The organism is Nocardia sp. NBC_00565, assembly GCF_036345915.1.
Lineage (GTDB): Bacteria > Actinomycetota > Actinomycetes > Mycobacteriales > Mycobacteriaceae > Nocardia.
Genome location: NZ_CP107785.1, coordinates 3203276 through 3260617 on the forward strand (window position 1 = coordinate 3203276; position 57342 = coordinate 3260617).

A 57342-nucleotide genomic window follows, 5' to 3' on the forward strand; every position below is an offset into this window, starting at 1 on the left:
GCGCAACAGGCCGATTTTGCCCATCCGGAAACCGAGCGCGGACAGTTTGAGGTAGCGCTCGTAGCGGGCGACCACCTCATTGCCGACGATCTCGGCGGCCTCGGTCCGGTGGGCACGGAGCCTGCGTGCCCACTCGGCGCAGGTCCACGCGTAGTCGAGGCGGCCGTTGGTGATCGAGCGGACCTCGAAGATGCCCTCGGCCGCGGCCGTGATCTCCGCGAGCGTAGGTAGGTCCGCATCGGGGAAGATCTCCTGCTGCATGAAGGCGCTCGCCTGCTCGCGCGCCATATTCGCGTAGGCGATCGTCTGCAGCGACAGCACGCCGTCCGCGTGCAGCCAGTCAAGGCAGCGGGTGAAGAACTCCCGGTACACGCGGATCTTCTCGGCCGCCGAATCATCCGGCCTGGCAAAGTGTTCGAAGGCACCGATGGAGATGATGCCGTCGAAACGGGTGTCCGGCTCGTAGTGCAGCCAGTTCTCGGTCCGCACCTCGACGCCGGGATGGGCGCGGGCCCGCACGAACTCGGCCTGCTCGGGGCTGAGGGTCAGCCCGACGGATCTGGCAACGCCCTGCTGCGCCAGGCGCTGCAGGATCGCACCCCATCCGCAGCCGATATCCAGCACGGCGCGGGCCTTGTCCGCGCCGATGGCATTCAGATGGAACCGGAGCTTGCGGTCCTGGGCGATTTCCAGTGTGTCGTCGGCGTTTTCGCGCAACGCGCAGGAGTAGGTCAGGGACGGGTCCAGCCAGAGCCGATAGAAGTCGTTACCCGCGTCGTAGTGATGCCGGATCGCGGCGGCCGCGGCGGCGGCCCGATCGGCCTCGATCGATGCGGACACGGCTAGGCCACGCTTCGCGGGCTCTGCTCATGCAGATAGGCGGCGATGGCATTGAGGTTAGGGTTCTCGAACAGGTCCTCCGGCGCCAGATCGACGCCGTATCGGTCCTCGACCTCGATCAGCAGCGCGACGGCGAGGGCGGAGTCGATGCCGAGCCGGTCGAAATCCGCGGCCGGATCCACCGACTGTGGTGCGATCTCGAGCAGGTTTCCGAGGTACTCCTGGCACCAGATAACGATCGCTTCTTTACTCGTATCCACGATGAGAATTCCTTAGGCTGCGTGACTGGCCTGGTCGGTATGTGCGGAAATACGCTTGGCCGCGATTCGGTCCGCGGAGGGAACCTTGAGGTCCCGTGCGAGACCGCATACGGCGAGCAGCTCGATAAGCCAGAACCCGGGGTCGAGGCGATACCAATTCAAGCCGAAGGACGGCGATTCCGGGAAGGCGTGATGATTGTTGTGCCACGACTCCCCCAGTGTCGCGAGCGCGAATATGCCGCCGTTGTGGCTGTTCTCGCGGGATTCATAGGGGCGGGTGCCGAACATATGCAGGAATGAATTGATGGCCCAGACGATGTGCTCGAGTACGAAGATCCGCACCAGACCGCCCCACAGCAGCCCGCTCACCGCCCCGGTCCAGCTCAGCGAAACCAGCCCGCCGATCACCGTGGGAATCAGCAGACCGAGCGCGACCCAGTAGTAGTACAGCCGGGCGATCCGGACCAGGTCGCGGTCCTTGATCAGATCCGGCGCATAGTGCACGACGTTCGGATACTCGTGGCGGCGCATCCACAGAAAGTGCGAATGCGCGAGCCCGCGCACCGCGCCGAGGAAGCCGCCGCCCGCGAGATTCGGCGAATGCGGATCGCCCTCGCGATCGCTGTACTCGTGATGGCGGCGGTGCAGCGCGACCCAGGAGACCACGCCGCCCTGGCCCGCCATGGAACCGAGGATCGCGAGCAACCCGGCGACCCACGGCACCGCCTTGAACGTGCGATGGGTGAACAGCCGGTGATAGCCGACGGTCACGCCGAGCCCGGTGACCAGCCACATCGAGAACAGCAGCACGAATTCGGTGATACCGAACGGATGTACTGCGAGAAACGCAAATGCGCCAACCGTGCCGAGAATCGGCAGAACATCGAACAGAAGGAAATGCCGACGCTGCAGCCGATGAATGTAAGGACTACTGATCGTCTTCCTACGCGGCTCTGGCAAGTCGCCATTCGGATCACTAATCATTCGACTACACCTCATCGGTCCGAGACCCGATTCGCCAGCGGGACCTCTCGACCGTAACCTCGGCGTCAGAACCGCCATCGCAGGACCGAGACCTGCCGATCGCAAGATCGAAATCGCTGATCGCGACGCCGATGCCGCGACTGCGCCACAATATCCGCGCAACTGTCGCGGGCTTCAGCAAACGGATTCGCGGCGTTCGCCGTCCCGGTCGACCTCGCCGAACCCTTAACGATTGCCAAGTGCGCACCGGCGTGACCGGCCATGTCGCGGCCGCCACCGCATGATCGTCGCGAGACACATTGCGGTCAGGGCGATTCCGCGGGGCGCAGCTGTCACGCTGGACAGCCAAATGTGCAGCGCGGCAACGGGAGTGCATCGAGTGGGGTGCGGCCCGAGCACCCCACTCGATACCTGAGGGGTTATCCCCGGGTGCGGTTTTCACTGCTGAGCATCCACGCCTGCTTTTCGAGCTGGTTGATGATGGCGTGCAATAGGTCGGCCGTGGATGGATCTTCGGCGTCGGTGTCGTCGTGCACCGCGCGCACGGTCGCCACCGCGGTGCGGATCTGGGTGGTGACCAGGTCCACGATGACGGAGGTGTCTTGTTCACCGGCCGGAAGAACCGGCAGGGCGGTGGTCGAGGCGACTGTCTGTGGCCGACCATCGGGAACGGCTTCCAGTGCACGCATCCGTTCGGCGATGGTGTCGCTCGATTCCCTTGCGGAGTCGACGATTTCGTCGAGTTGCAGATGCAGATCACGGAAGTTGTGACCGACGACGTTCCAATGCGCCTGCTTGCCGTTCAAGTGCAGCGCGATGAGGTCGACGAGGACCTGCTGCAGGTTACTCGCCAGTCGTGACGAGGCACGCAAACCGGTATTCGATTCCATGTGAGTGGTCATGATGCTTTCTCCTGATTCTGTCGGGGTGGTGGACTATTCGGGCCAAGAGTTGGATTCGATGACCTCGACGAAATCCGTCCGGGTGAAGCCGGGCAGGAAGTGTTCGAGGACGTCGGCGTTGACGGTCCCGAAGGTAGTGTCCGGGCGATCGGCAAAGCCGTTGGTGAAGGCGGCGAGGATCTGCCGTTTGAAGTCCGGCCGCGGATGGGCCGCAGTGACGGCCGCGATATCGGCGGGATCGAGATCGTCGTATCCCATGCCGAGCACGTCGGTCTCGACACCCGCGGTCACGCAGGCGATCTCGGGGCCCATATGTTCCGGGATCCCCGGGGTCGTATGCAACGCGATGGCCGTCCATACCCGTTGCGCTGCTTCGTCATCGATGCCGTGGATGGTGAGGAAGCGGCGGGCTTCCTCGGCGCCGTCGACCTCGAACCGCTGCGTGGTGGTGCGGTAGATATCGGTGAGTCCGAGATCGTGGAACATCGCACCGACATACAGCAATTCGGGGTCGGGCTTCAGGCCGCGCACCTGCGCTTGCAACATCCCGAACAAATAGACGCGGCGCGAATGATGGAACAGCAGCGGTGGCGCCGCGCCACGCACCAGCTCGGTAGCCTCGGCGACCATGCGACTGTCGGGGATTGCGATGCCTGCGATCTGGTCGTTCATGACGATCTCCTAAGCGAAATAGGTTGATGGGTAAGTGGAGTCACGCATGGGCCGGGACCGGCAGGCCCGCTACGCGCGCGCACCGTTTGTCAGGGTCATTTGTCGTCGGGATCGAGTGCGAGGAAACGGCCCCCGCGGACAGGAGCCCAGCGACGAGCTGGGCGATCCAATAACCGACCGCCCTGCGCAGCCCGATCCGGTATCGCACCAGCACCGCCAGGGGCACGGCGGGGTTGTCGCGACCGCCAGAGATGTGGCCCCCGGCCTAGATCGTCACCATCAGTGCCGCGCCGATGGCCAGCGGGGGCGAACAGGCTGCCACTAGCGGCGGCGGTGCGGACAGTGAAACCCAGGAAAAACGTCCCGATCAGCGCTACGGCATAGGCCGGGTCGAACCGGTGCGCGGCGGTCGTCACCGCACCGGTGTCGGCGCGGGTTGGTTCTCCAGTGATTTCCTGCGATGTGACCATGTCGCGACTCCTCGAATTACGCTGTGGGACTTTCAGAATCGCCCCATGCGGCCTAGATGTCGGCAGTGCTGGCGGCCGTTGCCCATGCCCGCCAGCCACACACCGCCGATACCTGCTAGCTGCAAACCGCCCCCGGCGGCGCGCATGGAAGCGCCGCTCGGACCAGCTCGAACGCGTTGCGGATATGCTCGAACCGGACCAGCCAGGAGGTGACCGAATGGAGCCGACCACGGCCGGATCGGACGGCGCCCGCGCAGCCGAACCCGACCACGCCACGACCGGATTGCGGGTGATTCTGGTCGAGGACGATGTCCTGCTGCGCGAGGGATTGGCGAGCCTGCTCGAGCGCTCGGGATTCGATGTCGTCGCGCAGGCAGGTGACGCCGTGCAACTACTGAAACTGGTCCGGGACCAAGCTCCCGAGCTCGTGGTGGTCGATATTCGGATGCCCCCGACCCACACCACCGAGGGCCTCGACGCCGCCCGCGCGATCCGCGCGGAATTCCCCGAGACCGGCATCCTCGTCCTGTCCGCCCATGCCGATGTCGAACATGCGATGGAGCTGCTGGCCAGTGGCCGCGGGATCGGCTACCTGCTCAAGAGCCGGGTCACCGACGTGGAGGATTTCGTCGACACCCTGCATCGCATCGCCAAAGGTGCGTCGGTCGTCGACCCGGCACTGGTCACCGAGCTGGTCTCCGCGCGGCGGCGCGACGATCCACTCGCCGCACTGAGCGCACGGGAGCGAGAGGTCTTGGCGTTGATGGCGGAAGGCCGTTCGAACGCCGGGATCGGCCGTCGATTGTGGGTCACCGAGGGCACGGTCGAAAAGCACGTCCGCAGCATTCTGACGAAGCTGAACCTGCCTGAGACCGGTGACGATCACCGCCGGGTCCTCGCGGTGGTCAGGTTCCTCGAGGCGCGCTGAGCGGACCGGCGCCGCGGAGTAGATCGCGGATGGCGGCGGACGACAGCGCGGACTTGGAAAGGAAGCCCACCGCCCGGCTTGCCGCGATCAGATCGGCGAAGTCCTGCTCGGAGTGGGTGGAGATCAATATGACCGGCACGGCGAGGCGCTCGGCGAGTTCGAAACCGCTCTCGGCACCGAGATCGACGTCGACCAGAGTGACATCGGGTCGCAGCTGCGTGACCCGCCGCAGCGCTTCGACACCGGAGGAGGCCACGCCGACGACAATGACTCCCTGCTGCTCGAGCAGACCACGAGCGGCAGCGAGGAAATTCGGGCTGTCATCGACGATGAGGCAGCGTAACGGCATAACCCGCGTCATCACGCCAGCTTGCCCGTCAGCGCCGCCGGTCCGCATTGCTGCTAACCGGAATCGCTGTTTTTACCGCTGGCGCGGATCTCGGAAGTACCGCTGTCCGGTAGTGACGATGGCCGCCAGCAGTGGCGACATGGACGCCACGGCGCGCGACAGTGGTCTCCATGAAGACAACAACATTGGGAACCAGCGGCCTGCTCGTCTCCCGAATCGCCTTCGGCACATGGCAACTCGGCGGCGAGTGGGGCTATTTCGACGAAACGGCGGCGATCACCGCGATCCGCCGCGCCCGCGAGCTCGGTGTCAATTTCTTCGACACCGCGCAGGCATACGGCTTCGGCGCGTCCGAACAGCTGCTGGGCAAGGCCCTGCGGCACGAACTGACCACCGCCCGAGACGAACTCGTGATCGCCACCAAGGGCGGCCTACGCCGTACCGAGACCGGGATGGTCCGCGACGCGAGTCCCGACTGGCTGCGCCGCGGCGTGGATGCCAGCCTGACCGCACTCGGCCTCGACCACATCGACCTCTACCAGGTGCACTGGCCCGACCCCGCCGTACCCGCCGCCGAGACCGCGGGCGCGTTGGCCGAACTCATCGCCGCGGGCAAGATCCGCCACGTCGGCGTCTCCAATTACGACGCGGGGCAGGTTGCGGAATTCTCCGCGACCCTGCCGGTCGAGTCCGTGCAGCCGCCGTACCACCTGTTCCGGCGCGAGGCCGAGGACGAACTGCTGCCCTATTGCCGCGCGCACCACCTCGGTGTGCTGGTATACGGCCCGTTGGCGCATGGCCTGCTCACCGGAACACTCAGTACATACTCCATTTTCGCCGACGATGACTGGCGCAGCAGCAGTTCGGTCTTCACCGGCGACACCTACGAACGCAATCTGGCGACGGTACAGGCGCTGCAGACCTTCGCGGGCGAACGCGGAATCACGGTGAGCCAGTTGGCGATTGCGTGGACGCTGGCCAATCCGGCCGTGCATGTCGCCATTGTCGGCGCCCGCAGGGCCGATCACGTGCAGGACAGCCTCGGCGCCGCGGACGTCGCATTGAGCGCGGACGATCTCGACGAGATCGACAAGATCATGGCCTGGGCCACCCCGGTCGCCGGACCATCACCGGAGAGTGTCCGGTGATGGCGTCGCTCACCGACGGACCGGCCGTCGAAGTCGTCATGGCCGGCGCAATGCTGCTGCGCTGGTACGAGGCCATCGCCGGCGGGCACGGCGGCGATGATGTCGCCTCGGTGGTCACCACACCCACTGCGGACCTGGGACTCGTGCGCGGGTAGCCGCGTCCGCAGGCCGACTACGATCAACATCGATGTGTCGTGGACACCCGTCGACAGTCGATCCGAGTTCTGCATCATGAGGCGGAAGCAGTCCCGAGTACGCGGCTGGCCGGCATCCACGCCAGGCGCGGTCACCGCACGCCACCGCACCGATATCGCGCCGACCTCGCTGCGCGCGCGATTGGTGTCGTTGTCCTTGCGCCCGACGACGCCGCCCTGCTGGCTCGGGGTCGCGGTTGCCGCGGCGTTCATCGCGGCGGAATCGGTGCTGGTCTACTGGCTCAAACAACTCTCCCCCGGGGACGCGTTCGGTGTGGTCTACCTGCTCGGCGTCTTGGTGGTGTCCACCATCTGGGGACTCGGAGTAGCGGTGGCGACCTCACTGGCCAGCGCCATCGCCTTCGATTACTTCCGCAACTGGCCGAACGCCTTCGTCCCGGATGCCGATGATCTGGCGGCCGTCGCCGTATTCCTGGTCGTCGCGTTGCTGGCCAATACGCTCGCGGGCCTGGCCCGATCCCATGCCGCCGAGGCGGACAGACGACGAGCCGAGGCCGATCTCGTCGCTGAGCAGCAGGCCGCGCTGCGCCGGGTCGCCACGCTCGTCGCGCGCGGGGCGACCTCATCGGAGGTGTTCTCGGCGGTCGCCGAGGAATCGGCCCGCTGCCTCGGCGTATTGAATGCGACGCTGCTGCGCTACCAGCCCGATGGCTCGGGCATGATCGTCGCCGCCCGCGATGAACCCGGACTGCCGAAAATGCCGGTCGGCGAACGCCTCACGCTGGAGGGCGAAAATATCGCGGCGATGGTGCTGCAAACCGGCACGCCCGCCCGCATGGACAGCCACGACCATGCCTCCGGCTCCGCCGCCGCGCGCATCCGGGAGCTGGGGCTGCGCGCGGGGGTCGGCGCGCCGATCGTCGTCGACGGCCGACTGTGGGGAGTGATCATCGCAGGCACATCGCGCCGCGAGCCGCTGCCATCCGATACCGAACCGCGCTTGGCCGAGTTCGCGGACCTGGTCGCGACGGCCATCGCGAACGCCGAAGCGCACGCACAACTCACCGCCTCGCGCGCGAGGATCGTCGCCGCCGCGGACGAGGCCCGGCGACGTCTCGAACGCGACCTCCACGACGGGGCACAGCAGCGCCTCGTATCGCTGGGGCTCACGCTGCGCACCGCCGAATCCGCCGTCCCACCCGAGTTGAGCGCCCTGCAAACCCAGCTGTCGGAGGTGGTGGCGGGACTGGTCGACGTCTCGGCGGATCTGCGCGAGATCTCGCGCGGAATTCACCCGGCGATCCTGTCCAAAGGTGGACTCGGCCCCGCACTCAAAGCACTGGCGCGCCGCTCATCCGTCCCCGTCGAACTGGATCTGGACCTAACCGACCGGGTACCGGAGTCTGCCGAAGTAGCCGCGTATTACGTTGCGGCAGAAGCACTCACGAACGCGGCCAAATATGCGCAGGCATCCGGTATCCACATCCACGCCCGAACCGAAGGCCCGCACCTGCACCTCGCTGTCCGCGACGACGGCGTCGGCGGCGCCGAACCCACCGAAGGGTCGGGCCTCATCGGCCTGACCGACCGCGTAGAAGCCCTCGGCGGCCAGCTGCAGATCACGAGCCATCCAGGATGCGGGACAACCCTCATCGTGCGAATCCCGATCGTCACCGAGTCGCCGACGACCTCCTGACACCATCTATGCGGTAGCGCTACGGCGTCGTCCGGCCGTACAGGTCGGTGACGAACGCGATGTCGGCATCCGCGTGACCGGTCGCCACTGCCTCATAAAGCTGCCGCACCACCTCGGCCGACGGCAACTCGACACCAGCGGCACGTGCTGTTTCGATCGCCAATCCAGCATCCTTCGCTCCGAGGACCACGGTCCACCACCCCTCGGGAGAGCCGGCCAGCACGCTGTCGAACCGGTTCCGTAATCCGGGCGCCACGCTCGTGGCGAGCAGATCTCGCAATTGATCGTCCCGCAGTCCTCCCGACCGGCCGACGGCGAACGCCTCAGCCAGCGCGACAACTCCGGAAAGCAACAACATGTTGTTCGTCAGCTTTGCGGTGAGGGCCAGCGGCGCCGTGTCGTAGCGCCGGACCGTCTCCGACAGCGAATCGATCATCGGACCGAGCCGGTCGATCCGGTCGGCTGCACCGCCGACGAGCAAGACCGCTTGCCCCGCACTAACCGCAGCGGGACTACCGAGGACCGGCATAGCGACGAACCGATCCGCAAACCCCTCGCTCAGCGCACCACTGAGGGCAGGCGACACCGTCGAGCAATCGACATAGACGGTCGCCGAGCCCATCAGCGGACGCAACTCCCCCAACGCCACCGCCCTGACCGCGGCGTCGTCGGCCAACATAGTGACAACGACATCCACACCATCCACAGCCGCGGCGATACTTTGCGCCTCCTCAGCGCCCGCGGACACGAGTTGCCCAGCCCTACCCTTCGTTCGGTTCCACACCCGCACCCGGTGCCCACCGTCTATCAGCCGCCCGGCCAGCGCCCGCCCCATCTTTCCCATGCCCAACACCGCGATATCCATACCGGCCTCCTCGGCTCTCGAATTCGTTGTGACAAGACATCTCCGTCAACAGATTGTTCGCACCACAACCCTCTCGCACACCAGACGGATACGTCATGGCCGCTAGCCAGACAGTGCCGACTCCCGCTAGCAGCATCCCTGGAGCCATGCTGGATGCTCGCATCAGCCTTGCCGGGCTCGGTCCTCCAGTGCCTGATAGCCGGCGTTATAGCCGGGAATGAAGCTGATGGCGGGGCCGCCGTGGCAACCGGCGCCGCCCAGATATAGGCCCTCGATCGGGATGGGGAGGTCGAGGTAGCCGCGTGGTCCAGGACGGTTCATTCCGATCTGATCGGGGTGCAGCAGCCCGTGACAGAAATCGCCGCCGGGCACTCCGAACATTCGCTCCATGTTGTGCGGAGCGAAGATGGTCTTCCGAATAATCAGCTCCTCGAAGTTGGGCGCGTATCGAGTGATCTTCTCGATCACCCGGTCCGCCATCGCGGCCCGTAGACGTGCGTAATCACTTCGGTCGGCCTCCACCGGGAACCACAGGGCGAAGGCGCTCGCCGCGTGTTTTCCGGGCGGGGCCAGATCGGCGTCGAGCCCACTGGGAATCTGCAGCGCGATGGACGGGTCCTGCGGAACAAGCCCGCGACGACAATCCTCCCATTGTTGTTGCAGCTCTTCGAGCGTGCCGAACAGTCCGATGGACTCCTGCATCCCGGGTTCGTTCAGTAACTCATACGGCGCGGCGAACTCAGGCCGGCCGGCCAGGGCGAAATGCATCTGCAGATATGAACCGCGGTGGTCGATCCGGGATACCCGCGCCGCGAGATCGGTGGGCAGCCTGCTCGAATCCAGCAGGCCGGTCAAAGTGACGTCCGGCGACAGGTTGGAGACGACGATCGGCGCGGTGATCACCGATCCGTCCTCCAATCGAACCCCGCAGACCTGGTCATTGTCGGCGAGAATGTTGCTGACCTTCGCCCGCAACCGCAGCTCGCCGCCGTGCTCGGTGAACATCAGGCGAAGGTGGTCGGTGAGCGCGCCGACACCACCGACGAATTTCGTCATCATCGGCATCGAGTCGGGTGGCGAGGCCAGGCCGTACGCGAGACCGGCGGCGCTGCCCGGGGTGGCCGGACCGCGATAGGTGGTGTTCACCGCGAGGAATGACAGCATGGCACGCAGGGCGGCATGCTTTTCTTTATCGGGCAGGAACCGGTCGACCACGTCGGCCACGGAGCCGAAGAGCATATCGGTAATCGCCTGCCGCTCTTCTTCATTGGTGGCGCAGGCATACATTTCGTCATAGGTCTTGGGGGGCTTTCGAACATCGAAGCGGCCCAACGCCCGAGCCGGAGCCTGTGCCCAAGCGAATATCGCGGCCATTCCGGCGACCGCCTCGCCGCCGTGCACCTCGTTGAGGTGGGCCATGAGCCGCATGGGATCTCGATAGAAGATCAACGGCTGCCCGCGGCCGTCCGCGATGTTGGTCGACATCACCTCGGGCTCAACCGTCGGCAGCGTGTCGAGGCCCAGGTCTTCGCGAATGGCGCTGGGCGTCGGGAACTGCACCGAACCGGCGATCTCGAAGCGGAATCCGTCGATGAGCTCGACCGACGACGCCATTCCCCCGGAATAGTGATTCGCTTCCAGACATATCGTCCGCGCTCCGCCACGCTGCAGGATTGCCGCCGCGGTCAGCCCGTTGTGCCCGGCTCCGATAACGATCGCGTCGTAGTCGCTCATGGCATCTGACCTCGGAGACGTTCTGGCATGCAGTCCGATCGGGTTGCACGCAAGAGCGACAGTGACAGCATCCCGACTGAATGTCAATATTGACGAAACATGACCCTGAAGCTTGTCGCCTCACGATTCGAGACGAAGAATCAGCCCGCTTTCGAGCGCGGCCAAGGCGCGGGCACACAGGCGGGCCAGTTCGTCCAGGCTCTCGTGTCGACCACGCATCCACACCCCCATCGCGGCGAACACCGCTGCCGCCACGCAGTGCGCGGTGACCGACGTCAGCAACAGATCGTCGGCGCTCTGTTCGATCCGGTTCGTCGCCGACCGCAGCAGATAGTGCTCGATCTCGGCCGCGAAATCGGCCTCCACCTGGCGGATGTGGCGCTCGATGCGTTCTCGGTCGAGCTCGACTTCACGCAACGCGGCCACATCAGCGACCATCGAGTGGTCAAAGGGAAATTTCTGCACGGCCCGCTGCACCGATCGCGTGATCGGCTCGTCCGGACCACTCTCCGCGAGTGCCTCCCGAAACCAGCTCAGATGGGCGTCGTAGTCGGGAAACAACAGGTCGTGCTTCGAGGAGAAGTGGCGGTAGAAGGTCCGCAAGGTGACGCCCGCGTCACCGGCGATCTGCTCTGCCGTCGTCGCGTCGAAGCCCTGCGCGATGAAACGCACAAGGGCAGCCCGCCGCAGCGCATCACGAGTTCGCTCACTGCGAGCTGTCTGCGGGCGTCGGGCCATGCGCCCAGGTTAACCACGCTTCCCAGATGTCAAAATTGACAAACCAACCAAGAGGTCATAATGTGACCCGAGTCACAATGCGGTCTAGGAGTTTCGGTGATTGCACTACTCGTCCACGCGATCCTCGGACTCGTCGCGATCGGCACACTGATCAGGCTCAACCGATCCACCTTCCGCCGGCCGACCGACGGTCCGCGAGTAAGCGTGATGGAAGCGTTGTACGGAGCGATCGGTGTCGTTTCGGTCGTCCTCGGCTGGTATTTCAATGTGCGGTTTGTTCAGCACTATGGCGGCCGCAATCCTATTTGGGGTGACGGCGCGAGCTGGACTCACTACGTATCGCTCATGTTCACCAACGATGCCGCTCGCTCCGCGTCGCAGGACTACACCATCGCCAACGTGGTCATTTTGCCCCTGTGGACGATCATCGACGGGCGTCGGCGCGGCATCTCGTCGCCGTGGCTCTACTTTGTGATCAGTCTGTTCACCAGCTTCGCCTTCGCCGTCTGCGCCTACCTGTTCACCCTCGAGCGGCTCGATCGCCACCACAAGGCAAGCAGCACAAGCGAACCGGCCGCCGCTGCCGGTTGATGGCCCTTATCTGACAGCGATGGTTATAGCCGCCGCATCGGCCGAGCCCGGCATCACGGCGCCCGGTAGGCTCATTATCGATGGCAAATCTGCGCGCATCGAGCGGGATCGTGTCCGCCGGGGCGGCCCTCGGTGTAGCCGAGCTGATATCGGTCCCGATCGGACCGAATAGCGCGCCGTTCAACGCTTTCGGCTCCGTTGTCATCGATTCCACACCGCAGCATCTTCGTGAATGGGTCATCGGCACCTTCGGCACCAACGACAAGGTCTTGCTGTACGCGGCGATGTTCCTGGTGGCGATCGGCGTCGCCGCGTTCGCCGGATTGCTCGAGCGGACCACTCGGCCACTCGGGTCGGCGCTGTTCGTCGCCTTCGGCATCGCAGGAGTGATCGCCGCATGCACCAGGGCGAACGCGTCGTGGACCTACGCCCTGCCGACGCTACTCGGCAGCGTTGTCGGATTGTTCGCGCTGCGGATGCTGATCCGACGCGTCGACGCGGCCCCGCCCGCGAAACCCCGGCGGGCATCGCGCGAAAAGAGCGCTGCCGCTACCGAATCGGCCAACGCTGCGCCCCCATCGGAGCAGCCGGCACGGCGCCGGCTCCTCGGCGGAGTGGTCGGTGTCGGAGTGCTCGCGCTGGTGACCGGATTGACCGGACGACAACTCGCCGCGCGCGCCAACGACGTGTCCGCAAATCGGGCGGCGGTCCGCCTGCCCGCCCCGGCCGACCCGGCGGCGCCCGTTCCGGCCGCCGCCGAACTGCGGGTTGCCGGGCTGACACCATTCATCACTTCGAATTCCAGCTTCTACCGGATCGATACCGCGTTGACCGTGCCGCAACTCTCGACCGATGACTGGAACTTGCGCATCCACGGCATGGTCGACCGCGAAGTCACCCTCTCCTACGCCGATCTGGCCGAACGCACGCCGATCGAGCGGATATTCACCTTGACCTGCGTGTCGAATCCCGTCGGCGGCGACCTGACCGGCAACGCGCGGTGGCTCGGCTATCGGGTCGCCGATCTGCTGGCGGAGGCAGGCGTGCGCTCGGGCGCCGATATGGTCCTGTCCACCAGCATCGACGACTTCACCGCCGGAACCCCGCTGACGGCACTGACCGACGGCCGTGATGCGCTGCTGGCGATCGGGATGAACGGGGAACCGTTGCCTGTACCCCACGGCTATCCGGTCCGCCTCGTCGTACCCGGGCTCTACGGATACCTCTCGGCAACCAAATGGGTGATCGATCTCGAGGTGACCAGATTCGATCGGGCGCGCGGTTATTGGGCTCGGCGCGGCTGGTCGACCCAAGGGCCGATCAAGACCGAAGCCAGAATCGATACGCCGAAATCATCGACGAAACTATCGACCGGCCCGGTCGCGATCGCCGGCATTGCCTGGGCTCAGCGTCGAGGTGTGACAGCGGTCGAGGTCCAGGTGGACAACGAGGATTGGCAGCCCGCGCAACTGTCCGAGGAGTACTCGATCGACACGTGGCGGCAATGGGTCTATCAGTGGGACGCGACGCCCGGGCCACACACTGTGCGCGCCCGCGCGACCGACGGTACCGGTGCCGTGCAGACCGCTGAGAGAAAGGACGTGGTCCCCGACGGTGCGTCCGGCTATCCATCGGTGTCCGTGCAGGTCGGGTAGCCGGACGAGGCCGGCCCGCCGACTACCGCCTCCGCAGACCGACACCCGCCAGGAAAAGACCTACGACGACCACGATCAGGCCGATGACGACCCACATCGCCTGCCCGTTCATACCACCGGTCTGCCCAAGCAGGTTCAGCCCCTGCAGCGTCCACAGACCACCCATCAACACGAGCAGTACCCCGATGATCAACCACACCCAGCGCATCGCCGCTCCTCAGCTTCGGTCGCAAGCAACCTGGAGCACCCATCGTGCCACGGAAGCAGCTGCCGCCGTAGAGCCGATCACCGGTGGGACGCAGCCGCGACAGGACAACCGCCCGGTCCGGCCGCAGCACCCGCCGAAGTTCACCCGCCCGCTGTACCGCCGGTTCGAAATCCGGTCGACGCGTCCGGAGCCGTCCCCGCACGCGCATCCGGAGTTGGATTTCGAGAGCCAGTCGAGCTGCTGCTGACCACCGAATGGTTGGCGAGTCCGGCAGCGTAGTGCGCCAGTCCGCCCCGTGTATCGTCCGGATTCATGGGTGACCGGGGAGGGCGCTGGCGGGAGTTGAACAAGGCGTACTGGGACGAGCGAGTGCCCATTCATCTGGGCGCGGCCCTCTACGACGTGGCGGGGTTCCATCCCTTCAGCTTCGTCCTCGACGACGAGACCGGAAGCACGGTCACGCACGACTACTTCGATGAAGGTCCGGAAGCCTCGGGAGGCTCCGGCACCTACGCCGACGAGGCAGCGATGACCGAGCACAACGAGACCGTCGAGTGGCGGCACAGTCTGTCGACCGTTGTCTCGGCGATCGCTGGAGCTGGGCTACGGATCCAGTTCCTGCACGAGCACGACCACACCTTCTACCTCCAACGCCAGTCGCTCGAGCGCCACGACGGCGACATCTACCGGCATCCTGAGGGCACTCCGCGCATCCCTCTCACCTATTCGATCCGCGCCGAGAAGGCTTGAGCCAGCGCGGATCGAGTATGCGGGCCCCGTGCTCGGACGACGTCGAGGGACCCGGGGACGGTAGCCCGGCGCAGGGGGTTCCGGCATGGGTGCTGTCCCGTTTGGTCCGGCGGATGCGGTGGGCGAGCACGCGGCGGGTGAACCACAACGGGTGCCGGCGGCCGCGGGGTGCGTCCTTGCGCCAACTCTCCTCCTGGTAGAGCCGCAGCCAGACGAACACATCCGGGGAGGCCGGCAGCTGCTGAACCTCACGAGATCCCTTGCGGGGCACCGCGATCAGCTGCGGGCCAGGGCCTCGTCGCCCGGGCGCGCGGACAACAGTTCCTCGGTGCGGGCGCCGGTGGGCACCCAGAATGGCAGCAGCGCGTGGTCCCGGTTCGATTTCAGCGCGGCGAACCGCGTTGAACTGCCAGTCGTCGCATCCTATTTCGACCACCGTGTGGCCGAGTGTTGGGATGGTCTGGGTCCGAAACACACCGAGCCGCGAATTGACCGTCCCGGCACGGGTTTTCGTCGTTTGTTGGTAGCATTCGGGCGGCAGCCGGTCACTACGTCGGCGGCAGGAAAGGGGCGTCGATGGAAGTGGAGGACGTCCACCATTCATATGGCAGGCGGTCGGTGCTGCGTGGCATCGACATCGTGCTGCCTGCGGGGGCGCTGGTGGGAATCGTCGGTGAGAACGGGGTGGGCAAGTCGACGTTGTTGAAGGTCCTCTCCGGAGGGCTGCGTCCGGACCGGGGGGTGGTCCGACACAGTGGGCGGTTCGGTTACTGCCCGCAGCAGGTGGTGTTGAACGACGCGTTCACGGTTCGTCAGCACCTGGACTTCTTCGCCGCGGCCTATGCGATCCCGGACCTGCGGCGGGCCGAGGAGACCATGGAGATCTTGCGTTTCGCCGACTATGCCGATGAGCGGGTGGCGACGCTGAGCGGCGGTACGCGGCAGAAGCTCAACCTGACGCTGGCGGTGATGCACGATCCGCAGGTTCTGCTGCTCGACGAGCCGTACCAGGGTTTCGACTGGGAGACGTACCTACGTTTCTGGGATCTGGTCGCAGAGTTCCGTGACACCGGACGGTCGGTTCTGGTTGTCTCGCATCTGGCCCACGACACCGACAAGCTGGATCAGGTGTGGCGGTTACACGACGGTGTCCTACACAGCAGACAGGAGAAGGCCGGATGAGCGAGGGTGTACGACTGTTCCTGATCGCCACGCGCTACGGCCTCATCGAGCATGCCCGTAACCGATTCGCCATGCTGTTGGTGGCTGTCTTCCTCCCCATATTGATCACTCTGGTGCGCGTGGCCGTCACCGACATTCAGGTGCCGTTCCGGCTTCGAGACACCGGTCTGGTGTTGCGCGCCAACGGCAATGAACTCGCTCAGATCAGCGGCGCCCTGATGGCGGTCTGCCTGATCATCGGGTTCATGATGTTCGCGGCGACTTTCAGCAGCGGAGCATTCGACCGGCGACTGTCGATGGCCGGATATCCCCGGGTTGCGCTGGGTCTGGCGAAGATCGCCTGCCTGGTGGTGGCCTCGGTGATGGTCAGCGCATACGCCACCGCTGTCATCTGCTGCTACTGGTCGCCTCGGCAGCCTGTCCTGCTCGCTGCGGCGCTTTTCGGAGCGGCAATGACCTACGGGGCGCTGGGTGTCGCCCTCGGTGCGCTACTGCGCCGCGATGTGGAGGGCATGTTCGCCATCGCGATGATCAGCTGCTTCGACATGGCCGTGCAGAACCCCATCGCCAGCGCTGGAGCGGACAGCGAATTCGTGCGCTGGCTGCCCTCCTACGGGGCCATGCAAGCTTCGACCGCGGCCAGTTTCTCCGACACCACTCCATTCGCGGGTTTCGCTATGCAACTGGCCTGGTTCACCGCGAGCACCCTGCTCGGGCTGGTCGCTTTCCATCTGCACACCCGCTCGTCCCTTCGACCCACGATGTGGATCCGCCTCCCCGGACCTCGTATCCCAGGATTGACGAGGTCCGGACAGCCGGCGAAGCACTGAGAGGGTGTCCCGCGCGACCACCACGGTGGATCGCGCGGGACACACCCTGCTTTGCCGACTGCGGCGGCTTACGACGCGGTAGGAGCCGGTTCGGCGGCCGGGTAGTAATAGATCTCACGGCGCAAGCGTTCCAAGTCCGGCGCTGCCGAAGCGGAGGTTTGCTCGTACCGATCGCTCTCACGCCCCCAGAGCCCCACGCTCGCTATGTTCACGTACATCTCCGCGTAGTCCTTCCCCCGGCCCGACAGGCCGGGAAGCACGCGCAGGAGCGCGGGGACATAGTGGATCACCGCCTCGAGCTGGGCGCGCTGATCCGCCACTTGGCGCTGCACCTGCTCGACGGCTTCGCGGCGGGTGCAGCCGGTCTCGTGACGGACCGCCCGCACCAGGTTGTAGGGGACGTGGTCTGCCTCGTCCTGATCCAACCCCACCAGGTCGTTCTCCACGAAGGTCACCCAGAAGGCCAGTTCCTCGAGACGGCGGATCACAGGGTGGTTGCGCACCTTCGACGGCAGTTCCCGGTCCTGGTACACCTCCATGCAGGCGATGGCGGTTTCGATCCCACTGGTCGACATCCGCAGCGGCAGATAGTCGGCCGTGGCGGGGATGTAGCCGTTGATACGATGGTGCGCTTCGCGTTCGGCGGCTTCGAACCACTCCTCGATGCCGTCGAGGAATCGCTCCTGCCAGCGGGTGGTTCGGCCCTCGCGCAGGCGCGGCCACAAACTCGCCCAGGCCGTCGGGATCGCCCCTGACCTCCACGGTCTCTCCGGGTCCTGGCGCAGCATTGCCACCATGCCACGCCTCAGCGCGGTCACGGCTTCCGGATCCCTCAGCTGCGGATCCTCGAAGAGGTCGTCCCACGCAAGGACCAGCACGGCCATGCCGTAGGCGGTCTGTTCACGGGCCGCGTCCGCTGCTGGGGCCAAAGTTTGTGCCGGGATCCGGATCGCTCCTGTCCACCGGTGGTAGTCGGCCTCGGCAGGAGTGCGGGCAAGGCCGGTGTCCACCAGCCAGCTCCGCAACCATTGCGCGAGCTGCGGCGGGAGCCCACCACCGTGGGCTCCGGATGGCCGTACCGGCTGCCGGAGGACCGCGGGACCAGGAGTTCGCCGATCGAGTATGGACCGGACGTAGGCGGTCATCGCGTGGCGGACGCTCGGGTCAACGGGCACAGCGGCGAGCTGACCGTCAGCCTGGTCCAGGAATTCATCGGCTCTCGCCCGTGCTTCGTCCACGGCGCCGGAGGCGATGACGAGTTCGCGGGCACGGGCGGCTTGCTCACTCGTCATCGCTCTGCGCAGCAGGTTGGCAAGGTCCCGGTCGCGAGCAGCCGCACGGATCACGGGAAGTGTGTAGATGCCCTCGGGCAGATCCGCATTGATGGGCTTGCCCATTTCTTCGGCGGTCGAGGTCAGATCGAGGATATCGTCATACAGCTGGTAGGCCAGCCCGAACTGTCGACCGAACTGGGCCAACGCCTCTTCTTCGTCCTCGGGCCGGTCGGCCTGCATCGCGCCCACCCGGCATGCCAGCGAGAGCACCGCCGCTGTCTTGCCGTCGATCGAGTCCAGATAGGACTGCTCGCTGCGCGAGGCCACGTAGAGGTCGGCGGCCTCGATCACCATGCCCGCACACATCTGCTCACCCGCGATCGCCCCCGCGAGAACTTCACGCCGGCCGAGTTCGGCCAGCATCCGCACGCTCGTGAGCATCACGGAGTCCCCACCCAATACGGCCATATGCGAGCCCCACACCACGTTCGCACTGGGGCGGCCTCGACGCTCATACGCATGATCGACGACGTCGTCGTGGTAGAGCGAGCCCAGATGCAGCAACTCGACGGCGGCAGCGGCGCGCACCACCCGGTCCTCGGCCGGGACGGCGGGATCGGTGAGTAGGTAGTACGACAATAGGGTCAAAGTGGGACGCACCAGGCGGCGAGAGGTGTCGGGCCCTTCGTCTGTGAGTGCGGTCAGTTCGGGCCTGCCTTCTAGTCGAACGGGTCCGAGAACGTCACGGACGCGGTCCAAGTCCGCATCCAGATGCGGGAAGACAGCCGAATCGATTTCACGTGGCACGCGTGCACTCCTGACTGGTTACATCGGTCATCTACAACACCGCCGATCCATGGCAATTTGACACCATCACCACGCGGAAGATGTTGGTATCGGCCAATTTTGACGTCACCACAGCCTCAGCCGGGTAGCTTCGATGGTATCGAATCATGCAGATCATGGCGTGTCCATGCCACTCTAACCAGCCCAAAGACGTTGTGGCACATGCACCTCCGATAGATCCCTGCGGCTGGCCCCGTGCATTACGCGACATCTCCGAACCGGCCGCGCCGACCACGCACATCATCCACCGGCACCAGACAGATGCACGATAACCGGACTCCGCGATCGAACACATACACAGTTCGTGCGGATGATCGACGCGGTAGATCCGTTGCACATCACCACCATTCGCGTGTTCACGCTCATCTCCAGCGACTCCGACTTCACCGGTCTGGACATACGCCTACGCGAATCCGGCTGTTATATCTACGGTTTTCGCACGTCGTATCGGGCAGCGCGGCGTCGATCGCTGCATTGATCTCGGCGCCTCGGGTTCGGATCAGTCGGCGCTGGTCGTGGGCCGATTCGCTGTTCTGGATCACCGATGGCGGTCTGGAATCACGTCGTCAACCGGCCAGGTACTCGATCATCGCTGCACAAGTCGACTCATCATCGAGTACTTCTTGGAAGTACGCACCAGCCCGCCGTGGGTGCGCCGATTCACCGACATCTGGCTGCTCGCCCGCTGCGCCGCGGCACTGGCCATATGCCTGCGCTGAACACCTACTGCAAGGGACACTAGCCGCGAGCGCGGCGGCGCCCGCCATTCGGTTACGCGGCAGCAACAACGTATCCGCCTGTCGGCACGACCGAGAAAACAGATCTGCGAACGACAGCCGGGGCGTACGTGACATACCGGATTGCCGATCACCTCGGTGAACGCCCGGGTTCAACGCGAAGCCTCGGCGGCACGAAGGAAAACCCATCATGCCGAGCACCCAGTCTTGCTACCATCTAGCAATCATCGCGTAGCGGGCGCCCTGCGAGCTGGAGAGGCGTATTGCAATGATTCCCACATGGTGTCGATGGGCCGGGGCGGTAGCCATATTGGCTGCGGCGACCACAGCATGTTCATCGGATAAAGACGGAAAGCCGGCGTCGCAGGGGACGACAAGCGCCGCAACTTCGAGCAAGGTGGCGGACACCGGAAAGTTCGTGCCCAAGTACGAGCGTGCGATGGCTTCGGACCTTGCCAAAGAAGGCAAGCAGGCCATTCAAGACAACAAGATCCTCGAAGAGCTTACTGATGCCCTCGAGACGATGTACAAGCTACCCAAGGACATTCCCGTCATCGCCAAGGAATGTGGCGAGTTCAACGCGTACTGGGACCCGAAGAACCAGTCGCTGATCCTCTGTTACGAGATGTTCGCGGTCGCCGAGAGATACGCGAAGATGCAGGCTGCGGATCCTGCGAATGCGAATTACATGGGAACTACTGACATTTTCAACCTTTACTTCGACGGCGTAACTCGCATGATCACCTTCCACGAGTCCGCACACATGGCGATCAACCTGTATTCGCTCCCCGCGACAGGACGTGAAGAGGACTCCGCGGACCAGCTCGGCGCCCTGGTCCTATTGACCATCCCCGGTCCCCTCGGTGCCGGTAGCGTGGCCGCGGCGGCCGACTTCTGGTTCGACGTCTCCGATGATCCGGCAAGTCTCGATGCGCGCACCTTCGCCGACGAACACTCGTTGAGTCAGGTACGCGCCTACAACCTGGAGTGCTGGGCCTACGGCTCCCAACCCAACGTGCTGGACGCGCTGGTGAACAAACCGGGTGAGCCAGAGAAGAAGGGGTTCCTGCCATATCAGCGTGCTGCCGGGTGTCCCGATGAGTACAACCGAATGAAGGCCGCGTGGGAGACCCTTTTGAAGCCCTATATCGAGACCGGCCTCGGCGTCCCCGCCACCGCTGGCAATACCCCGAGTGCGACACCTTCTTCGACTACCCAAACGCATTCCACCACCCCTACGCGCTAGGCGAGTCGTCTTCCCGCTGTCTCTACGACAATGGACGCGGTTGACGTCGCAGGCGGCCACAGCGCTCACCTTCGGGGGCGAATGCCCGCCTCCAAGGGTGTGGGTTTGCTCCACCTCAGGTGTCTATTTCCTGCCGTCGTATGCCCGGACCATAGATCACGAGCCATTGGTACCGGGAAGTCCAGACGTGGATTGGCCCATCCACAATTCGACGACAGAGACCCATGGAGGGCGAAAATTGTCACAGGAAAACCCATTCGAAGACATCATGAACCAGCTTGGCGGAGCCGCGGGTTGCGGTGGCGCCACGACGGATCCGCAGGATACGACGGCACAGCTGAGCCAGGGATTCGACGACATCATGAATCAGCTGGGCGGGATTCCCGGTCTCGAACAGCCGCAGGGGCCGATCGAAATTCCCGGCCTCGAGCTGCCGGTTGACCAGCAACCGGTGGATCAGCAGCAACCACCTGTGGATCAGCAACAGCCTGTCGATCAGCAGGCACCCGTCGACCAGCAACCGATCGACCTGCAGTTCCCCATGGACCAACAGCCGCCCATCGATCAGCAGACACCTGCCGATCAGCAAGCACCCGTCGACCAGCAACCGATCGACCCGCAGTTCCCCATGGACCAACAGCCGCCCATGGACCAGCAGGCACCTGCCGATCAGCAACAGCCCATCGACCAGCAACCGATCGACCTACAGTTCCCCATGGACCAGCAGCCGCCCATGGACCAGCAGGCACCTGCCGATCAGCAACAGCCCATCGACCAGCAACCGATCGACGAGATGTCCATGGACGACGGCCTGCCGCCCGATGACCTCTACAACACGGGTTCCGACGGCCTCGGCATGGGCGCTGGGACGGAAGACATGTTTTCCGAGGGACCCTTGGCCGATATCGGTGACACCATCGCCGACGCCATGGACATGTTCTGAGCATGCGAGCCGATCAACTACCGACGGGCGAATCGGCCGCTGCCGTCCCGCCCCTGTTCGATTGGTTGATCCGACTCGCACAGTCGGCGCACCGGGAAGACCTGCTCGGTACCCTCCAATCCGTGCGACGCCGATCCGCCGACGCTGCCCTGCGGGTCGCTGTTGTCGGATTGCGCCAGAAGGGCAAGAGCCAGCTGATCAACGCCCTGCTGAACGAGCAGGTCTGCGTAGTCGGTGACCGTCGAGCCACCTCGGTGGTCACCGTCGTCCGGCACGCGGACGAACCGGTCGCGAAGCTGGTCGTCGAGATGCCGCACGCCGAAACTCCCGTCGCAGCTCTACTACCATTCGGTGAACTGCAGTCCGATCTGGCGAAGTCCCCGCGCGCGCGAGGCGGCCAGGTGGTGTGCGCGGAGGTCGGCGTCGATACCGCGACGCTGCCGAAGGGTCTGGCCCTCATCGACACCCCCGGTGTCGGCGGCGTCGGCCAGCAGCATGCCCCGCGAGTATTGAACGAGGTGGCGCTGGCCGATGCCGTCGTCATCGTCACCGATGCCGGCCAGGAGTTCACCGAACCCGAATTTCGGTTCGTGCGGCAGGTGATCGGGCTGTGCCCGACGGCCGTCGTTGCGTTGACCAAGGTCGATATCTACCCCGAATGGCGCCGAATCGCGGACGCCGACCGGCGCCACCTCGCCGATGCCGGGGTGGGATGCCGAATCATTCCGGTTTCGTCGACGCTGCGCAGCCACGCGGTGCGCCTGCGCGACAAGGAACTCAATGCCGAATCCGGCTATCCCGACCTACTTGCGTTCCTGCGCACCGAGGGACTCGCCGACGTCGCAACCAAGCGGCGCGTCCGCATAGCGCGGGATCTCGAGTCTGTCGCGCACCATCTGACCGTGCCGTTCGAGGCGGAATTCAATGCCTTGCGCGACCCTGAGTTCCGCCAACGAATGGCCGACGAGGTGAAGGCTCGCAAAGAGATGTCGGACGCGCAGGTCAAGTCGGCGCGATCGTGGCAACAAGTATTGAACGACGGTGTCGCGGACCTCAATTCGGAGATCGACCATGACCTTCGGGAACGGCTGCGGAGCATCAACAAGCACATCGAGTCCGAGCTCGCGGACGGCGATCCGGACAAGAAATGGCCGCTACTGACCGAGTGGGTGCAGGAACAGGTGAGCGCAGCGGTCGGCGACAATTTCGTCTGGGCGTATCAGTCGGCTCAGGCACTGGCCGAGCGGGTGGCGGCATCGTTCGCCGTGGACGGCATCGGTATCGATCTTCCCGCGCTCGAGGCCATCTGCGCGGGCGACCTCATCGACCCTCGGCTGCAGATCGGCGAACTGCGCGATATGAAGGTTTCGCTGGCGGACCGGGGCCTGACCGCGCTTCGCAGTGGCTACAGCGGCGCGATGATGCTCGGCATGGGCGCCACCATGATCGGCGCGGCGATGATGAACCCGATCACGATCGGCGCCGGAGTCGTCATCGGCGTGAAGGCCTACCAGCAGGACCGCGCCGGACGACTGGCGCGCCGCCGCAACGTAGCTCAGCTCACGCTCCGAAAGTACGTCGACGACGTGTCCTTCCAGGTGCACAAGCTCTCCCGTGACCGCCTCCGGAACATGCAGCGGGAGCTGCGCGATCACTTCAAGGAATCTGCTGATCAGGCGTTGGCGTCGCTACAGAGTTCGATGAAGGCAGCACAGGACGCAGCCGGCATGGAGTTCGCCGAGCGGGAAAAGCGTGCCGCCGAGGTCGAGCAGAATTTGGCCGCGCTGGCCAAGATTCGGGAGGGTGCCACCCGCCTGCGGGCTGTGCATTCGCAGGGAATGTAGTCGTCGCTGCCACCGCTGCAGCGATGTCCCTGGTTCCACCTTGGGTGAACGAACCTCACCCCGTCAGGTGGTCTGGTTCAGCACTTGGGGAGCTGGCCGACAATCCGAATGTGAACGAGATTTATATGCGCGAGTAAGAACGAGTTCAACCGAGAGGTGTGTATGTCCGGAAGTCTTGGCATCAAGATCGGCACGGCCGGTTTCGTCACTGCAGCTGATGCGGCGTCCGCGACGACCGCAGGTTCCGGGCGATACGCCCGACGTCTCCGGACGACCCAGCACCAAGCGACGTTGATCATGACCCGAGGCATGGCGCCGACACTGTCTCCGCTCGGCAGCGGCGCCGGTCCGGTGCACCCGGGACTGGTGGTCACCGGGTTCGTGGACCGCGTCGGTGACCCGATCGATCTCATCGCCGCGGACGGTTCCGCCCATCGACCGGCGGATCTCGTCGCCCGCGCCGTCCAGTACCTGACCCGGTATTCGGCCGGTGCGTTCGCCGGACCTCCCACAATCGCGGCGACCTATCCCAGCTACTGGAAACCACAGGGCGTGCGGGCGCTTCGCGAGGCGCTCGACCAGATGGACATGACCGGTGTGGCACTCGTGGACGAGGTTGGATCGATCCTCGCTCAAGTCGAGTCCACACGTGGGCTGCCATCGGACGGCGCCGTCGTGGTGTACGACCTCGGCGGCAACGGCCTCAGCGTTTCGGTGGCCCGCGGTACCGAACAGATCGGCAGGACCGTCCGGAACTCGGAATTCGGTGGTAAGCACATCGATGACGCCATTTTGCGGCAAGTTCTCCGAGGTCTGGATGGGGAACTCGGAGACGTCGATCTCGCGGCCCCTGCTCTGCTTGCGCCGCTCAACGAATTGCGACGGCGCTGCCAGCAGGCCAAGGAGACACTCTCCACCGAAACGGCCGCGGTGGTCGAGGTGGAGCTGGGACGCGTGCGTCACGATGTGCGACTTGTCCGCTCCGAACTCGAGGACCTGATCAGAGAGCAGGTTGTCGGGTCAGCCGGACTTGTCCGAGAAGCCTTGCACACCAACGAAATCGATGCTCGTGATGTGCGAGCGGTGGTGTTGGCCGGTGGTGCGGCGGCAACCCCGCTCGTCGCCGAGGTGTTGTCCGCGGAGTTCCACGTACCGGTGATAGCGGAACCCGATCCTGGCCTCACATCGGCGAATGGCGCCGCTCTGCTCGCACGTTCTTCGGTGCGTGCCACCACATCGGTGCCGGTGCCGCCGCCATCGATGTCGGCACCGACATCCGCTACCGCACCGCAAGCTCCCGAACCGCCTCCCTCCACCGACCCGGTCGCGAGCAAGCCGCCGGTGGTCGTCGCACCCGCGAATACGGTGGCGCCGGGATCAACCGGAGGTGGCGAAAAGGTCGGCAGTCGGCGTCGTAAACGAGCATTTCTTGCCGCGGCGGCGATTGCTACGCTCGCAGCGGCAATTGTTGGCATTGCCGCGCACAGCGTGCCGAAGACCGAGCCGCAGCCCGCGGTAAACGAGCAGGTGCACGATCCGGCTCCACCAGCCGTGACCACCCCCACCCCACTCCCATACCCCACCAGGCATGTTTCATGAGTTGGTTCTATCGAACACCCCGCCGCAACTCGCTCAGGATGCCTTCGGCGCTGCGTGCCGCCACAATGCAGGCGTTGGCTGTGAACTGATCCGCGAGTGGGTGCTCGGCACGGAATCGCCATCGTCTGATTTCCGCCAATGCGACGTCCTGGCCCACACCGGCGACCGCGAACGGTTCGATTCCCAAGCGTTCGGCCGGTCCGGTTCCGCGACCGCCGATCACCCGTTGTAAGTCGGTGAGTTCGTGTTCGGACAACACCGTCTCGGTCGAGCGGAGCCGACTGAGAAGACGGAGTTCTTCGAAGCCGTGCACATTCGCGAGCAGTGTCGCGACTTCCCGGTCGAGCGGCGCGGCCTGCGCGGCCGGGTTGGCGGCGAATATCTGCCGCAGCATCAGCAGAGCGGTATGTGCCTTCAGTTCGTCCGCACGCTGGCCGAACTGAATGTCGATTACGCGCTCGAGTTCGCCGATACCACTGCGTGCGATCAGTTCGTCGACCAGCGCCGCCGAATTGGCGGTACCGGCCCGTAATCGAGTCAGTGTCAGGCGAATTCCGAATAGCCCCAGACGTCTGACGAGATGCTGTCGGGCCGAGGAATCAATCGGCAGATGGTCGGCTCGCTGGAATCGATCGGCCGAGAGCATGGCCGATTCCAGGTCGGCCGGTGCAACCGTGGCAAGCAGGCGAAGGACTACGAACTCGCTCTGTCGAAGAGTTTTCGCGGTAAAGGCGAGCAAACCCGCAACCGGTACGGCTGCCTGACAGAGGCCCGTCATTTCCAACTCGCGAGTGAAGTCTTCGGCCGCCGCGCGGGCAGACTGCATTGCGTCCGGATGGCCCGCACCGAGTTCGTCTGCCCGCGAGAGGACGCCGACGATTCCGAGCGGACCAGCGCTGCCGCCGACGTGGTCCCCGATATGACGAATCAGTGCGAGGTCGGAATCGTCGAGCGAACGAAACAGATAGACCACCGCATCGGCTCCGGCGGAGCCGGTGTCCGGAGTCAGCAGGCGCAGCGTGCGCGCGGACACGTCCCTCGACAGTGACGTGGTTCCGGGTGTGTCGATGAGCGTTGTGCGCGCGAGGCGGGGCACTGGCCAGTGGACGTCGATTCGATCGACCTGCGCTGCCGTATGTCTGCCGAGGTCGAACGTCAGACCACCCTCGGCTCGCTGTATCGGCACATACTCCGACTGGCCGCTCGCGAGCCGGGCGATAACCGTCGGCGTGGCACCGTGCCGGTACCAGGTCACGACGCGGGTGCACTCGGTGGCGTCGGTAGGGGCGATGTCTTGCCCGACCATTGCGTTGAGCAGCGTCGACTTTCCGGCCTTGACGGCACCGGCCAATGCGATTCGCAGCGGTTCGTGCAGTCGTCGCGCACCTACCTCGAGGCAATCGGTAGCGGCACGATTACCGAAGTAAACGCGATGGGCTCCCTCGATGATTCTGTCGACCCTGGCGATCGGCGCCGCGGTGTTCATATCGGCACCCGGGTAATCCGCTCCGGCTGCGTCGAAACGTCGCCCAGCATGGTTTTGCCCATACCGAACATCATTGCGCCACCGAATCCGCAGCGCGGGCCAACACTTCTTTCTCTCCGATAAATAGCATGCTGATCGCGAGGTCGAATGCGGATCAGCACCATCGAGCCCGATCAGTGCAAGCGGACCACGATCATCGGGACCTCCACCGAATGCAGGAGGGAGTTGCTGGTCGATCCGAGCAGCATGCTCGAGAATCCGCCGCGGCCGTGGCTGCCGACGACAACCAGCTGGGCGGTCCCGGATTGGTCGAGCAGTGCGCGAACGGGCCTGTCCGCCACGGTGATCCGGTGCACTGCTACGTCGGGATAGCGTTCGCCGAAGCCTGCGAGGCTCTCCGAGAGCAGGGCCTCGGCGATGTCGTGCGCGGCATCCCGGCCCGCGACGGGCAGGTCGATTCCGCTGGTGTCGCTCCAGGCGTGCAGGGCGATCAAATCGACCTTGCGGCGGGAGGCCTCCTCGAAGGCGATTTCGACAGCGGGCACACTGTTGGCGCTGCCTTCGACGCCGACCAGCACCGGCCGCATCGCCGACACCGCGTCGATCGCCGACATCCCATGGATCACCGCGACCGGGCAGTGCGCGTGATGGGTCACGGCAGTACTGACCGAGCCGAGCAGCCCACGCTGGAACGCGCCGACGCCTCGGCTGCCGACCACCAGCATCCTGGCATGCGCGGAGCGCTCGATCAGCGTTGCCGGAATCAGCTCGAACGTCACCTCGGTGGTGATGGCGAGGTCCGCGCCCGGCGCGGCGGTGCGCGCCACGCTGGTCGCCTCGGTAACTATGCGCTCGCCGCTTCGACGCAGCGACTCCGTATCGTCCTCGGTCAGCAACGCACCCGGCCCGAAGCCGGTGGGAATCGCTACCGAGGTGAGGATATGTAGCGGCCTGCGGTGCAGCGCGGCTTCGACGGCCGCCCAGGCCGCGGCCTGGTATGAGCTCGCCGACCCGTCGACTGCCGCGAGGATCGGCTGGTCGAGTTCTGTTCTATGCACAGCGGATTCGCCTGTCATGTGCATTCCTCTCCGACCGGGCTACCGAGGTGCCGCCACTGCCGGTCCCGTCCGGTGTTCCGATCTCGATGCAGCAGCCGGCCCCCGCCGAGCAGCAGCAGCCATGCGCTCGACCAGACACCGGCCAGCACCGTCACGCTCGCACCGAGACCGGCCAGTACAGCCGTACCGGGGCGTGGTGGCGCGGATGTGGGAGCGCCGTCGGGTGCGAGCCACACCGGCACATGCTTGCCGAGGGCCGCGGTACGGGCCACCGGGACGATCGCGGTGCCCGCTCGGCCTTTCTCGCTCCATTGCACCGTCGCCTCGAAACGGCGGGCCGGAGTCCATTGCGGCGGGGTCGTGATCGTTGCGCTGACCACGGATTTCGTCGTCTGCTCGGTCCGGATGCGGGCGGCCGCTGAAGTGTAGGCGGCGGCGCTGATCGCTCCCGCCACCGGCACGGCGGCGACCACAGCGAGCGCCACGACGATCCGCAGCAGCGCTCCGAATCGATCCGATCGACGCATCAGCGCATTCGAACTCCACGGCTGTGGCAGCCACAGCCGGACCAGGCGTATCCACAAGTCGCGGATCGGGACGGCGGCGCTCTCGGACATCTGGGAATCACCTCTTTCGACGGCGTTACCACCGACTTCGAGCATCTCGCACGGTCCGGTCCGCGGGCAGAGAAGAAAGTCATACACCGTGGGGGTCATCCGACCCTGTATCAAGGTCCGCCCGGAAGGCCTCGATCGCGGTTGGCAGGGTCGGGTAGAGGTGCTGGTCGCCGATTTTGTCGGTCAGTCCGGCGGCGTCCAGATCGTCGCGCAGATCTTGTTCGATGCGCGCCATCGCGAAGACGATGCCGTGCGCCGCCAGCTCAGATCGGAGTTGTTCGACCGCGTCGAGCGCTGTGAGGTCCACCTGCACAGCACCGTTCCAGCATTGTGCGCCGCGGACCCCGATGCGACGCCCGAAACTCACCGGGGCTCCCCCGACGTCCGAAGGTCCTCCGGCAAGCGTCGGTTCGGCCCTGGTCGACGGCACCGTCCGCCCGTTGGCGGTATTCACCTCCACCCAGTTTCCGCGGCACGAGGAGACCGACATGCTGGCGCGGGTCATCTACGAAACGATGTTCGGCAAGCTCGCCCGTTCAGCAGGCGGTGACCTCGGTGGTGTCGAAGGGATCCAATACGTCCTCGACCGCCCGGCGCGGTGTGACGGGCAACTGTTCGGCGCTCGTCGGTGCCCAACCGATTCTGATCACGGCCTGGGGATAGCCGTAGTCGTCGAGGACACCGACGCGAACCCGGTGCCGCAACGTCGGGATTTCGAGCGGTTCGGTCATCAGACAGGTGGCCAACCCGACATTCGTCGCGGTCAATAGCACCGCGCTCAACGCCTCGCCTGCACACAGTCGCGAGAGCCGATCGTCGGCCGAGGTGCCGAGCACGAGCAGCTCGGCGTAGTCGGGTTCGTGCGACTCGTCGACCCACTGTGGGCCGGCGAACGCCCGTGCCAGAAGCTCGTCTTCGGACCGGGATCGCGCAGTGTTCCTGGCGGGCACACCATCCGGCGTCCCGTGCCTGCCACTCCACTCGGCCAGCTCGGGTCGATATCCCGGGTCCCCCGCGTGCCGTTCCGCCGCCGCTCGCATCGTCTCGACCAGGCGGTCCCGCGACAGGTCGGTCGCCTGCCGCACGATCGCCCCCAGTATCGCTGCGCGCTCGGTGACCAGCCCGAGGTATCCCGGCGGCACCGGCCACGAGGTGAAATGCCGGCGATCGGTCCGTCTACGGGTGATCGCGGCGCTCAGCTCGATATCGTAGGGAGTCGGCCGATGCCGCACTAGTTCGATCGATGCCAGGTGATTCGGTTCCGCCGGATTCGGCAGCCGGTGCACCACAGCCGACCAGCCGAGTGCCGCGAACGCGACCCGCAGATGATGCAGCGCCGCACCACAGCTCAAGACGAGATCGCGTTGATCGGAGTCGGTCGAGGGCAGCGCCCGGGTCGGATCCATATACAGGTGCACGCTGCGGTCGCCGATCCGCCACCGCCACGGCTGGGTGTTGTGAACCGAAGGCGCCCGCACCGCGAGCGCTAGCGCCGCCTTCACGGTGTGATCATCGAGCAGTCCGCGGTCCATTGTCATCGTCCTTCCCCTTACGTCTCGACTCACGTTCCCACCGCCACGGTTACCTCGGTAAGAGCAGGACGACCCCTCCTTGCGGGACTTCGGACGCCGCTTTTACCCCGATCCGCCGGACGGTCCGGAAGTCCCGCCACATCAATGACCTTTGGCCATCACGCCGCGGCGCTCGGTACGAAATCCTGAGTGCATCGCGTGAACCCCTGCGTGCGTCACCAATAACGGAGGTTGGCACCATGCCCGAATTCCATGACCGAAGCGCCGTCGTCACCAGCGGCGCTCCCGGCATCGGCGCGGCCATCGCGCATACCCTTGGCAAGCGTTTCGGTGAGCCGGAAGAGGTCGCGGCGATGGTCGGTTTCATCGTCACCGAGGCCACCTTCTCGACCGGATCGGAATTCGTCATCGACGGCGGCGCCACCGCGGCCATGACACTCGTCGGACCTGCCCGAGCGCAGGGAACACGGCTATGAGCGCGGCGGCTCCCGCGCAGCTGCGGGAAACCCACACCGGCGTCGACCGGCGACTGTCCAACATCCTGGCCGACCCGACCGTGCGCGGATCGGAGCTGTCCGCGCTGGTCCAGGTGCTGACCCTGTTCCACCACACGGCACGGCGCGGCCCGGAGATCGATCGTGCCGGAACGCCGGAGGAACTGCGGCGCCGCTGGCGCCGGCTGCTGCACAGTCTCGCCGGACAATCCGCCGATATCATCGAACCAGCACAACTCGCGCGGATCGATGAACTCGCGATGCGCTACATCGACGGCCGAAATCCGTTGCTGGCGAACAGGATCGCGGTGCGCCACCTCGAACAGGCGGCGGTACGGCTGGTACTCGTCGGTGGTCTGCCGGGCACCGGAAAATCGACCGTGGCCACCAACCTCGCGATAGCCACCGGCGCGGTCGTCATCGCCAGCGACCATGTGCGCAAGCAGCTGCTGGCCGGGCACGAGCTGACGGGCTCGATCGGCACCTACGGCGCCGGCGCCTACGCACCGGCGGGCAAGGCACGCGTCTACGCCGAGATGCTGAGCAAGGCCCGTGCACTGCTGGGATCCGGTGTGTCGGTGATCCTCGACGCGAGCTGGATCGATGCGACCGAACGACAGCGCGCGGCCGCACTCGCCGAAGAGGCACACGCCGACCTGGTCGAGCTGCGATGCGTCTGCCCGCGCGCGGTGGCCAGTGGTCGGATCCGCCAACGTGCGGTCTGCGAATCCGATGCGACACCGGACATCGCCGTGGCCATCGCGGACGCGACCGTCGCATGGCCGGACGCGATCACTCTCGACACGACCTGGCCGCCGGACCACACCGCCGCCGCCGTGCGCGCATGGCTGCGGACCGAGCCGCAAGATCAAGGGACTTACGTCACCGATCCCGCCTATCTCCGACATGCCGAGCCTGATCGCTCAGTAGGCTGAAATAATCGTAGAGCGAGGTGACCTGATGACACGTGTCTTCTTGGTCGATGACCATCAGATCGTGCGCCGTGGTGTGAAGGATTTGATCGACTCCGAGCCCGATCTCGATGTGGTCGGTGAGGCGGGCAGCGTATCTCAGGCGTTGGCGCGCATCCCCGCATTGCGGCCGGAGGTCGTGGTATTGGATGTGCGACTCCCGGATGGCAACGGCATCGAGCTCTGCCGCGAACTGCTCAACCAGCACCCCGAGCTGCACTGCCTGATTCTCACCTCGTTCACCGACGAGCAGGCCATGCTCGACGCCATTCTCGCCGGGGCCAGCGGATACGTGGTCAAAGACATCGGCACTCTGGAACTGGTCGAGGCCATTCGCGAAGTCGGCGCGGGCAAGTCACTGCTCGACAACCGTGCGGCCGCCGCCCTCATGGCGAAGCTGCGCGAGGAAACCGAGGCCAAGACCGGGCCGTTGGCGACCCTCACCGAACAGGAACGGACGCTACTCGATCTGCTGGGCGAGGGACTGACGAATCGGCAGATCGCGAGCCGGATGTTCCTGGCGGAGAAGACTGTCAAGAACTATGTCTCCCGACTGTTGACCAAACTGGGCGTCGAGCGACGGACCCAAGCCGCAGTGCTCGCCTCGAAACTCAACGCGCCCACGAAGCAGGAATGAGCATCACCAGCGGTTTCGCTATCCGACGCTGCGTTGAGGCATACTCTCGCGTGCAAAGATGGCTTGTATGGAAGGCGAGTCGGCCCTGTCCGGCCGGATCCCGGTGACGGAAACTCTGTCGCAGCTGCGTTTGCGTGAGTTGCTCGGTGAGGTCCAGGACCGCATCGCGCAGATCCGGGGCGTGCGCGATCAGATGGACCGTTTGATCGAGGCGATGCTGGTGGTGACCGCCGGACTCGACCTCGACAACACCCTGCGCTCGATCGTGCACACCGCCATCGAACTCGTCGACGCCGAATACGGGGCACTCGGCGTGCGCGAAACCGATAAGACCAGCGACCTGCTCGCCGAATTCGTCTACGAGGGCATCGACGACCGGACCCGGGTCATGATCGGCGATCTGCCGCGCGGTCACGGTGTGCTCGGCCTGCTCATCGAACAGCCGAAACCCATTCGGCTGACCAACCTTTCGAACCATCCGTCCTCGGTCGGCTTCCCCGCCCACCATCCGCCGATGCACACCTTCCTCGGCGTTCCGGTCAAGGTCCGCGACGAAGTGTTCGGCAACCTCTACCTCACCGAGAAATCCGGCGGCCAGGAATTCACCGAGGACGACGAGGTCGTGGTCCAAGCCCTGGCCGCCGCCGCGGGCATCGCCATCGCCAACGCCCGCCTCTACGAACAATCCCGGATCCGCCAGCAATGGCTCGAGGCCAACCGTGATGTGGCTACCGAACTGCTCGCGGGCGGCGAACCGGGCGCCGCACTCGATTTGGTCGCCGATCGGGCCCTGACTCTCACCCAGTCGGCTTGCACGTTCCTCGCCCTGCCCGAAGACCCCGAGACCCCCTTTGAGGACGTCACCGAACTGGTGGTCGCCGCCGCCGCGGGTGTCGGCGCCGAGGAACTGCTCGGACAGCGCATCCCGATGAGCGAATCGCATTCCGGCGAAACATTCCAATACGGCCAGGTCGTCGCGGTCGACGAACTGAACTTCAGCCCGATCTTCGACGAGCCGGCCAAATACGGACCGGCGCTGATCCTGCCGCTGCGGGCCGCGGACGCCGTCATCGGTGTGCTCGCGACCGTGCGGCCCACCGGCACCCAGCCGCTGGACGCGGCCGGGCAATCGATGATGGTCGCCTTCTCCGACCAGGCCGCGCTGGCGTTGCGGCAGGCGACCACGCAGCGGCGGATGCGTGAACTCGACGTACTCTCCGACCGCGACCGGATCGCGCGCGATCTGCACGACCACGTCATCCAGCGACTGTTCGCGGTCGGGCTCTCGCTGCAGGGCACCGCCCAGCGTGCCCGCGTCCCCGAGATCAAATCCAGGCTCACCGACACCATTCAGGACATCCAGTCGATCGTGCAGGACATCCGGCACTCGATCTTCGACCTGCACAGCAGCAGCACCACCGCGGACGCACCGACACTGCGCAAGCGCCTGCACGGCGTCATCGCCGACATGATCGGAGAAAGCGGGCTGCGCACCACGATTCGGCTCGCGGGCCCGGTATCGGTACTGGCACCCCCACTGTCCGAGGACGTCGAAGCGGTACTGCGCGAGGCGGTGAGCAACGCAGTGCGGCACGCGCATGCGACAACCATCTCGGTCCAGCTCCGCGTCCGCGACGACGTCACCATCGAGGTAACCGACGACGGCATCGGCGTGCCCGACGACATCACACGCATGAGCGGATTGGCGAACCTCGCGGCACGCGCCGAACAATCGGGCGGTAGCTTCAGTGTCACGAAAGGCGAGGACAGCGGCACGGTACTGCGCTGGTCGGCACCGTTGCCCTGAGCTGCCTTTACGGCATGCGCGGTCACGCCAGGAGGCGGCACGCAAGTGTGACAACGCAGCGCCGCGCGCATACCGAATCAGACACAACAGGAGCGGCCTTTGTGCCTCGCGGTTCGGGACCAACGCCAGGCGTGCCGAACCGCCCCGGATTCCTAGTCTTCAGGTAGCTGATCTGTCGGACCTGAAGGGACACCGCCCATGACCACCCAGCACCACGATGATCCACACCGGCTGGCTTCGGCCGAAATAGTGGTCGGTATCGACGGATCGGAAGCCGCCGACCTCGCTGTCCGATGGGCCGCGGAGACCGCGTCACAGCGCGGCCGCAGCCTGCGGATCGTGCACGGCCTCGACCTCGCCGCCGCCGAGGCCGTCTACGGGATCTACGACGTGATCACGCCACCGGTAATCGACGCGATCCGCTGCGCAGGCGTGGACATGGTGCGCACGGCACGCCGCCTAGCTCATCAGGTAGATCCCACACTGATCGTGGAAACCGAAGTCTCCGAAGCCAATCCGGCACGCCTGTTGATCGAGCTGTCCGAAACCGCGCATCTGGTCGCGATCGGCGCGACGGGTGCGGGCGGCACCCTCAGCCATCTCGGGTCGACACTGCTCGCGGTCACCAGCCACGGTCGCGGCCCGATCGTGGTGGTGCGCGACACCGGCACCGAACAGCAGACCCGGCGCGTCGGCCCGGTCGTGGTCGGCGCCGACGGCGGACCGGTCAGCGAAACCGCCGTGGCGGCCGCGTTCGCCGAAGCCAGCGAACGCAACACCCAACTCGTCGCCGTGCACGCCTGGAGCGATCTGTACCACGACCGCTTCGCCGGACTCCCCTACACCATCCCCGACCCCCACGCCGAGACCGCCGGACAGGCGATCCTCGCCGAACAGCTCGCGGGCTGGCAGGAGAAGTACCCGGGCGTGCAGGTCATCCGCAAGGTGTACCTGTCGGGGCCGCGTCGGGGGCTGCTCGAGTGGTCGAGGTCCGCGCAGCTGCTCGTGCTCGGCAGCCGGGGTCGCGGCGGATTCCGCGGACTACTGCTCGGCTCCACCAGCAATACGCTCATGCAGACCGCGCATTGCCCGGCCATGGTCGTCCACCCGCAGTAAGCACCACTGCAGTCACGCAGAAGGACAACGAATTCAACTGTCCGCCAACGCCATCAATCCCCCGTGCTCGTCGGTATCGACGGCTCCGAGGCTGCCGCCGAGGCCGTGTGCTGGGCCGCCGTCGACGCCGTCCGCCACCGCGCGCCCTGTTTTCCGCCGATCACGATCACTCCGCGGAATGCGGGCCCGCTCAAACAGTTCCACGATTCCGTGCTCGATGCCCTCGGCGATGATGGCAATCCGACTAGAGTCCACCGCGACCACACTCGGTCCTCGAGGTAATACGTGGTCGATCACCCGTCCCTCACAGGTTCTACAGGAGGCGTCCGGCCGCCGACCTGACTCGGCGTTCACAAGGCCAGCGCAACCACCGGCGCCTGCCCAACATTGCGTTGAGCGCGCTCGATGTTCCCCTGGACCAGCAGCGTGGCCGACGAGCTGCTCGCCGGTCCGCGACTACTCGCCTCCCGGCAATCTCAGATACAGAAACTGATACCGAACCACCCCAGCGGGACGGTAAGGCACACAGTCGCCGAACCAAATGTTTCGGTGGTCGGCACGGGTGCTACTGGAGCGGCCGACGCTGAAGGAGCGCCGATGGCGCCCAGGGACAGAGTGATGGCGATCGCGGCGATCGCCGCGGCAATCCTAGTGGTCATTTCAACGTTCCTTGGCTAAGCGAAGATGATGAGACCCCGACCCGGTAATAGCTACATCTACGATCGTCCGCTCATGCCATCCCGGCTACAAGACCCTGACGAGCCGGCGTTGACGACATTCAGCGGAACGCGGAGCTGAACACATCGACATGACGCCGCGTGGCGCAAGGGCACCCGGTGACCAGGTGCCCTTGTGCGAAGGTCATTCCTCCTCGGGTAGCGGCCGGTTTGCGACGACGGGGAATTCACCGGTGTAGCCGATGCGTTCGCGCGCAATGGCCATAACCCGGTTGCGAACCAAGAACCAGCCGATGATCAGCGCGGGCACGATCACGACAAGGGTGGCGACCGTCCAGCTGCCGATGGGGTGGTCGAATGCCATCAGGACCACGACGCCGAACAGGAACGCGAGCGTCGCGTAGCCGGTGTACGGGGTGCCCGGCAGTCGGAAGGCGGGCCGGTTCACGATCCCTCGGCGCGACCACCGGTACAACTGGATCTGGCAGATGACGATGGCACCCCAGGAGGCGATAATGCCGAGGGCCGACATGTTCAGCACGATCTCGAACGCCTCCCCCGGCGCGATCGCATTGAGTGCGACACCGAAGAGGGTGATCGCGCCGGTGAGCAGAATGCCGCCGTAGGGAACGCCGTTGCGTGACATGCGCGCGGTAAACGTGGGCGCGCTGCCGTTCATCGCCATCGACCGCAGGATCCGCCCGGTCGAGTAGAGCCCGGCATTCAGGCTCGACAATGCGGCGGTGAGCACCACGATGTTCATGATCGTGCCCGCGCCGCCGAACCCGATCTTGGAGAAGAAGGTGACAAAGGGGCTCTCGCCCGCTTTGTAAGCGGTGTATGGCAGCAGAAGAGCAAGCAGCACAAGGGATCCGACGTAGAATACGGCAATGCGGGCGATTACCGAGTTTATCGCGCGCGGCATGATCTTCGCGGGATTCTCCGTTTCGCCCGCCGCAGTGCCGACGAGTTCAACTGCGGCATAGGCGAACACCACACCGGAGGTGACGATCACCAACGGGAAAACTCCGGTCGGGAAGAGCCCGCCGGATCCGGAGATGACGCCGAAACCGGTGCTCTGCCCCTCGATATCGAACCGGCCCGCCAGGAACACCGTGCCCACGATCAGAAAGGTCACCAGCGCGGCGACTTTCACCAGCGCTGCCCAGAACTCCAACTCGCCGAACAGTTTTACCGATATGAGGTTCGTACCGAGCACGATCGCCAGCGCGATCAGCGCGATGGTCCACTGCGGGATGGCGCGGAAGGCACCCCAGTAGTGCATATAGGTGGCGATCGCGGTGACGTCGACGATCGCGGTCATCGCCCAGTTCAGGAAGTACATCCAGCCCGCGACGAATGCGGCCTTCTCCCCGAGGAATTCGCGCGCATAGGAGACGAAGGATCCCGACGACGGCCGGTGCAGCACCAGCTCGCCCAACGCACGCAGGATCAGGAAGACGAAGAAGCCGCACACGGCGTAGATCAGGAACAGGCCGGGTCCGGCACTGGCCAGCCGCCCGCCCGCGCCGAGGAACAGGCCGGTACCGATCGCGCCGCCGATGGCAATCATCTGCAGCTGCCGAGGCTGCAGCCCCTTGTGGTATCCCTCGTCCTCATGAGCGAGAGCTGAGTTGTCATATGTCTGCGCGGGTGTTGCAGTCATGGTGCCAAGTCCTTGCGTCGGGTCATCAAAGCGTTGACGTGGGCAGGATTGCGCCGAGGTTATCGACCGTTTTCCCTGCGAGAGTTAGCTCGGTGTAACAAGTGGATGACACGGCAACCGGAATGCGGCCGGATTGCTTCAGATCCGCGGCACCCGATCGCGCTGGCGTCGCAGGCACTCACGGTCCCCGCAGTGGGTGCGAACCGATTCACCCTGGGCCTGGGACCGAGCCACCCGCCGGAATCGAAGGAAACGGCTCCCTTCCGCGCCGAATGGCAGACGGCTGAGGAGCCGGTATCGTCGCGGCGGATCCTCCCGGTGGTAGTCGCCGTCGAGCCCAGCACTATCGCAGTGTCTGCAAACGCGCGGTCCAAGCCGCTATCTGCGCCCGCGACGAGTAGCCGAGTTTGCAGAGGATGTTTTCCAGGTGACGGTCGACGGTGCGCGGCGACACCACGAGCCGTTGGGCAATCTGCCGATTGCTGAGACCTTGTGCGACGAGCTCGGCTACCTGCCGCTCGCGGGCCGTGAGCATAATGTCCCCTTGCTCGTCCGGCTCCTGGGCGGTCTGGCTGGGGTCGAGTGCGTACATGATTGCCTGGGTGTGGTCCAGCGCCGCGCCGCGCGTTCTTTCCGCGCGCTGCACTGCCTGTGGCAGCGACCGAGTCAGGGTGTGCTCGCAGGCCGAGTGCTGTGCTCCCAGATGCGGTCCGAACGCCGCGATCGAGGTGCCGATTCGCCGCCACACCGATCCGACCGCTCCCAGCAGCCGCGCCGCCTGACGGTATTCGCCGCCAGCGGCGGCGATCCAGGCCAGCGACTCCATCATCAGCGCCGCGCCCACATGATCATTGAATTCGCGCTGGATCTCCAGTGCGGCGCGAGTCGACTCGGCCGCCTTGTCGCATTCGCCACGGACGTACTGGTCATAGCCGAGAGCCCAGAGTGAACACGATTTGGTCCACCGCTCGCCCCGCTGGTCGGCCAACTCGATGCCACGGCGGGCCGTCGCACCCGCGCGGCTGTCACCGGCGTGCACTTGTGTCATGGCGAGCTGGAACAAGGTCATGCGGACAACGTCTTCGTCGTCCGAGTAGTCCTCGACGGCCTGTTCGAAGGCCGCGGTGGCCGATGCGAGATGCCCGGGGAACAACTCCGCTGTGCCGCGCAGACAGCACACCCAGCCCAGCGCGTGGCGGTCGCCCACCGCCGCCGCACCCGTCGCGCATTCGTCGAGGGCTGCAGTGGCTGCTTCGAGGTCGCCCTGCAGCAGCCGCACCCATCCCGCCACCCACAGCGCGGCGATCCGCTCCGGGCAGGTTTGGCCGGCAACACGCAGCGCCTTATCGATCCACCGCCGTCCCTCACCGAGGAACCCGTCGGCGCACCAGTGATAGCGCAGGGCGGTGACCAGCGCCAGCGCCTCGCGGGAGCCAGTCGGTGTGCTCGTCGCCCAGTCCAGTGCCGCTTGGAGATTGTCGCGCTCGGCGCGCAACTCGGCCAGACCAGCCGCTTGGCCGGGTCCGTTCCATTCTTCGGCGATCCGCTCGGCGTGTGCGAGGTAGTGGTCACAATGCCGCTTGCGCAGGGCGTCGGTTTCGTCCCGCTCGGTCAGCCGATGCCACCCGTATTCACGGATCGTTTCCAGCATCCGATACCGCGGCGGGCCGCCGGTCGGTGCGAGCGCCAGGATCGACTGCGCGACCAGATGGTCGATCAGGTCCAGAATGCGCTCACGCGGCAGGTCGGGACCAGCGCACACGCCCTCGGCCGCAGCGAGGGTGAATCCGCCGGCGAACACCGACAGCCGCGCCCACAGCAGCCGTTCAGCCGGCTGGCACAGCTCATAGCTCCAGTCGATCAGGGCCCGCAGCGTCCGCTGCCGCGGCGCAGCGGCCCGCATACCGCCGGCCAACAGCGCAAACCGGTCCTCGAGTCGGTCCAGGACCGCAGGCAGCGATAGCGACCGCAGCCGGGACGCGGCAAGCTCGATGGCGAGCGGAATCCCGTCCAGACGCTCGCACACCTGCACCACCACATCCACATCGCGTTCGGTCAGGGTCAACCCCGGGCGCACCGCCCGGGCTCGCTCCACCAGCATGGTCGGCGCGTCGTAGGCAGCCAGCACCTCGAGCCTGACCGGATCGTGTGGGTTGGGCATCGACAGCGGTGGGACCGTGTACACGTGCTCGCCCGCAACGCCGAGCAACTCGCGACTGGTGGCCAGAATCCGTAGCCCGGCGCAGGATCTCAGCAGCAGGCAGCACAGCTCTCCGCACACATCCACCAGGTGTTCGCAGTTGTCCAGCACGACCAACGTCTGCATATCGGCGAGGTGCTCGATGAGCTGCTCCTCGACGGTCCGGTTCGATACGTCCACAATTGCCAGGCTGGTCAGTACCGCCTGCGCCACGAGATCGGCATCGTTGATGCCGGACAGGTCTACCAGCCACGCCCCGTCCGGAAACGACCGGCCGGAAGCGGCCGCGGCCTCGCTGGCGAGCCGAGTCTTTCCGACACCGCCTACACCGGTGAGCGTGACCAACCGTGCCGTGGCGAGCAGCTCCCGGACCTCGCGGATCTCCCGTTGCCGTCCGACGAAACTGGTCACCGCGAACGGCAGGTTACCGACCACGCGAGTGGGCTTGCTTCGCCCCATGAGACCCAATCTAGCCGTGCCAGGAGCTCTATGAGGGCCCGGTTTGCGAAGGTCGTCCCGGAGGTGATTGCTACCTGGTCGCCTCGAGCGCGCGGGATGCAGTTGGTACCCGCGGAGGCGGACTCGGTCCGCTCGCACCATGTCGGTCCCGTGGCGGCCGGCGCCGTCGAGTGCCGTCCATAGGTGCGTCCGAATGCGGGCTCAATGTGCACGAGCTGCGGATATGGGTGCCCGAGTGGGTGTTTTTACCCATGTACGCAGGTGCCGGATCTGTGAGGCTCATGCAATCAGTTGTGAGCAGGAGGTCGATCTTGACATCTCACCGAGCGCGCCCAATCGATGAGGGTCGCCAAAGGCACGAACTATGCACACGACAACGGGGGGTCGCAGATGAATGACGTGTGTCGAACCGAAGTCGATGGACTGCGCGTGACGTGGCGATTGATTCAGAATCACCTGATCTCGATCGTTGCCGTGCAGAACGCGTCCGACGCCTCGCCGGTTCTATCCTTCACCCCCACCGCTTGTCCGGATCTCGCGCAAGCACGAGAACTACATCCGGGACTGACGAAGCTGTGGGACGCGGTGCGCCACGACTTCTGGACCACACTCATTCCGCCACGCCCGAGTAGGGCCTGACGAAGACAATGGTCGTGACAGCCATTGCGCAACCCGAACCGCACCCCGAAGCATCGTCACCGATCGTGGAACGATCCAACCCGGCAAGTATCGGAACCCGAATCGCCCATCCGCTCTTGCGCGGCACAGTCGGGCTCGGGTTGGCAAGTCTGGGGCGGATAGGCGGCTACCGCCCGCTCGAGCAAGTGTTCCGGCTCGGCCGTCTCATCGATCTACCGGCTGTCGCGCTCGTGCCTCCGAACGGCACCGAACGCAGGACGGTTCAGTTGGGAACCTTCCGCGCCGAATGGTTATGGAACAACAATCTGGCCGACCCGCGGCGACGACAAGATTCGGCACTGCTGTACTTCCACGGCGGCGGGTACATCAGTGGCGGCCTGAATACTCATCGGCGCCTGGTCGCCAAGATCGGACGTGCCAGCTGGATGCCCGCGTTGAATGTCGACTATCGACAGTTACCCAGCGCGCATTTCACCGAGACTCTCGATGACGCCGTCGATTCGTATGAATACCTGCTCGAGCAGGGATTCCAACCCGAGCGGATCATCGTATCCGGCGACTCGGCCGGCGGCGGCCTCGCCTTCCGGCTGGCGCTGGCAACCCGGGAACGTGGGTTGCCGATGCCCGGCGGCATCTCCGCGATCTCACCATGGGCGGACTTCGACTCGACAACCCGCAACGCCCACCCGAATCGGCACCGCGATTCCTACATACCCACCCGGGTTCTGGACATAATCGTGCGGCGAGGCCTTGCCCGCGACGGCCAACTCGACCCGACATGGTCGCCGGTCAACCACGACTTCACCGGTCTACCACCGGTCCTGATCCAGGTCGGCTCCACCGAATGCCTGCTGCCGGACGCCGAGATGCTCACCCGGCGCTGCGTCCAAGCGAACGTCCCGGTACGGCTGCAGATCTGGGACCGCGCGCCGCACGTCCACCACGCCGGCTCGGATCTGCTCGCCGACGCCCGAGCCGCGATCCGCGACCTGGGGCAATTCCACCGCCAGATTGTGGCTTGACGCGCGCTAGCCGACGTGCGGCAGGAAGCTCGTCACGAGCAGGGAGTCGTAGTTCGGCGGGCATATCGAGGTCGAGGCGCGGCTGCGCGACCATCTGACGCTGATCGGCAACACCGGATACGACCCGGAGCGTGAGCTCGAATTCGTCGGCGCCTTCGCCGACTCGGGCATCGACGGCTTGATCGTCGTGGGCGGCGCCAACGGTGCCGCGACCGCGAAACTCTGTGCCCAAGAACCGGATTCCTATCGTCTGGGTGCACAACAACAGAGGCCACGTCGATGCGCCCGTGTACACACAGCGCTGCCGACGCCGGCGGGAGCCCCGTGGCCATCGAAGTCCAGCTCGATCTCGGGGAGACGTGCGGCTGCCGGCCGCCGACGTCCTCGGCACAGTAGTCTGGATCACCGCCAACATCATCGACGCCAGCGCAGGCACGTTTCCGAACCCGGCAACGGGACACCGAACCGTGAACGCCTGGAGGCGGCTGACGTGCAGGAGTAACGTTAGCGGTCCGCTCTTCCTCCCCCGAGCCGAGGTTGTCGTGCACGAAATGGCGATTACCCAGAGTGTCATCGACGCCGTGTGTGGGCACGCGGCGGGTCGAACGGTGCACAGCGTCACCGTTGCGGTCGGCGCGCTCTGTGCGGTGGTTCCGGACGCGATGCAGTTCTGCTTCGAGCTCGCGGCCGAAGGCACGGTCGCGGAGGGGGCGCGGCTCGAGATCGAGCAAGTACCGGGCCGGGCGATCTGCCGGTCCTGCGGCGCGGACTTCACGCTGACCGACCTGATTGTCTTGTGTCACTGCGGCAGCGCCGACGTCGATGTGATTTCCGGGCGGGAACTTCGAATCCGGTCGATGGAAGTGAGCGAAGTATGTGCGCAACCTGTGGATGTGGTAACGACACAGCAGCCGTGATCACGGTCCCGCACGATCACGCCGACGGTCACGATCACGAGCACGGCGACGGTCACGCACATGATCACGGCGCCGATCATGTGCACCTGCCGGTGACCGAGACGATCACCCTCGAGCAGAAGATCCTGGCGAAGAACGACCTGTTGGCAAACCACAATCGCGAATGGCTCGAACAACGGAATATCGTGGCGTTCAACATGACCAGCTCGCCGGGCGCGGGCAAGACAACGCTGCTCGAGCGCACCATCAGCGAGCTGGGTGATGTGCCGATCGCCGTCATCGAGGGCGACCAGGAGACGCTGTTGGATGCCGAGCGGATCAAGGCGACCGGCTGCGCCGTGGTGCAGATCAACACCGGCGCCGGTTGTCACCTGGACGCCGACATGCTGCGCCACGCGTGCGATGCCTTGGCGCCCGCACCGGGCACCGTGTTGTTCATCGAAAATGTCGGCAACCTGGTCTGCCCCGCGCTGTTCGATCTGGGGGAACGCAGCAAGGTCGTGATCATCTCGGTGACCGAGGGGACCGACAAACCACTGAAGTACCCACACATGTTCGCGGCCGCGGGGCTCGTCATTGTCAATAAGACCGATCTGCTGCCCTATGTCGACTTCGACGTGGACGAATTCCGCGAATACGCCCGCTCGATCAACCCCGGCGTCGAGATACTGCCGATGTCGGTGACCACCGGCGACGGCATGGCGCATTGGTATCACTGGCTTGCGAAGGAGCGTGGCGCCGTCGCGTCTGCCAGTCTTGATCATGTTGTCGGGCAAGCCTAAACTCGTGTGATCAGGGTCACATGCAGGTGACGTTCTTCAAATTGGGCGAGACCGTCACCAGGTGTCCGGACTCCGGAAGGTGGCTTTTGTGCCAACTCAGGAAGCAGTCCGTGCCGAAGAAACGTTGATCCATGTCTTGTGGATCAATGCCGGCCTCGGTTGTGACGGTGACTCGGTGGCTCTGACTGCGGCCACTCAGCCGAGTATCGAAGAAATCGCACTAGGGGCACTCCCCGGCTTGCCGAAGATCGCGGTCCATTGGCCGCTCATCGATTTCGAATGCGGCCCGACCGGTGGTGCCGATGACTTCCTCGAATGGTTCTTCAAAGCGGATCGCGGCGAATTGGAACCGTTCGTGCTGGTCGTGGAAGGTTCGATACCGAACGAGCGACTGCACGAAGAAGGCTATTGGTGCGGGTTCGGCAATAACCCCGCCACCGGTCAGCCGATGACGACCAGTGAATGGCTCGACCGCCTCACACCCAAGGCGACCGCTGTTGTCGCGGTCGGCACCTGTGCCACCTACGGCGGCATCCACGCGATGGCAGGCAACCCGACGGGCGCCATGGGCGTGCCGGACTATCTCGGCTGGGACTGGAAGAGCAAGGCGGATATCCCGATCGTCTGCGTTCCCGGTTGCCCGATCCAGCCGGACAACCTGTCGGAGACACTGACGTACCTGCTCTACATGGCGACCGGCCAGGCGCCGATGATCCCGCTCGACGAAGCGTTGCGCCCGAAATGGCTGTTCGGCGCCACTGTGCACGAGGGCTGTGACCGGGCGGGCTACTACGAGCAGGGCGACTTCGCCACGGAGTACGGTTCGCCGAAATGCATTGTGAAACTGGGATGTTGGGGCCCGGTAGTCAAATGTAATGTACCCAAACGCGGTTGGATCAACGGCGTCGGCGGCTGCCCGAACGTGGGTGGCATCTGCATCGGCTGCACCATGCCCGGTTTCCCCGACAAGTTCATGCCGTTCATGGACGAGCCACCAGGCGGGAAGCTCTCCTCCACCGCATCAGGGCTCTACGGGTCGGTGATTCGCAGCTTGCGTCACATCACCGGCAACACACTCGACAAAGAACCCCGCTGGCGACACAAGGGGCAGAAGCTGGAATCCGGCGCGTCGCGCACCTGGTAGGAGAATCTTCGATGACACAGATTATCCCGGAGCCGTCGCACCGAAAGATCGATCCCGACAGTCTCGTCGAAATGGCGTGGGATCCGATCACCCGAATCGTCGGCAGCCTAGGCATCTACACCAAAATAGATTTCGAGAATCGTGAGGTGGTCGAGTGTCACAGCACCTCGTCCATCTTCCGCGGATACTCGATCTTCATGCGCGGCAAGGATCCTCGTGACGCGCACTTCATCACCAGCCGCATCTGCGGAATCTGCGGCGACAATCACGCCACCTGCTCCTGCTATTGCCAGAATATGGCGTACGGAGTGAAGCCGCCGAACCTCGGCGAGTGGATCGTCAATCTCGGCGAGGCCGCCGAGTACATGTTCGATCACAATATTTTCCAGGAGAACCTCGTCGGCGTGGACTTCTGCGAAAAGATGGTCGCCGAAACCAATCCCGGCGTGCTGGCGGTGGCGGAGACGACACTGTCACCACATTCCGGCGAACACGGTTATCGGACCATCGCCGATATCATGCGGGCCCTCAACCCGTTCACCGGCGATTTCTATCGCGAGGCGCTTCAGGTCAGCCGCTACACCCGCGAGATGTTCTGCCTTATGGAGGGCAGGCACGTGCATCCGTCGACGCTGTATCCCGGCGGTGTCGGCACGGTCGCGACGATTCAGCTGATGACCGACTACATGTCTCGGCTGATGCGCTACGTCGAGTTCATGAAGAAGGTCGTGCCGATGCACGACGATCTGTTCGACTTCTTCTACGAGGCACTGCCCGGCTACGACCAGGTGGGCCTGCGTCGCACGCTGCTCGGCTGCTGGGGTTCGTTCCAGGATCCCGAGGTGTGCAACTTCGACTACAAGGACATGGAGGCGTGGGGCCGCAAGATGTTCGTCAGCCCGGGCATCGTGGTCGACGGCAAGCTGATCACCACCTCCTTGATCGACATCAACCTCGGCATCCGAATCCTCTTGGGCAGTTCGTATTACGACGACTGGACCGATCAGGAGATGTTCGTGAACACCGACCCGCTCGGTAATCCGATCGATCGTCGCCACCCGTGGAACCAGCACACCAATCCCAAGCCGCAGAAGCGCGATATGGACGACAAGTACAGCTGGGTGATGTCACCTCGTTGGTTCAACGGCACCGAACATCTCGCGCTCGACACCGGCGGCGGGCCGCTGGCCCGGCTGTGGGTGACGGCGCTGGCCGGCCTTGTCGACAACGGCTATGTGAAGTCGACGGGGCACAGCGTCCAGATCAACCTGCCGAAGACCGCGCTCAAAGGCCCGGTGACCTTCGAATGGAAGATCCCCGCCTACGGCAGCAACACCATCGAACGCAACCGCGCCCGCACCTACTTCCAGGCCTACGCGGCGGCGAGCGCGCTGCACTTCGCCGAGCAGGCTTTGGTGGAGATTCGCGCGGGCCGCACCAAGACCTGGGAGAAGTTCGAGGTGCCCGACGAGAGTATCGGCTGCGGCTTCACCGAGGCTGTGCGTGGTGTGCTGTCGCACCACATGGTCATCCGGGACGGCAAGATCGCGAACTACCACCCGTATCCGCCGACGCCGTGGAACGCCAACCCCCGTGACAGCTTCGGCACGCCCGGCCCCTATGAGGATGCGGTGCAGGGGCAACCGATCTTCGAGGAGAACGATCGGGAGCATTTCAAGGGCATCGACATCATGCGTACCGTGCGCAGTTTCGATCCGTGCCTGCCGTGCGGTGTGCACATGTATCTCGGCAACGGAAAGACGCTGGAGAAGCTGCACTCCCCGACACAAACGCTCACCGCTGAGTGAGCCGAACCGGGCGACGCGACAGGAGACGACAGTGGACGATCGCCCGGGGCAACAGCACGCCGCTGCGGCGTACGAACCAGAGCAGGCGGAATCGGGTCGCTGGCGAGATGCGGGCGAGCGCATCGAAGCCCTGCTCGAAGCCAGCGCCGTCGGCGGCACGACGGCGCGCGAACGCGCCGAGCAATTGGTGCGTGAGGTCGCGGATCTGTACGGCGCCGCGTTGGCCCGCGTATTGCAGCTCGTCGACGGCCCCGCCGTCGATCGGCTGGCGCGTGACGATCTGGTGGCCAGCCTGCTCCTCGTGCACGGCCTGCATCCGCACGACCTGCACACGCGAGTGCTGACCGCGTTGGACAGTGTGCGGCCCTACCTCGGGTCGCACGGTGGGGATGTGGAGTTGCTCGGTGTCACCGACGGGGTGGTGCGGCTCGAATTCGCGGGCAGCTGCCGCACCTGCCCGTCGTCGTCGGTCACGCTCGAGCTGGCGGTGCAGGACGCGGTGCGTGCGGCCGCACCGGAGATCGAAAGCATCGAAGTCGTTGCCGCGCAACAGGAGTCGGCGTCGAGTCTGATCTCGGCCGACTCGTTGTTCGCCCGGGTGCACGCGCACGAATCGCAGTCGGGCAGTTGGATCGCCGTGCCAGAGCTTGCGCAGTTGCAGCCGGGCGAGGTCGGTGGGTTCGCCGTCGGCGGGCTGCCGATCTTGGCCTGCCGGGTCGGTGACGGCCTGCTCGCCTATCGGGACCATTGTCCGGCGTGTGGGAAATCGCTGGCGGGCGCGGCATTACAGCGCCGGGTCGGGTTCCCGGTCGGCGACGCGGTGCTGCGGTGCCCGACCTGCCTTGCCCATTTCGATGTCGTGCACGCCGGTGCCCGAGTCGACGGTGACGGGCACCTCGATCCGCTGCCCGTGCTGGTACGCTCCGGTGAGTTGTCGGTGGCGGTGCCGGTGGGGGTGCGCGGGTGACGACACCGTTCCATGTACTGCAGCGCATCACCGCCGATCGGAGACCGGCAGTGCGGGCGGGCGAGCGGTGTGAAATGTGCGCCGAACCGATCGCCGATGTCCATCAGCACGTGGTGGATATCGAAGGCAGACAATTGATGTGCGTCTGCCGAGGCTGCTACCTGCTGTTCACAGATCGCAACGCCGCGCTGCGGTACCGGGCGGTGCCCGACCGCTATCTGTTCTTCCCCGACTTCACCATCAGCCAGGGTGAGTGGGACGGGCTAGAGATCCCGGTCGGCCTGGCATTCTTCTTCCGCAATTCCGCGCTCGGCAAGACCGTCGCGTTCTATCCGGGTCCGGCCGGAGCGACGGAATCGGAACTGCCGCTGGAACAGTGGCGCTCGGTGCTGGAGCGACATCCGGAACTCGACGTGCTCGCCGCCGATGTCGAAGCATTACTGATTCGCGTGCCCGAGCGCGGCACCACCGACGCCGTATGCCTGCTGCTGCCGATCGATGCGTGCTACGAATTCGTCGGCCGGATGCGGATGCTGTGGCGCGGTTTCGACGGCGGCCAGGATGTTCGCCGCTATATGGACGAATTCTTCACCGAGATGTCGGCCCGTGCCCGGCCAGGTGGCGCGCGATGAGCCCCGTCTACTCGACGACCTTCGCCGTCCTCGAGATGAAGCCGGAGCCCTACGCGGTGGCACCGACCCTGTCCGCGCGCATCGGCATCGCCTCGCTGGGCGAGGACCCGGTGCACGCGATCGCACTGCGCGCGCAGGTGCGCATCGAGCCGTACCGGCGTGCCTATACCGACGAGGAGAGCGCAGGCCTTGTCGATCTGTTCGGTCCACGTGAGCGGTGGCAGGACACGCAGCGGTCGTTTCTCTGGATGCATTGCACCACCATGATTCCCGGGTTCAACGGCGGCACCGAGGTGGACCTGCCGATGCCGTGCACCTACGACTTCGAGGTGACCGGGTCCAAGTATCTGCACGCGCTGCGCGGCGGGACCGTGCCGTTGATCTTCCTGTTCAGTGGCACCGTTTTCATCAAGGGCCAGACCGGTTTCGCGATCCAGCAGATCCCATGGGACCGCGAAGACAAGTTCGATATGCCGGTGTCGGTCTGGCACGACCTCGTGGCCGCGCACTTTCCGAACTCCGGCTGGGTGCGCTTGAGCAAGGACACCCTCGACGCGCTGGCCGCGTATAAGTCCGGCCACGGCATGCTCGGCTTCGACGACGCGGTCACACACCTGCTGGCTTCCTCGAACGAGGAGATCCCATGAGCGCCGCCATATCTCCCGGCGCAGCGCGGGCCCGTGCGGTCGCCGATGCTGTGCTCTACGAGGGCTATCTGCTCTACCCGTATCGGGCGAACTCGCGTAAGAACCAGTCCCGTTGGCAGTTCGGTGTGCTCGGGCCCGAGGGCGCGGCGCAGGCGGGCCTCGGCGAGGAGGCGAGCCTGTCGGCGCAATGCGTGCTCACCGCGGGTGATGGGGCGTCGATCACGCTGACCGTCCGTTTTCTGCAATTGCAACACCGCATCGCCGAGGACGCCGATGGCAACTCGGTCGACGAACTCGTGGTCGGCGCACGGTCCTGGATCACATGGGACGAGGCCGTCGAGCGTGAACTGACCTTCGGCCCACTTCCGGTCGCCGATATGACACAGCCGGTCCACATCTCCGGTGGCTTCGATGTAGAGGAAATCGCCGACGCCGAGGGCGCCGCCGCGGGCCGATTGGTGCGCACCCGTCTGCCGGTGGAAGGCCGACTGGCGATGTCGGTGCAGCGCGACGCGGGCTACCTGCGCCTCACGGTCGAGGTCGGTAATGTCGGCCCGGCCGCGACCGACAAGGACGACGCCATCGCGCGATCACTGATCGGCGCTCATGTCATTGCACAAGCCGATGGCGCACAGTTCATTTCGCTGCTCGATCCGCCGTCGGACGCGATCGATGCCGTGGCACACTGCCGCCAGCATCGCTGCTTCCCGGTGCTGGCGGGGCCTCCCGATGACGACAGCCTGATGTTGATCTCCCCGATTATTCTCTACGACCACCCCGAGATCGCCGAGCAGAGCGAGGGGCCACTGTTCGATTCCACCGAGATCGACGAGATCCTCACGTTGCGCGTGATGACGATGACCGACGAGGAGAAAGCGCAGGCCCGCGCCACCGATGCGCGTGCGGCACAGATCATCGATCGCTGTGACGGCATGACGCCGGAGGCGATGCAGTTACTGCACGGTGTGCTGCGTAACCCATACTTCGGGCAACCGGATCCCGGTCCATTGGACTTCGAATCGGGCTCGATGCCACCGCGGCTGATACCAGAAATCCCCGAGGGCATCGACTGGTGGGATCCTTTGGCGGACAACGCCGTTGCGCCGGAATCCGACGCGGTCTCGGTTCAGGGGGTTCGGGTGAGCCGAGGCAGCCTGGTCCGGCTGCATCCGTCGCGACGCGCGGACGCCCAGGATCTGTTCTTCGACGGCAGGCGCGCGCGCGTCACCTCGGTGCACGAAGACGTCGACGGTCAGGCCCATATCGGGGTTGTCATCGAGGACGACCCCGCCGCCGACCTGCACGAATGGTACGGCCGCTACCTGTATTTCGCACCGGAGGAAATCGAACCACTCAGCAGCCCGGAGAATGGAAAGGAAGGTCCGCCATGGAAACGGTAGGAGTGATCGCGACGGGGGTGGTCGCGCTGATTGTTGTGGGCGGCCTGTACCTCGGTGTCCGGTCGATATCGGATATCAAGCGCTATTTGAAGATTCGGCACATGTAGCCGACCGGAAGCGCAGCGGGAAAGGAGTGAGCTGACGGCCAAGGTGCTGGTCGCCGGGATCGGCAATATCTTCCTCGGCGACGACGGATTCGGACCGGAGGTGGTGCGGCGGTTGCCGCAGCATCCCGAAAGTGCTGTGCGCGTGGTCGATTACGGAATCCGCAGCCTGCACCTCGCCTATGACCTGCTCGACCCGTGGGACGCACTGGTGCTGATCGACGCCGTGCCCAATCGTGGCACTCCGGGTTCGCTGGTTGTCTTTCACGCGGAGTCCGAGGTGACGAGCGCGGCGCAACTCGATGCCCATGCCATGAATCCGGATGCCGTGTTCGCCGGTGTGCGGGCCCTTGGTGGGACAGTGCCGCCGACGGTCGTCGTCGGCTGCCAGGTCGAGTCCGTTGCGGAGGGGATCGGCCTGTCCGGGCCGGTCGCCGCTGCGGTGGACGTGGCGGTGGACACCGTCGATCGGGTCGTCGCGGACCTGCTGAACATTCGACAGGAGGTGTGAACGATGTGCCTCGGTATCCCGGGCCGAGTCGTCGAGATTCTCGACGGCTACCACAATCAGATCGCACTGGTGGACGTCTCCGGCGAGAAGCGCAAGGTGAATATCGGCCTGCTCGAGGATGATCCGGCGCAGCCCGGCGACTGGGTGATCATTCATATGGGCTTCGCGATCGAGAAGACCGACGAAGCAGGTGCGGGGCAGGCATTGGACGGACTTCGCCTGCTCGGCAGCGGTGGCGAATCATGACCGGCGTGCGGGCGCGGCGGCGGCTGATCGTCCGCGGTGTGGTGCAGGGCGTCGGCTTCCGTCCGTTCGTCTACACCACAGCGGCCGAACTGGCGTTGTCCGGCACCGTGTCGAACGACAGTTCCGGTGTGATCGTCGAAGTCGAAGGCGCGCCTGCGGCTCTGGACGAGTTCGCGCGCCGAGTTCGATATCGTCCGCCGCCGCTCGCGGTAGTCGAATCGGTGCACGAGATCGCTGTCGCGGTGCGCGGTGGCACCGGATTCCACATCGCGGACACCACCCGTGACGGCGGCGGGCGCACCCTGACCTCGCCCGATGTCGCGATGTGCGCGGACTGCGCTCGCGAACTGCGTGATCCGCACAACCGCCGCTATCGTCATCCCTTCATCAACTGCACCAATTGCGGTCCACGGTTCACCATCATCGCCGGTCTGCCGTACGACCGCGCACAGACCTCGATGGCCGATTTCGCCATGTGCGAGCGCTGCGCCCACGAGTACGCCGATCCGGCCGATCGGCGTTTCCACGCTCAGCCGATCGCGTGCCTCGACTGCGGTCCGACCCTCGACTACTTCCACGGGACCGCGAATGTTCGCGTGCCACATATCATCTCGGACAACGTGCACGGTCGCCCGAGCGACCCGTTGACCGCCGCAAGGGATTTGCTCCGTACCGGTGGGATCCTCGCGGTGAAGGGCGTCGGCGGCTACCACCTCGCCTGCGATGCCGGGAACGAGGCCGCAGTAGCCGAGTTGCGCATCAGAAAGCGCCGCGGCGACAAGCCTTTCGCCGTCATGGTTGCGGACCTGGCCTCAGCGCGCTCGATCGTCCACGTCGACGAAACCGGCGCCGCCCTACTGACTTGTCCACAACAACCGATCGTGCTGCTGGCCCGCGGCGACCGCGCGCTCGCCGAGTCCGTCGCGCCGCGCAACCCCGACCTCGGCGTCATGCTCGCCTACACCCCGCTGCACGTACTGCTATTCGGCCTGCCCGGCGATCCACCCGGCCCGCAGGCGCTGGTGATGACCTCGGGCAACCTCGGCGGCGAGCCGATCTGCTACGACGACGCCGATGCGCGCGACCGGCTCGCCGATCTCGCCGACGGCTGGCTCTCGCACAACCGTCGCATCCTCGTGCCGTGTGACGACTCGGTGGTGCGTCTGGTCGACGGGGTCGAACTGCCGATCCGGCGCTCGCGTGGCTACGCGCCGATGCCGTTGGCGCTTCCGGTCCCCGTGCCGCCCACCGTGGCGGTGGGCGGCGACCTCAAGAACACCTGCGCGGTGGCCGACGGCCGTTACGCGTGGCTCAGCCAGCACATCGGGGATATGGACGACCTGGCGACCCTGCGCGCGTTCGGCGCTGCCGAACAGCATCTGGAGGACCTCACCGGCGTCCGCCCGATCCAGCTGGCGGTCGACGCGCACCCGCTCTACCGGTCGACCGCGTGGGCACAACAGCACGCCGGTGACCGGCCGGTCAGGACCGTTCAGCACCACCATGCCCACATCGCCGCGGTAATGGGCGAGCACGGTCTCGGTGAATCCGCGACCGTCGTCGGTTTCGCCTTCGACGGGACGGGGTTCGGCCCCGACGGGGCGGTCTGGGGAGGTGAGGTGCTGCTCGCAGGCTACAAGGGCTTCCGGCGACTCGCGCACCTGAAATACGTGCCGCTGGCCGGTGGCGATGTGAGTGTGCAGCGGCCGTACCGGATGGCGCTGGCGCACCTGCGCGCGGCCGGCATCGAGTGGTCGCCGTCCATCGCGTCGGTCGCGGCCTGCCCGGTGAACGAAAGAGGCGTGCTGTCTCATCAATTCGAGACCGGCCTCGGCTGTGTGCCGACCTCGAGCATGGGCCGGCTGTTCGACGCGGTGTCATCGTTGGCCGGCGTTCGGCACATCGCCGATTATGAAGCGCAGGCCGCGATCGAGCTGGAAGGTCTGGCCCGCAGCGTCGCTCCCGATGCCGCGGACCCGCACACCTACCGGTTCGCGCTGGATCACGACGTCGAGCCCGTCGTGATCGACCCGGCACCGGTCGTCGCCGCCGTGGTCGCCGACTCGATCCGTGGCGTCGCGGCCGCGGTGATCGGCGCGCGATTCCACCGGGCCGTCACGCGCCTTGTCCTCGAACTGGCGCTCGCCTACCCGAGTGAGTCGAGGACCGTCGCCCTGTCGGGCGGGGTCTTCCAGAACGCCTTGTTGTTGTCGCAGTCGCGAACTTCGCTGCGGGAAAACGGATTCCACGTCATCTGTCATCGTCGGCTGCCGCCGAACGATGGCGGTCTCGCGTTCGGGCAGATACTCGCCGCGGGCGCGGGCTGAGCGAAAGGAGAGCCAACGATGTGCCTGGCAGTCCCAGGAAAGGTGCTCAGCCTTCAGGAGCGCGACGGCACGCTGATGTCGGTCGTCGACTTCGGCGGCGTGCACAAAGATGTGTGCCTGCAATACATTCCGGACGCAGCTGTCGGTGACTACGTGGTCGTTCACGTGGGCTTCGCCATCCAGCGTCTCGACGAGGAGTCCGCGCTGCGGACCTTGGCCGAATTCGAGCACCTCGGCGTGCTGAACGAGGAATTCGGCGACGGTTTCGCGCTGGCCGCCAGACAATCAGGCCTCGCCGATCCCACGGCCGAAGGAGCCGAACCAACCAAACCGCAACACGACCCAGAGGTGGCGCCATGAAATATCTCGACGAGTTCAGCAATCCGGAACTGGCCAAGAACCTACTCGACAAGATCCGCGGTACCACCACGCAACGCTGGGCCATAATGGAAGTCTGTGGTGGCCAAACCCATTCGATCATTCGGCACGGTATCGACCAACTGCTTCCCGATCAGATCGAAATGATCCACGGACCGGGCTGCCCGGTCTGCGTGACCCCACTCGAAGTGATCGACAAGGCGTTGGAGATCGCCGCGCGACCTGGTGTGATCTTCTGCTCGTTCGGCGACATGCTGCGGGTGCCCGGCAGCAAGAAGGACCTGTTCCACGTCAAAAGCGAGGGTGGTGACGTCCGAGTGGTCTATTCACCGCTGGACGCGCTGCATATCGCCAGGGAGAACCCGGATCGCCAGGTGGTGTTCTTCGGCATCGGATTCGAGACAACGGCGCCTGCCAACGCGATGACCGTCTATCAGGCGAAACGGCTCGGCATCGAGAACTTCTCACTGCTCGTTTCGCACGTGCTGGTGCCACCCGCGATCGCCGCGATCATGGAGTCACCGACCTGCCGGGTACAGGGGTTCCTCGCGGCCGGGCACGTGTGCAGCGTGATGGGCACCGAGGAATATCCGCCGCTCGCCGAGAAGTATCGGGTGCCGATGGTTGTCACCGGCTTCGAGCCGCTGGACATCCTGGAGGGCATCCGCCGCACCGTACTTCAGCTCGAGGAAGGCAGACACGAGCTGGAGAACGCATATCCTCGCGCGGTGATGGCCCAGGGCAATACCGCGGCGAAAACGATGCTGCGCGATGTCTTCGAGGTCACCGACCGTGCCTGGCGTGGCATCGGGATGATACCGCAGAGCGGGTGGCGGCTCTCGGAGCGATACCGCGACTACGACGCCGAGCAGCGGTTCTCGGTGGGCGACCTGCATACCGCGGAATCGTCGATCTGCCGCTCCGGCGAGGTGCTGCAGGGCCTCATCAAACCGCACGAGTGCGCCGCGTTCGGTAAGGAGTGCACGCCGCGAAACCCGTTGGGCGCCACCATGGTGTCGTCGGAGGGCGCGTGCGCCGCCTACTACCTCTACCGGCGCCTCGATCAACCCGCGGAGGTGGCTCATGCCTGACCACCTCGGAGTGCCTTCGCCGGCTCCGACGATCGACATGGAGAACTGGGTGTGCCCGATGCCCCTGCGGGACTCGCCGAACATCGTGATGGGGCACGGCGGCGGCGGCGCGATGTCCGGCGAGTTGATCGAGCATCTCTTCCTGCCTGCCTTCGGGTCCGCCGCCGAAGCGGGCATGGGCGACTCCGCGGTGATCACACTCGGCGGCGCCCGGTTGGCCTTCTCGACGGATTCGTTCGTGGTGAAGCCGCTGGTGTTTCCCGGCGGTTCGATCGGCGACCTCGCCGTCAACGGCACCGTCAACGACCTGGCGATGGCCGGTGCGCGGCCGATGGTGCTCTCGACCGCGTTCATCCTCGAGGAGGGCACCGCGCTCGCCGATATCGCGCACATCGCCAAGGCATTGGGCACAGCGGCGCTCGCTGCCGGGGTCACGCTCGTCACCGGCGACACCAAGGTGGTCGATGCCGGGCACGGGGACGGAATCTTCATCAATACCGCGGGGATCGGCATCGTCGACGAAGGCGTCGACATCCGGCCGCAGCGGGCCGCGCCGGGCGATGTCGTGCTCGTCAGCGGTGATATCGGCGTGCACGGGGTTGCGGTGATGAGCTGTCGCGAAGGGCTCGAGTTCGGGACCACTGTGGTCAGTGACACCGCGCCCCTCAACGGTTTGGTCGCCGCGATGCTGGCGACCGGCGCGGATGTGCACGTGCTGCGCGACCCCACTCGGGGTGGTGTGGCGGCGACGCTCAACGAGATCGCGGGCGTGGCGAAAGTCGGTGTCTCACTGGACGAACGGAAACTTCCCGTGCCCGCGGAGGTGCGCGATGCTTGCGGCCTGCTCGGACTGGACCCGATGTACGTCGCCAACGAAGGCAAGCTGATCGCGTTCGTCGCACCCGGGGACGCCGATCGGGTGCTGGCCGCAATGCGCGACCATCCGCTCGGCGCGCGGGCGGAGGCGATCGGAGTGTGTGTCGCGGAGCATCCCGGTATGGTGGTCGCCCGCACGGCGTTGGGTGGAACCCGGGTGGTCGCACTGCCGGCCGGAGAGCAGCTGCCGCGGATTTGTTGAGAGGGGCGGCGATCGCCGCTGGAGAGTTAGCGAGGTCCACGTCATCGTTGCGATCACCAACTATCCGAGGGCGCTGCGGCGTGCGTGGATCGGAATGGACCGGCGGCAACGGGGCAGCATTGCCGGAATGGTCTGCACTGTCGTCACCTTGCACATCGTCGGCTGGGTGACGTTGTTCTTCCTCGTCGTCCCGAACAACTATGTGGTGCAGGGCACGGCATTCGGCGTCGGGCTGGGCGTCACCGCCTATACCCTCGGCATGCGCCACGCCTTCGATGCCGACCACATTGCCGCGATCGACAACACCACTCGCAAGCTGGTGGCCGAGAAGCAGCAGCCGCTGTCGGTCGGATTCTGGTTCTCGCTCGGGCATTCCACGATCGTGTTCGTCCTCGTGGCGCTGCTCGCGCTCGGTGTGAAAGCGCTCGCCGCCAATATCCAGAACGAGAACTCCGAGCTGCAACAGTGGACCGGCGTGTTCGGCACCGGCGTCTCGGGCACTTTCCTGATCCTGATCGGGCTCCTGAATGCGGTGTCGCTGGTCGGGATCTGGCGCGTCTTCCGCACTATGCGCCAGGGCAGCTACGACGAGGCGCAGCTCGAAGCGCAACTCGAATCCAGGGGCGCACTGAACCGGCTCTTCGCACCGATGATGCGTGCGGTGCGCAAGCCGTGGCAGATGTATCCGGTCGGGCTGCTCTTCGGCCTCGGCTTCGACACGGTCACCGAAGTCAGCCTGCTGGTGATCGCGGGTGGCGCCGCGGCGACAGATCTGCCGTGGTACTCGATTCTTGTTCTGCCCGTGCTCTTTTCGGCGGGCATGTCGCTGTTCGACGCGTTGGACGGGACATTCATGAACTATGCCTACGGCTGGGCGTTCGCCAGCCCGATCCGCAAGATCTACTACAACATCGTCGTCACGGGACTGTCGGTGGCGGTCGCCCTGCTGATCGGTGCGCAAGAGGTGATATCGATCCTCGCCGACAAGCTCGATGTCACCACGGGTCCGCTGGCCTGGGTCGGGAACCTCGATCTCGGTGCGATGGGCTTCATCATCGTCGGACTGTTCTCGCTCACCTGGATCGCGGCCTTCGCGGTGTGGCGCATCGGCGATGTCGAGCAGCGCTGGCAGTCCGGCCTGGCAGGGAAGCCGGAAGGGTAATGGACACCCCTGGCACCGACATGTTCGCGCGATACACCTACGCGCCCAACCGGCTCGGCTACTGCGGTCCTGCGGAGGCGGCGGCGTTGCGCAACGGTTCCAGTGCCGAAATACGGGCGGTCGCTGCCCGATTCTCCGGTGTGTGGCCCTACCTGCGGGTGATGTCCCGGCTGACCGGGATCGACGATCCCCTGGATCATCGACTCGTCGAATCGTATTGGCTCGGTGGCGGAGTCGCCGCTCATCTCGACTCCGACGAGTTCATGTTCGAGCTGCTCGCGGTGATCGGTCCGGTGGCGGGCTCCTACTGGACACACCTGA

57 protein-coding genes and 1 pseudogene (2 of these 58 only partly in view) are annotated in these 57342 nt (G+C 65.4%); 38 read left to right on the top strand and 20 right to left on the bottom strand.

Annotated features, from left to right (window positions below; all coding sequences use genetic code 11):
- From OG874_RS15365 to OG874_RS15390, 6 genes are all read right to left on the bottom strand, one after another.
- Positions 1 to 840 carry the 5' portion of a cyclopropane-fatty-acyl-phospholipid synthase family protein gene (locus OG874_RS15365; protein ID WP_330255819.1) on the bottom strand. It extends 57 nt beyond the left edge of the window, so 840 of the gene's 897 nt are visible here — the first part of the coding sequence; it begins with the start codon at positions 838 to 840; its stop codon lies beyond the left edge, outside the window.
- Between the two features lie 2 nt (positions 841 to 842).
- Complete coding sequence (locus tag OG874_RS15370) at positions 843 to 1100, bottom strand: acyl carrier protein (protein ID WP_330255820.1); 258 nt, start codon at positions 1098 to 1100, stop codon at positions 843 to 845.
- A gap of 12 nt (positions 1101 to 1112) precedes the next feature.
- Positions 1113 to 2084 (bottom strand): acyl-CoA desaturase, encoded by a 972-nt coding sequence (locus OG874_RS15375; RefSeq protein ID WP_330255821.1) that lies wholly within the window; start codon positions 2082 to 2084, stop codon positions 1113 to 1115.
- A 419-nt stretch (positions 2085 to 2503) separates the two neighbouring features.
- The gene (locus OG874_RS15380; RefSeq protein ID WP_330255822.1) at positions 2504 to 2986 is read right to left on the bottom strand and encodes a Dps family protein; all 483 of its coding nucleotides are present in this window, start codon (positions 2984 to 2986) and stop codon (positions 2504 to 2506) included.
- Between the two features lie 33 nt (positions 2987 to 3019).
- Positions 3020 to 3658 carry an HD domain-containing protein gene (locus OG874_RS15385; RefSeq protein ID WP_330255823.1) on the bottom strand — a complete coding sequence of 213 codons (639 nt, stop codon included), beginning with the start codon at positions 3656 to 3658 and terminating at the stop codon, positions 3020 to 3022.
- A 40-nt stretch (positions 3659 to 3698) separates the two neighbouring features.
- Complete coding sequence (locus OG874_RS15390) at positions 3699 to 3884, bottom strand: hypothetical protein (RefSeq protein WP_330255824.1); 186 nt, start codon at positions 3882 to 3884, stop codon at positions 3699 to 3701.
- A 461-nt stretch (positions 3885 to 4345) separates the two neighbouring features.
- Between OG874_RS15390 and OG874_RS15395 the strand changes: the two genes are divergently transcribed.
- Positions 4346 to 5056 carry a response regulator transcription factor gene (locus OG874_RS15395; protein ID WP_330255825.1) on the top strand — a complete coding sequence of 237 codons (711 nt, stop codon included), beginning with the start codon at positions 4346 to 4348 and terminating at the stop codon, positions 5054 to 5056.
- Here OG874_RS15395 and OG874_RS15400 read toward each other — a convergent pair.
- Positions 5034 to 5417, bottom strand: a complete 384-nt coding sequence (locus OG874_RS15400) for a response regulator (RefSeq protein WP_330255826.1) — start codon at positions 5415 to 5417, stop codon at positions 5034 to 5036. The two genes, OG874_RS15395 and OG874_RS15400, sit on opposite strands and share 23 nt — an antisense overlap.
- Before the next feature lie 158 nt (positions 5418 to 5575).
- Here OG874_RS15400 and OG874_RS15405 point away from each other — a divergent pair, with 158 nt between their 5' ends.
- The 3 genes from OG874_RS15405 (at position 5576) to OG874_RS15415 (ending at position 8404) form a co-directional block, all read left to right on the top strand.
- A complete protein-coding gene (locus tag OG874_RS15405; RefSeq protein WP_330255827.1) occupies positions 5576 to 6553 on the top strand; it encodes an aldo/keto reductase in 978 nt (325 codons plus the stop codon).
- Positions 6553 to 6708: a hypothetical protein gene (locus OG874_RS15410; protein WP_330255828.1), complete on the top strand. Its 156-nt coding sequence runs from the start codon at positions 6553 to 6555 to the stop codon at positions 6706 to 6708. Before OG874_RS15405 ends, OG874_RS15410 begins: the two co-directional genes overlap by 1 nt.
- A 76-nt stretch (positions 6709 to 6784) precedes the next feature.
- Entirely contained in the window at positions 6785 to 8404 is a 1620-nt protein-coding gene (locus OG874_RS15415; RefSeq protein WP_442943347.1) for a GAF domain-containing protein, read from the top strand.
- 19 nt (positions 8405 to 8423) lie between these two features.
- Here OG874_RS15415 and OG874_RS15420 read toward each other — a convergent pair whose 3' ends face one another.
- The 3 genes from OG874_RS15420 to OG874_RS15430 all read right to left on the bottom strand — a co-directional run bounded on the left by OG874_RS15420 (position 8424) and on the right by OG874_RS15430 (position 11741).
- Positions 8424 to 9269, bottom strand: a complete 846-nt coding sequence (locus OG874_RS15420) for an NAD(P)-dependent oxidoreductase (RefSeq protein WP_330255829.1) — start codon at positions 9267 to 9269, stop codon at positions 8424 to 8426.
- Between the two features lie 162 nt (positions 9270 to 9431).
- Complete coding sequence (locus OG874_RS15425; RefSeq protein WP_330255830.1) at positions 9432 to 11003, bottom strand: phytoene desaturase family protein; 1572 nt, start codon at positions 11001 to 11003, stop codon at positions 9432 to 9434.
- Between the two features lie 120 nt (positions 11004 to 11123).
- Positions 11124 to 11741 (bottom strand): TetR family transcriptional regulator, encoded by a 618-nt coding sequence (locus OG874_RS15430; RefSeq protein ID WP_330255831.1) that lies wholly within the window; start codon positions 11739 to 11741, stop codon positions 11124 to 11126.
- Positions 11742 to 11837: 96 nt separating this feature from the next.
- On the opposite strand from OG874_RS15430, the gene OG874_RS15435 reads away from it, so the two are divergent.
- Positions 11838 to 12332, top strand: coding sequence for a DUF2834 domain-containing protein (locus tag OG874_RS15435; RefSeq protein ID WP_330255832.1), 495 nt, complete (start codon positions 11838 to 11840; stop codon positions 12330 to 12332).
- Positions 12333 to 12412: 80 nt separating this feature from the next.
- Complete coding sequence (locus OG874_RS15440; protein WP_330255833.1) at positions 12413 to 13987, top strand: molybdopterin-dependent oxidoreductase; 1575 nt, start codon at positions 12413 to 12415, stop codon at positions 13985 to 13987.
- A gap of 22 nt (positions 13988 to 14009) precedes the next feature.
- Here the strand turns inward: OG874_RS15440 and OG874_RS15445 are convergent, their stop codons facing one another.
- A complete protein-coding gene (locus OG874_RS15445; protein WP_330255834.1) occupies positions 14010 to 14195 on the bottom strand; it encodes a hypothetical protein in 186 nt (61 codons plus the stop codon).
- A 312-nt stretch (positions 14196 to 14507) separates the two neighbouring features.
- Here OG874_RS15445 and OG874_RS15450 point away from each other — a divergent pair, with 312 nt between their 5' ends.
- The 3 genes from OG874_RS15450 to OG874_RS15460 all read left to right on the top strand — a co-directional run bounded on the left by OG874_RS15450 (position 14508) and on the right by OG874_RS15460 (position 16957).
- Positions 14508 to 14945 carry a hypothetical protein gene (locus OG874_RS15450; protein ID WP_330255835.1) on the top strand — a complete coding sequence of 146 codons (438 nt, stop codon included), beginning with the start codon at positions 14508 to 14510 and terminating at the stop codon, positions 14943 to 14945.
- 576 nt (positions 14946 to 15521) lie between these two features.
- Positions 15522 to 16127, top strand: a complete 606-nt coding sequence (locus OG874_RS15455; RefSeq protein WP_330255836.1) for an ABC transporter ATP-binding protein — start codon at positions 15522 to 15524, stop codon at positions 16125 to 16127.
- Positions 16124 to 16957: a hypothetical protein gene (locus tag OG874_RS15460; protein ID WP_330255837.1), complete on the top strand. Its 834-nt coding sequence runs from the start codon at positions 16124 to 16126 to the stop codon at positions 16955 to 16957. The genes OG874_RS15455 and OG874_RS15460 overlap by 4 nt, the downstream gene beginning before the upstream one ends.
- Positions 16958 to 17025: 68 nt before the next feature.
- Here OG874_RS15460 and OG874_RS15465 read toward each other — a convergent pair whose 3' ends face one another.
- Positions 17026 to 19038: a polyprenyl synthetase family protein gene (locus OG874_RS15465; protein WP_330255838.1), complete on the bottom strand. Its 2013-nt coding sequence runs from the start codon at positions 19036 to 19038 to the stop codon at positions 17026 to 17028.
- A 349-nt stretch (positions 19039 to 19387) separates the two neighbouring features.
- On the opposite strand from OG874_RS15465, the gene OG874_RS15470 reads away from it, so the two are divergent.
- The 5 genes from OG874_RS15470 (at position 19388) to OG874_RS15490 (ending at position 25446) form a co-directional block, all read left to right on the top strand.
- Complete coding sequence (locus tag OG874_RS15470; RefSeq protein WP_330255839.1) at positions 19388 to 19555, top strand: NYN domain-containing protein; 168 nt, start codon at positions 19388 to 19390, stop codon at positions 19553 to 19555.
- Between the two features lie 527 nt (positions 19556 to 20082).
- A complete protein-coding gene (locus OG874_RS15475; protein WP_330255840.1) occupies positions 20083 to 21060 on the top strand; it encodes a DUF4344 domain-containing metallopeptidase in 978 nt (325 codons plus the stop codon).
- 40 nt (positions 21061 to 21100) lie between these two features.
- On the top strand, positions 21101 to 22003 hold the full coding sequence (locus OG874_RS15480) for a hypothetical protein (protein ID WP_330255841.1): 903 nt from the start codon (positions 21101 to 21103) through the stop codon (positions 22001 to 22003).
- Positions 22004 to 22125: 122 nt separating this feature from the next.
- On the top strand, positions 22126 to 23847 hold the full coding sequence (locus OG874_RS15485; protein WP_330255842.1) for a dynamin family protein: 1722 nt from the start codon (positions 22126 to 22128) through the stop codon (positions 23845 to 23847).
- Positions 23848 to 24156: 309 nt separating this feature from the next.
- The gene (locus OG874_RS15490; protein WP_330255843.1) at positions 24157 to 25446 is read left to right on the top strand and encodes an Hsp70 family protein; all 1290 of its coding nucleotides are present in this window, start codon (positions 24157 to 24159) and stop codon (positions 25444 to 25446) included.
- A 7-nt stretch (positions 25447 to 25453) separates the two neighbouring features.
- Here the strand turns inward: OG874_RS15490 and OG874_RS15495 are convergent, their stop codons facing one another.
- From OG874_RS15495 to OG874_RS15515, 5 genes and pseudogenes are all read right to left on the bottom strand, one after another.
- On the bottom strand, positions 25454 to 26932 hold the full coding sequence (locus tag OG874_RS15495; protein WP_330255844.1) for a dynamin family protein: 1479 nt from the start codon (positions 26930 to 26932) through the stop codon (positions 25454 to 25456).
- A 173-nt stretch (positions 26933 to 27105) separates the two neighbouring features.
- On the bottom strand, positions 27106 to 28008 hold the full coding sequence (locus OG874_RS15500) for a universal stress protein (protein ID WP_330255845.1): 903 nt from the start codon (positions 28006 to 28008) through the stop codon (positions 27106 to 27108).
- Positions 28005 to 28607, bottom strand: coding sequence for an Rv1733c family protein (locus tag OG874_RS15505; protein ID WP_330255846.1), 603 nt, complete (start codon positions 28605 to 28607; stop codon positions 28005 to 28007). Before OG874_RS15505 ends, OG874_RS15500 begins: the two co-directional genes overlap by 4 nt.
- Before the next feature lie 79 nt (positions 28608 to 28686).
- Positions 28687 to 28920, bottom strand: a pseudogene (locus OG874_RS15510) (STAS domain-containing protein); the annotation flags it as partial.
- A 223-nt stretch (positions 28921 to 29143) separates the two neighbouring features.
- The gene (locus OG874_RS15515; RefSeq protein WP_330257300.1) at positions 29144 to 30139 is read right to left on the bottom strand and encodes an Acg family FMN-binding oxidoreductase; all 996 of its coding nucleotides are present in this window, start codon (positions 30137 to 30139) and stop codon (positions 29144 to 29146) included.
- 239 nt (positions 30140 to 30378) lie between these two features.
- On the opposite strand from OG874_RS15515, the gene OG874_RS15520 reads away from it, so the two are divergent.
- The 5 genes from OG874_RS15520 to OG874_RS15540 all read left to right on the top strand — a co-directional run bounded on the left by OG874_RS15520 (position 30379) and on the right by OG874_RS15540 (position 35164).
- Positions 30379 to 30615 (top strand): hypothetical protein, encoded by a 237-nt coding sequence (locus OG874_RS15520; protein ID WP_330257715.1) that lies wholly within the window; start codon positions 30379 to 30381, stop codon positions 30613 to 30615.
- Positions 30612 to 31568 carry an AAA family ATPase gene (locus OG874_RS15525; protein ID WP_330255847.1) on the top strand — a complete coding sequence of 319 codons (957 nt, stop codon included), beginning with the start codon at positions 30612 to 30614 and terminating at the stop codon, positions 31566 to 31568. Before OG874_RS15520 ends, OG874_RS15525 begins: the two co-directional genes overlap by 4 nt.
- Before the next feature lie 25 nt (positions 31569 to 31593).
- Complete coding sequence (locus OG874_RS15530) at positions 31594 to 32241, top strand: response regulator transcription factor (RefSeq protein ID WP_330255848.1); 648 nt, start codon at positions 31594 to 31596, stop codon at positions 32239 to 32241.
- A gap of 67 nt (positions 32242 to 32308) precedes the next feature.
- On the top strand, positions 32309 to 34048 hold the full coding sequence (locus OG874_RS15535; RefSeq protein ID WP_330255849.1) for a sensor histidine kinase: 1740 nt from the start codon (positions 32309 to 32311) through the stop codon (positions 34046 to 34048).
- 198 nt (positions 34049 to 34246) lie between these two features.
- On the top strand, positions 34247 to 35164 hold the full coding sequence (locus OG874_RS15540; protein ID WP_330255850.1) for a universal stress protein: 918 nt from the start codon (positions 34247 to 34249) through the stop codon (positions 35162 to 35164).
- 33 nt (positions 35165 to 35197) lie between these two features.
- Here the strand turns inward: OG874_RS15540 and OG874_RS15545 are convergent, their stop codons facing one another.
- The 3 genes from OG874_RS15545 to OG874_RS15555 all read right to left on the bottom strand — a co-directional run bounded on the left by OG874_RS15545 (position 35198) and on the right by OG874_RS15555 (position 40166).
- A complete protein-coding gene (locus tag OG874_RS15545; protein WP_330255851.1) occupies positions 35198 to 35419 on the bottom strand; it encodes a hypothetical protein in 222 nt (73 codons plus the stop codon).
- A 606-nt stretch (positions 35420 to 36025) separates the two neighbouring features.
- Complete coding sequence (locus tag OG874_RS15550; RefSeq protein WP_330255852.1) at positions 36026 to 37507, bottom strand: amino acid permease; 1482 nt, start codon at positions 37505 to 37507, stop codon at positions 36026 to 36028.
- 343 nt (positions 37508 to 37850) lie between these two features.
- On the bottom strand, positions 37851 to 40166 hold the full coding sequence (locus OG874_RS15555) for an ATP-binding protein (protein WP_330255853.1): 2316 nt from the start codon (positions 40164 to 40166) through the stop codon (positions 37851 to 37853).
- 429 nt (positions 40167 to 40595) lie between these two features.
- Here OG874_RS15555 and OG874_RS15560 point away from each other — a divergent pair, with 429 nt between their 5' ends.
- The 19 genes from OG874_RS15560 to OG874_RS15645 form a co-directional block, all read left to right on the top strand.
- Positions 40596 to 40805, top strand: coding sequence for a hypothetical protein (locus tag OG874_RS15560; RefSeq protein WP_330255854.1), 210 nt, complete (start codon positions 40596 to 40598; stop codon positions 40803 to 40805).
- A gap of 65 nt (positions 40806 to 40870) precedes the next feature.
- Positions 40871 to 41827, top strand: coding sequence for an alpha/beta hydrolase (locus OG874_RS15565; RefSeq protein ID WP_330255855.1), 957 nt, complete (start codon positions 40871 to 40873; stop codon positions 41825 to 41827).
- Positions 41828 to 42369: 542 nt separating this feature from the next.
- Positions 42370 to 42744, top strand: coding sequence for a hydrogenase maturation nickel metallochaperone HypA/HybF (locus OG874_RS15570; RefSeq protein WP_330257301.1), 375 nt, complete (start codon positions 42370 to 42372; stop codon positions 42742 to 42744).
- Positions 42702 to 43526: a hydrogenase nickel incorporation protein HypB gene (hypB, locus tag OG874_RS15575; RefSeq protein ID WP_330255856.1), complete on the top strand. Its 825-nt coding sequence runs from the start codon at positions 42702 to 42704 to the stop codon at positions 43524 to 43526. The genes OG874_RS15570 and hypB overlap by 43 nt, the downstream gene beginning before the upstream one ends.
- Before the next feature lie 88 nt (positions 43527 to 43614).
- On the top strand, positions 43615 to 44670 hold the full coding sequence (locus OG874_RS15580) for a hydrogenase expression protein HypE (protein WP_330255857.1): 1056 nt from the start codon (positions 43615 to 43617) through the stop codon (positions 44668 to 44670).
- Between the two features lie 11 nt (positions 44671 to 44681).
- Positions 44682 to 46478 carry a nickel-dependent hydrogenase large subunit gene (locus OG874_RS15585; protein ID WP_330255858.1) on the top strand — a complete coding sequence of 599 codons (1797 nt, stop codon included), beginning with the start codon at positions 44682 to 44684 and terminating at the stop codon, positions 46476 to 46478.
- 121 nt (positions 46479 to 46599) lie between these two features.
- Entirely contained in the window at positions 46600 to 47445 is an 846-nt protein-coding gene (locus tag OG874_RS15590) for a NifU family protein (protein ID WP_330257302.1), read from the top strand.
- Positions 47442 to 48077 (top strand): DUF5947 family protein, encoded by a 636-nt coding sequence (locus OG874_RS15595; RefSeq protein ID WP_330255859.1) that lies wholly within the window; start codon positions 47442 to 47444, stop codon positions 48075 to 48077. Before OG874_RS15590 ends, OG874_RS15595 begins: the two co-directional genes overlap by 4 nt.
- A complete protein-coding gene (locus tag OG874_RS15600) occupies positions 48074 to 48724 on the top strand; it encodes a DUF6084 family protein (RefSeq protein ID WP_330255860.1) in 651 nt (216 codons plus the stop codon). Before OG874_RS15595 ends, OG874_RS15600 begins: the two co-directional genes overlap by 4 nt.
- 8 nt (positions 48725 to 48732) lie before the next feature.
- Positions 48733 to 50124, top strand: coding sequence for a hypothetical protein (locus tag OG874_RS15605; RefSeq protein WP_442943406.1), 1392 nt, complete (start codon positions 48733 to 48735; stop codon positions 50122 to 50124).
- Positions 50112 to 50231: a DUF6893 family small protein gene (locus tag OG874_RS44730; RefSeq protein ID WP_442943348.1), complete on the top strand. Its 120-nt coding sequence runs from the start codon at positions 50112 to 50114 to the stop codon at positions 50229 to 50231. The genes OG874_RS15605 and OG874_RS44730 overlap by 13 nt, the downstream gene beginning before the upstream one ends.
- 31 nt (positions 50232 to 50262) lie before the next feature.
- Entirely contained in the window at positions 50263 to 50739 is a 477-nt protein-coding gene (locus tag OG874_RS15610) for a hydrogenase maturation protease (RefSeq protein ID WP_330257303.1), read from the top strand.
- A gap of 3 nt (positions 50740 to 50742) precedes the next feature.
- Positions 50743 to 50985 (top strand): HypC/HybG/HupF family hydrogenase formation chaperone, encoded by a 243-nt coding sequence (locus OG874_RS15615; RefSeq protein WP_330255862.1) that lies wholly within the window; start codon positions 50743 to 50745, stop codon positions 50983 to 50985.
- Positions 50982 to 53312: a carbamoyltransferase HypF gene (gene hypF, locus OG874_RS15620; protein ID WP_330255863.1), complete on the top strand. Its 2331-nt coding sequence runs from the start codon at positions 50982 to 50984 to the stop codon at positions 53310 to 53312. The genes OG874_RS15615 and hypF overlap by 4 nt, the downstream gene beginning before the upstream one ends.
- Positions 53313 to 53330: 18 nt before the next feature.
- Positions 53331 to 53672: a HypC/HybG/HupF family hydrogenase formation chaperone gene (locus OG874_RS15625; RefSeq protein WP_330255864.1), complete on the top strand. Its 342-nt coding sequence runs from the start codon at positions 53331 to 53333 to the stop codon at positions 53670 to 53672.
- On the top strand, positions 53669 to 54781 hold the full coding sequence (hypD, locus tag OG874_RS15630) for a hydrogenase formation protein HypD (protein WP_330255865.1): 1113 nt from the start codon (positions 53669 to 53671) through the stop codon (positions 54779 to 54781). Before OG874_RS15625 ends, hypD begins: the two co-directional genes overlap by 4 nt.
- Complete coding sequence (hypE, locus tag OG874_RS15635) at positions 54774 to 55859, top strand: hydrogenase expression/formation protein HypE (RefSeq protein WP_330255866.1); 1086 nt, start codon at positions 54774 to 54776, stop codon at positions 55857 to 55859. The genes hypD and hypE overlap by 8 nt, the downstream gene beginning before the upstream one ends.
- A 94-nt stretch (positions 55860 to 55953) precedes the next feature.
- Complete coding sequence (locus tag OG874_RS15640) at positions 55954 to 57021, top strand: HoxN/HupN/NixA family nickel/cobalt transporter (protein ID WP_330255867.1); 1068 nt, start codon at positions 55954 to 55956, stop codon at positions 57019 to 57021.
- Positions 57021 to 57342, top strand: partial view of a DUF6390 family protein gene (locus OG874_RS15645; protein ID WP_330255868.1) — the start only. 425 nt of this gene lie beyond the right edge of the window; the window shows 322 of its 747 coding nt (coding positions 1-322); its start codon is at positions 57021 to 57023; its stop codon lies beyond the right edge, outside the window. The genes OG874_RS15640 and OG874_RS15645 overlap by 1 nt, the downstream gene beginning before the upstream one ends.

Coding starts and splice junctions, on each gene's coding strand:
- OG874_RS15375 (WP_330255821.1), bottom strand. CDS start 2,084: ATGATTAGTGATCCGAATGGCGACTTGCCAGAGCCGCGTAGGAAGACG.
- OG874_RS15380 (WP_330255822.1), bottom strand. CDS start 2,986: ATGACCACTCACATGGAATCGAATACCGGTTTGCGTGCCTCGTCACGA.
- OG874_RS15385 (WP_330255823.1), bottom strand. CDS start 3,658: ATGAACGACCAGATCGCAGGCATCGCAATCCCCGACAGTCGCATGGTC.
- OG874_RS15395 (WP_330255825.1), top strand. CDS start 4,346: ATGGAGCCGACCACGGCCGGATCGGACGGCGCCCGCGCAGCCGAACCC.
- OG874_RS15400 (WP_330255826.1), bottom strand. CDS start 5,417: ATGACGCGGGTTATGCCGTTACGCTGCCTCATCGTCGATGACAGCCCG.
- OG874_RS15405 (WP_330255827.1), top strand. CDS start 5,576: ATGAAGACAACAACATTGGGAACCAGCGGCCTGCTCGTCTCCCGAATC.
- OG874_RS15410 (WP_330255828.1), top strand. CDS start 6,553: ATGGCGTCGCTCACCGACGGACCGGCCGTCGAAGTCGTCATGGCCGGC.
- OG874_RS15415 (WP_442943347.1), top strand. CDS start 6,785: ATGAGGCGGAAGCAGTCCCGAGTACGCGGCTGGCCGGCATCCACGCCA.
- OG874_RS15420 (WP_330255829.1), bottom strand. CDS start 9,269: ATGGATATCGCGGTGTTGGGCATGGGAAAGATGGGGCGGGCGCTGGCC.
- OG874_RS15425 (WP_330255830.1), bottom strand. CDS start 11,003: ATGAGCGACTACGACGCGATCGTTATCGGAGCCGGGCACAACGGGCTG.
- OG874_RS15430 (WP_330255831.1), bottom strand. CDS start 11,741: ATGGCCCGACGCCCGCAGACAGCTCGCAGTGAGCGAACTCGTGATGCG.
- OG874_RS15440 (WP_330255833.1), top strand. CDS start 12,413: ATGGCAAATCTGCGCGCATCGAGCGGGATCGTGTCCGCCGGGGCGGCC.
- OG874_RS15445 (WP_330255834.1), bottom strand. CDS start 14,195: ATGCGCTGGGTGTGGTTGATCATCGGGGTACTGCTCGTGTTGATGGGT.
- OG874_RS15450 (WP_330255835.1), top strand. CDS start 14,508: ATGGGTGACCGGGGAGGGCGCTGGCGGGAGTTGAACAAGGCGTACTGG.
- OG874_RS15455 (WP_330255836.1), top strand. CDS start 15,522: ATGGAAGTGGAGGACGTCCACCATTCATATGGCAGGCGGTCGGTGCTG.
- OG874_RS15460 (WP_330255837.1), top strand. CDS start 16,124: ATGAGCGAGGGTGTACGACTGTTCCTGATCGCCACGCGCTACGGCCTC.
- OG874_RS15470 (WP_330255839.1), top strand. CDS start 19,388: ATGATCGACGCGGTAGATCCGTTGCACATCACCACCATTCGCGTGTTC.
- OG874_RS15475 (WP_330255840.1), top strand. CDS start 20,083: ATGATTCCCACATGGTGTCGATGGGCCGGGGCGGTAGCCATATTGGCT.
- OG874_RS15490 (WP_330255843.1), top strand. CDS start 24,157: ATGGCGCCGACACTGTCTCCGCTCGGCAGCGGCGCCGGTCCGGTGCAC.
- OG874_RS15495 (WP_330255844.1), bottom strand. CDS start 26,932: ATGAACACCGCGGCGCCGATCGCCAGGGTCGACAGAATCATCGAGGGA.
- OG874_RS15500 (WP_330255845.1), bottom strand. CDS start 28,008: ATGACAGGCGAATCCGCTGTGCATAGAACAGAACTCGACCAGCCGATC.
- OG874_RS15505 (WP_330255846.1), bottom strand. CDS start 28,607: ATGTCCGAGAGCGCCGCCGTCCCGATCCGCGACTTGTGGATACGCCTG.
- OG874_RS15515 (WP_330257300.1), bottom strand. CDS start 30,139: ATGGACCGCGGACTGCTCGATGATCACACCGTGAAGGCGGCGCTAGCG.
- OG874_RS15520 (WP_330257715.1), top strand. CDS start 30,379: ATGCCCGAATTCCATGACCGAAGCGCCGTCGTCACCAGCGGCGCTCCC.
- OG874_RS15525 (WP_330255847.1), top strand. CDS start 30,612: ATGAGCGCGGCGGCTCCCGCGCAGCTGCGGGAAACCCACACCGGCGTC.
- OG874_RS15530 (WP_330255848.1), top strand. CDS start 31,594: ATGACACGTGTCTTCTTGGTCGATGACCATCAGATCGTGCGCCGTGGT.
- OG874_RS15535 (WP_330255849.1), top strand. CDS start 32,309: ATGGAAGGCGAGTCGGCCCTGTCCGGCCGGATCCCGGTGACGGAAACT.
- OG874_RS15540 (WP_330255850.1), top strand. CDS start 34,247: ATGACCACCCAGCACCACGATGATCCACACCGGCTGGCTTCGGCCGAA.
- OG874_RS15550 (WP_330255852.1), bottom strand. CDS start 37,507: ATGACTGCAACACCCGCGCAGACATATGACAACTCAGCTCTCGCTCAT.
- OG874_RS15555 (WP_330255853.1), bottom strand. CDS start 40,166: ATGGGGCGAAGCAAGCCCACTCGCGTGGTCGGTAACCTGCCGTTCGCG.
- hypB (WP_330255856.1), top strand. CDS start 42,702: ATGTGCGCAACCTGTGGATGTGGTAACGACACAGCAGCCGTGATCACG.
- OG874_RS15585 (WP_330255858.1), top strand. CDS start 44,682: ATGACACAGATTATCCCGGAGCCGTCGCACCGAAAGATCGATCCCGAC.
- OG874_RS15600 (WP_330255860.1), top strand. CDS start 48,074: ATGAGCCCCGTCTACTCGACGACCTTCGCCGTCCTCGAGATGAAGCCG.
- OG874_RS44730 (WP_442943348.1), top strand. CDS start 50,112: ATGGAAACGGTAGGAGTGATCGCGACGGGGGTGGTCGCGCTGATTGTT.
- OG874_RS15615 (WP_330255862.1), top strand. CDS start 50,743: ATGTGCCTCGGTATCCCGGGCCGAGTCGTCGAGATTCTCGACGGCTAC.
- hypF (WP_330255863.1), top strand. CDS start 50,982: ATGACCGGCGTGCGGGCGCGGCGGCGGCTGATCGTCCGCGGTGTGGTG.
- OG874_RS15625 (WP_330255864.1), top strand. CDS start 53,331: ATGTGCCTGGCAGTCCCAGGAAAGGTGCTCAGCCTTCAGGAGCGCGAC.
- hypD (WP_330255865.1), top strand. CDS start 53,669: ATGAAATATCTCGACGAGTTCAGCAATCCGGAACTGGCCAAGAACCTA.
- hypE (WP_330255866.1), top strand. CDS start 54,774: ATGCCTGACCACCTCGGAGTGCCTTCGCCGGCTCCGACGATCGACATG.
- OG874_RS15640 (WP_330255867.1), top strand. CDS start 55,954: ATGGACCGGCGGCAACGGGGCAGCATTGCCGGAATGGTCTGCACTGTC.